This is a genomic window from Caballeronia sp. LZ024 (assembly GCF_031451455.1).
Taxonomy (GTDB): Bacteria; Pseudomonadota; Gammaproteobacteria; order Burkholderiales; family Burkholderiaceae; genus Caballeronia; species Caballeronia telluris.
This window is the reverse complement of record NZ_JARUXL010000003.1, coordinates 115,343-173,013: the sequence shown is the minus strand read 5'-3', so window position 1 is coordinate 173,013 and position 57,671 is coordinate 115,343. Positions and strand designations below refer to the sequence as shown.

Annotated in this window: 52 protein-coding genes and 1 riboswitch (1 of these 53 cut by a window edge); of the genes, 30 read left to right on the top strand and 22 right to left on the bottom strand. The window is 65.0% G+C overall.

The genetic code is table 11. The annotated features are described in order from the left end of the window. The 7 genes from QCE48_RS18685 to QCE48_RS18655 form a co-directional block, all read right to left on the bottom strand. Positions 1-1,034 carry the start of a putative bifunctional diguanylate cyclase/phosphodiesterase gene (locus QCE48_RS18685; protein WP_404982484.1) on the bottom strand. It extends 1,399 nt beyond the left edge of the window, so 1,034 of the gene's 2,433 nt are visible here — the first part of the coding sequence; it begins with the start codon at positions 1,032-1,034; its stop codon lies off the left edge, out of view. A gap of 145 nt (positions 1,035-1,179) precedes the next feature. Then, positions 1,180-2,274: an alcohol dehydrogenase catalytic domain-containing protein gene (locus QCE48_RS18680; protein ID WP_309784370.1), complete on the bottom strand. Its 1,095-nt coding sequence runs from the start codon at positions 2,272-2,274 to the stop codon at positions 1,180-1,182. Positions 2,275-2,329: 55 nt separating this feature from the next. Next, complete coding sequence (locus QCE48_RS18675) at positions 2,330-3,079, bottom strand: SDR family oxidoreductase (RefSeq protein WP_309784369.1); 750 nt, start codon at positions 3,077-3,079, stop codon at positions 2,330-2,332. Between the two features lie 6 nt (positions 3,080-3,085). Continuing rightward, entirely contained in the window at positions 3,086-4,066 is a 981-nt protein-coding gene (locus QCE48_RS18670; protein ID WP_309784368.1) for a sugar-binding transcriptional regulator, read from the bottom strand. A gap of 46 nt (positions 4,067-4,112) precedes the next feature. After that, positions 4,113-4,979: a carbohydrate ABC transporter permease gene (locus QCE48_RS18665; RefSeq protein ID WP_309785060.1), complete on the bottom strand. Its 867-nt coding sequence runs from the start codon at positions 4,977-4,979 to the stop codon at positions 4,113-4,115. Between the two features lie 11 nt (positions 4,980-4,990). Next, positions 4,991-5,932, bottom strand: a complete 942-nt coding sequence (locus QCE48_RS18660; protein WP_309784367.1) for a sugar ABC transporter permease — start codon at positions 5,930-5,932, stop codon at positions 4,991-4,993. A 41-nt stretch (positions 5,933-5,973) separates the two neighbouring features. Next, complete coding sequence (locus tag QCE48_RS18655) at positions 5,974-7,347, bottom strand: sugar ABC transporter substrate-binding protein (RefSeq protein ID WP_309784365.1); 1,374 nt, start codon at positions 7,345-7,347, stop codon at positions 5,974-5,976. A 273-nt stretch (positions 7,348-7,620) separates the two neighbouring features. Between QCE48_RS18655 and QCE48_RS18650 the strand changes: the two genes are divergently transcribed. Further along, positions 7,621-8,742: a sn-glycerol-3-phosphate ABC transporter ATP-binding protein UgpC gene (locus QCE48_RS18650; protein ID WP_309784364.1), complete on the top strand. Its 1,122-nt coding sequence runs from the start codon at positions 7,621-7,623 to the stop codon at positions 8,740-8,742. Here the strand turns inward: QCE48_RS18650 and QCE48_RS18645 are convergent, their stop codons facing one another. The 3 genes from QCE48_RS18645 to araD all read right to left on the bottom strand — a co-directional run bounded on the left by QCE48_RS18645 (position 8,743) and on the right by araD (position 12,420). Further along, positions 8,743-9,792, bottom strand: a complete 1,050-nt coding sequence (locus QCE48_RS18645; RefSeq protein WP_309784363.1) for a LacI family DNA-binding transcriptional regulator — start codon at positions 9,790-9,792, stop codon at positions 8,743-8,745. It abuts the gene before it with no gap. Between the two features lie 135 nt (positions 9,793-9,927). Beyond that, positions 9,928-10,656, bottom strand: coding sequence for a ribonuclease activity regulator RraA (locus tag QCE48_RS18640; RefSeq protein ID WP_309784362.1), 729 nt, complete (start codon positions 10,654-10,656; stop codon positions 9,928-9,930). A 21-nt stretch (positions 10,657-10,677) separates the two neighbouring features. Continuing rightward, on the bottom strand, positions 10,678-12,420 hold the full coding sequence (gene araD, locus QCE48_RS18635) for an L-arabinonate dehydratase (RefSeq protein ID WP_309784361.1): 1,743 nt from the start codon (positions 12,418-12,420) through the stop codon (positions 10,678-10,680). A 184-nt stretch (positions 12,421-12,604) separates the two neighbouring features. Here araD and QCE48_RS18630 point away from each other — a divergent pair, with 184 nt between their 5' ends. The 5 genes from QCE48_RS18630 (at position 12,605) to QCE48_RS18610 (ending at position 16,996) form a co-directional block, all read left to right on the top strand. Then, positions 12,605-12,919, top strand: coding sequence for an antibiotic biosynthesis monooxygenase (locus tag QCE48_RS18630; protein WP_309784360.1), 315 nt, complete (start codon positions 12,605-12,607; stop codon positions 12,917-12,919). A gap of 37 nt (positions 12,920-12,956) precedes the next feature. Then, the gene (locus QCE48_RS18625; protein WP_309784359.1) at positions 12,957-13,349 is read left to right on the top strand and encodes a DUF3574 domain-containing protein; all 393 of its coding nucleotides are present in this window, start codon (positions 12,957-12,959) and stop codon (positions 13,347-13,349) included. A 200-nt stretch (positions 13,350-13,549) separates the two neighbouring features. Further along, on the top strand, positions 13,550-14,497 hold the full coding sequence (locus QCE48_RS18620) for a DMT family transporter (RefSeq protein ID WP_309784358.1): 948 nt from the start codon (positions 13,550-13,552) through the stop codon (positions 14,495-14,497). A 123-nt stretch (positions 14,498-14,620) separates the two neighbouring features. Continuing rightward, a complete protein-coding gene (locus tag QCE48_RS18615) occupies positions 14,621-16,204 on the top strand; it encodes a Na+/H+ antiporter (RefSeq protein ID WP_309784357.1) in 1,584 nt (527 codons plus the stop codon). Positions 16,205-16,342: 138 nt separating this feature from the next. Next, positions 16,343-16,996, top strand: coding sequence for a glutathione S-transferase family protein (locus tag QCE48_RS18610; protein WP_309784356.1), 654 nt, complete (start codon positions 16,343-16,345; stop codon positions 16,994-16,996). Between the two features lie 25 nt (positions 16,997-17,021). On the opposite strand, the gene QCE48_RS18605 is transcribed toward QCE48_RS18610, so the two are convergent. From QCE48_RS18605 to QCE48_RS18595, 3 genes are all read right to left on the bottom strand, one after another. After that, positions 17,022-17,606: a glutathione binding-like protein gene (locus QCE48_RS18605; RefSeq protein ID WP_309784355.1), complete on the bottom strand. Its 585-nt coding sequence runs from the start codon at positions 17,604-17,606 to the stop codon at positions 17,022-17,024. Between the two features lie 93 nt (positions 17,607-17,699). Continuing rightward, positions 17,700-18,248, bottom strand: coding sequence for a cytochrome b/b6 domain-containing protein (locus QCE48_RS18600; RefSeq protein WP_309784354.1), 549 nt, complete (start codon positions 18,246-18,248; stop codon positions 17,700-17,702). Continuing rightward, positions 18,245-19,300 carry a catalase family peroxidase gene (locus QCE48_RS18595; RefSeq protein WP_404982623.1) on the bottom strand — a complete coding sequence of 352 codons (1,056 nt, stop codon included), beginning with the start codon at positions 19,298-19,300 and terminating at the stop codon, positions 18,245-18,247. Before QCE48_RS18595 ends, QCE48_RS18600 begins: the two co-directional genes overlap by 4 nt. A gap of 254 nt (positions 19,301-19,554) precedes the next feature. Between QCE48_RS18595 and QCE48_RS18590 the strand changes: the two genes are divergently transcribed. The 20 genes from QCE48_RS18590 to QCE48_RS18495 all read left to right on the top strand — a co-directional run bounded on the left by QCE48_RS18590 (position 19,555) and on the right by QCE48_RS18495 (position 42,062). Then, positions 19,555-19,875: a DUF4148 domain-containing protein gene (locus tag QCE48_RS18590; protein WP_309784351.1), complete on the top strand. Its 321-nt coding sequence runs from the start codon at positions 19,555-19,557 to the stop codon at positions 19,873-19,875. An 89-nt stretch (positions 19,876-19,964) separates the two neighbouring features. Continuing rightward, on the top strand, positions 19,965-20,273 hold the full coding sequence (locus tag QCE48_RS18585; protein ID WP_309784350.1) for a DUF4148 domain-containing protein: 309 nt from the start codon (positions 19,965-19,967) through the stop codon (positions 20,271-20,273). A gap of 73 nt (positions 20,274-20,346) precedes the next feature. Continuing rightward, positions 20,347-21,021, top strand: a complete 675-nt coding sequence (locus QCE48_RS18580; protein WP_309784349.1) for a hypothetical protein — start codon at positions 20,347-20,349, stop codon at positions 21,019-21,021. 26 nt (positions 21,022-21,047) lie between these two features. Then, a complete protein-coding gene (locus QCE48_RS18575; protein ID WP_309784347.1) occupies positions 21,048-21,566 on the top strand; it encodes an RNA polymerase sigma factor in 519 nt (172 codons plus the stop codon). Further along, complete coding sequence (locus QCE48_RS18570; protein ID WP_309784346.1) at positions 21,563-22,432, top strand: anti-sigma factor; 870 nt, start codon at positions 21,563-21,565, stop codon at positions 22,430-22,432. Before QCE48_RS18575 ends, QCE48_RS18570 begins: the two co-directional genes overlap by 4 nt. A gap of 170 nt (positions 22,433-22,602) precedes the next feature. Next, positions 22,603-22,746 carry a hypothetical protein gene (locus QCE48_RS18565; protein ID WP_309784345.1) on the top strand — a complete coding sequence of 48 codons (144 nt, stop codon included), beginning with the start codon at positions 22,603-22,605 and terminating at the stop codon, positions 22,744-22,746. A 41-nt stretch (positions 22,747-22,787) separates the two neighbouring features. After that, on the top strand, positions 22,788-22,979 hold the full coding sequence (locus QCE48_RS18560; RefSeq protein WP_309784344.1) for a hypothetical protein: 192 nt from the start codon (positions 22,788-22,790) through the stop codon (positions 22,977-22,979). Between the two features lie 238 nt (positions 22,980-23,217). After that, positions 23,218-23,334: riboswitch (guanidine-I (ykkC/yxkD leader) on the top strand. A 60-nt stretch (positions 23,335-23,394) separates the two neighbouring features. Continuing rightward, positions 23,395-24,468 carry a putative urea ABC transporter substrate-binding protein gene (locus QCE48_RS18555; protein WP_309784342.1) on the top strand — a complete coding sequence of 358 codons (1,074 nt, stop codon included), beginning with the start codon at positions 23,395-23,397 and terminating at the stop codon, positions 24,466-24,468. A 29-nt stretch (positions 24,469-24,497) separates the two neighbouring features. After that, on the top strand, positions 24,498-25,313 hold the full coding sequence (locus tag QCE48_RS18550) for an ABC transporter permease subunit (protein ID WP_309784341.1): 816 nt from the start codon (positions 24,498-24,500) through the stop codon (positions 25,311-25,313). Beyond that, the gene (locus tag QCE48_RS18545; protein ID WP_309784340.1) at positions 25,310-26,101 is read left to right on the top strand and encodes an ABC transporter ATP-binding protein; all 792 of its coding nucleotides are present in this window, start codon (positions 25,310-25,312) and stop codon (positions 26,099-26,101) included. Before QCE48_RS18550 ends, QCE48_RS18545 begins: the two co-directional genes overlap by 4 nt. Positions 26,102-26,115: 14 nt before the next feature. Next, positions 26,116-26,820: an urea amidolyase associated protein UAAP1 gene (locus QCE48_RS18540; RefSeq protein WP_309784339.1), complete on the top strand. Its 705-nt coding sequence runs from the start codon at positions 26,116-26,118 to the stop codon at positions 26,818-26,820. A 16-nt stretch (positions 26,821-26,836) separates the two neighbouring features. Continuing rightward, positions 26,837-27,478 carry an urea amidolyase associated protein UAAP2 gene (locus QCE48_RS18535; RefSeq protein WP_309784338.1) on the top strand — a complete coding sequence of 214 codons (642 nt, stop codon included), beginning with the start codon at positions 26,837-26,839 and terminating at the stop codon, positions 27,476-27,478. 170 nt (positions 27,479-27,648) lie between these two features. Beyond that, positions 27,649-31,245, top strand: a complete 3,597-nt coding sequence (uca, locus tag QCE48_RS18530) for an urea carboxylase (protein ID WP_309784337.1) — start codon at positions 27,649-27,651, stop codon at positions 31,243-31,245. A 13-nt stretch (positions 31,246-31,258) separates the two neighbouring features. Beyond that, complete coding sequence (atzF, locus tag QCE48_RS18525) at positions 31,259-33,076, top strand: allophanate hydrolase (protein ID WP_309784336.1); 1,818 nt, start codon at positions 31,259-31,261, stop codon at positions 33,074-33,076. Positions 33,077-33,280: 204 nt separating this feature from the next. Next, complete coding sequence (locus tag QCE48_RS18520; RefSeq protein ID WP_309784335.1) at positions 33,281-33,574, top strand: DUF4148 domain-containing protein; 294 nt, start codon at positions 33,281-33,283, stop codon at positions 33,572-33,574. Between the two features lie 374 nt (positions 33,575-33,948). Next, positions 33,949-37,134, top strand: coding sequence for an efflux RND transporter permease subunit (locus QCE48_RS18515; protein WP_309784334.1), 3,186 nt, complete (start codon positions 33,949-33,951; stop codon positions 37,132-37,134). Between the two features lie 24 nt (positions 37,135-37,158). After that, complete coding sequence (locus tag QCE48_RS18510) at positions 37,159-38,382, top strand: efflux RND transporter periplasmic adaptor subunit (RefSeq protein WP_309784333.1); 1,224 nt, start codon at positions 37,159-37,161, stop codon at positions 38,380-38,382. Further along, complete coding sequence (locus QCE48_RS18505) at positions 38,379-39,806, top strand: efflux transporter outer membrane subunit (protein ID WP_309784332.1); 1,428 nt, start codon at positions 38,379-38,381, stop codon at positions 39,804-39,806. Before QCE48_RS18510 ends, QCE48_RS18505 begins: the two co-directional genes overlap by 4 nt. Before the next feature lie 82 nt (positions 39,807-39,888). Further along, entirely contained in the window at positions 39,889-40,602 is a 714-nt protein-coding gene (locus QCE48_RS18500) for a heavy metal response regulator transcription factor (protein WP_116564153.1), read from the top strand. After that, positions 40,599-42,062: a heavy metal sensor histidine kinase gene (locus QCE48_RS18495; protein ID WP_309784331.1), complete on the top strand. Its 1,464-nt coding sequence runs from the start codon at positions 40,599-40,601 to the stop codon at positions 42,060-42,062. Before QCE48_RS18500 ends, QCE48_RS18495 begins: the two co-directional genes overlap by 4 nt. A 24-nt stretch (positions 42,063-42,086) precedes the next feature. On the opposite strand, the gene QCE48_RS18490 is transcribed toward QCE48_RS18495, so the two are convergent. The 9 genes from QCE48_RS18490 to QCE48_RS18450 form a co-directional block, all read right to left on the bottom strand. Next, entirely contained in the window at positions 42,087-42,608 is a 522-nt protein-coding gene (locus tag QCE48_RS18490) for a hypothetical protein (protein ID WP_309784330.1), read from the bottom strand. 139 nt (positions 42,609-42,747) lie between these two features. Then, on the bottom strand, positions 42,748-43,704 hold the full coding sequence (locus QCE48_RS18485; RefSeq protein WP_309784329.1) for a hypothetical protein: 957 nt from the start codon (positions 43,702-43,704) through the stop codon (positions 42,748-42,750). A gap of 167 nt (positions 43,705-43,871) precedes the next feature. Continuing rightward, positions 43,872-44,222, bottom strand: coding sequence for a hypothetical protein (locus QCE48_RS18480; protein ID WP_309784328.1), 351 nt, complete (start codon positions 44,220-44,222; stop codon positions 43,872-43,874). A gap of 112 nt (positions 44,223-44,334) precedes the next feature. Then, positions 44,335-44,682: a hypothetical protein gene (locus QCE48_RS18475; protein ID WP_309784327.1), complete on the bottom strand. Its 348-nt coding sequence runs from the start codon at positions 44,680-44,682 to the stop codon at positions 44,335-44,337. Positions 44,683-45,309: 627 nt separating this feature from the next. After that, complete coding sequence (locus tag QCE48_RS18470; protein WP_309785059.1) at positions 45,310-48,009, bottom strand: molybdopterin-dependent oxidoreductase; 2,700 nt, start codon at positions 48,007-48,009, stop codon at positions 45,310-45,312. A 67-nt stretch (positions 48,010-48,076) separates the two neighbouring features. Continuing rightward, entirely contained in the window at positions 48,077-49,357 is a 1,281-nt protein-coding gene (locus QCE48_RS18465; protein WP_309784326.1) for an FAD-dependent oxidoreductase, read from the bottom strand. Continuing rightward, on the bottom strand, positions 49,354-49,701 hold the full coding sequence (gene nirD / locus QCE48_RS18460) for a nitrite reductase small subunit NirD (protein WP_309784325.1): 348 nt from the start codon (positions 49,699-49,701) through the stop codon (positions 49,354-49,356). The genes QCE48_RS18465 and nirD overlap by 4 nt, the downstream gene beginning before the upstream one ends. 47 nt (positions 49,702-49,748) lie before the next feature. Beyond that, positions 49,749-52,289, bottom strand: coding sequence for a nitrite reductase large subunit NirB (nirB, locus tag QCE48_RS18455; RefSeq protein ID WP_309784324.1), 2,541 nt, complete (start codon positions 52,287-52,289; stop codon positions 49,749-49,751). 24 nt (positions 52,290-52,313) lie between these two features. Then, a complete protein-coding gene (locus QCE48_RS18450) occupies positions 52,314-53,642 on the bottom strand; it encodes an MFS transporter (protein ID WP_309784323.1) in 1,329 nt (442 codons plus the stop codon). Positions 53,643-54,325: 683 nt separating this feature from the next. On the opposite strand from QCE48_RS18450, the gene cobA reads away from it, so the two are divergent. The 4 genes from cobA (at position 54,326) to QCE48_RS18430 (ending at position 57,515) form a co-directional block, all read left to right on the top strand. Then, positions 54,326-55,108 (top strand): uroporphyrinogen-III C-methyltransferase, encoded by a 783-nt coding sequence (cobA, locus tag QCE48_RS18445; protein ID WP_309784322.1) that lies wholly within the window; start codon positions 54,326-54,328, stop codon positions 55,106-55,108. A 125-nt stretch (positions 55,109-55,233) separates the two neighbouring features. Continuing rightward, the gene (locus QCE48_RS18440) at positions 55,234-55,809 is read left to right on the top strand and encodes an ANTAR domain-containing protein (RefSeq protein WP_309784321.1); all 576 of its coding nucleotides are present in this window, start codon (positions 55,234-55,236) and stop codon (positions 55,807-55,809) included. 10 nt (positions 55,810-55,819) lie between these two features. Then, positions 55,820-56,956: a CmpA/NrtA family ABC transporter substrate-binding protein gene (locus QCE48_RS18435; RefSeq protein ID WP_309784320.1), complete on the top strand. Its 1,137-nt coding sequence runs from the start codon at positions 55,820-55,822 to the stop codon at positions 56,954-56,956. A gap of 73 nt (positions 56,957-57,029) precedes the next feature. Continuing rightward, entirely contained in the window at positions 57,030-57,515 is a 486-nt protein-coding gene (locus QCE48_RS18430; protein WP_309784319.1) for an adenosine-specific kinase, read from the top strand. Positions 57,516-57,671 lie beyond the last annotated feature (156 nt).

The following is a 57,671-nucleotide window of genomic DNA, read 5'->3' as shown; positions in this document are numbered from 1 at the left end:
ACGCAGCCGTCGGTGCGGCGGATGCGGTACTGGAAGCGGCCTTCGCTCGATTCCTCGACGACGCGGCGCATCTCCGCGAGCAGCGGCTCCACGTCTTCGGGCAGGACGAGATCGAGCCACGCGGACGGGCGTTGCATCAGCACGCTCGGCGCAATGCCGAACACCGCCTCGATGCCTGCGCTCACGTAGTGGAAGAACTGGAAATCGGCGCTGTACGAGTAGAACACGAGCCGCACATGCGCTTCCATCTCCGACATCAACTGGTCCTTGCGGCGCAGTTTCGCCAGCAATTCGTTCTGTTCGGAGACATCGGTCGACGCGCACAGCATCGCCGTCACCCGGCCGTCGTCGTCCGCGAGCGGGATCAGGCGCGAGTCCCACCACTTCGGGCGGCCGGTCGTGGTCGCGCATTGTCCGGTGAAGGACGTGCGCTCGCCCGCGAGCGCACCGGACCACGCGGCATCGGCGGCGGTGCGGTCCGCGCCGCTCCAGAAGCCGAGCCAGTCGGCGCCGGCGAGCTGATCCGGCGACGCGGCGTTCATGAGGTCCGCGCCGAATTCGGTGATGCGCAGCATGCGGCCGTCGGTGTCCAGCAGTTTCAGGCATTCGCGATTCGCGTCGAGCAGTCCGCCGCTCAGTGCGAGCGCGGCGCGGCGCTCGGCGTGGTCGGCGGCGAGCTTGCGATGCGCGACCGCGAAGGCGCCGGCTCCCGCGATGGCCGCGGCCACGGCGCGTGTCACAGCGAACGTTTCGAACGCGATGAGGCCGGTCAGGAACACGAGCGTCGCGGCGCCGAACGCCGCGCCGGCGACGATGGCGAACGACGCGAACGGTAACGCTCGGCGCCTTGCGTAGCGCGCGAGAAAAAACGACAGGAACAACTGATTGCGGGGCGACGCGCCATCCGCAGAAGAGGCGCTCCCGGCGCCCCGGTTCGTCCGACTGCTCAGGCGTGATCTGATCTTCACTCTCACGCACGTTCTCCAACAGGGTTTCACTGATGGCTTGGCGAAACCCGCACAAAGCCACGGCATGGAGGGGTTAACGTCCGTTGCCGAAAAAACCTGAATGGAGGGGACGGTGCAAGGGTCTGCGCTTAAAGGGACCGAATGCCCGGCGATGGGCATCCGGTTTGCATGCTTGCGCTCGCGAACCTTCCGACGAGCGGCGGACGCGTCCTCAACCGTGTCGGGGCTTGAGCAGAACCTTGATCGAATCGAGCGAATCGGCGACCTTGATCGCTTCGTCCCATTCTTCCAGCGTGAATCCGTGCGTCACGATTCCCTTCGACGTCACGAGCCCGCGTGCGAGCAGATCGATCGCGATCGGATAGCAGTAAGGCCCCAGATGCGCGCCGCGCACATCCAGTTCCTTGCGGTCGCCGATGATCGACCAGTCGACGGTCGCATCCGCGCCGAACACGGAAAACTCCACGAAGCGCCCGAGCTTCCTGATGAGATCGAGCCCTTGCGATACGCCCACCGGCACGCCCGTCGTTTCGATATACACGTCGCAGCCGTATTGATCGGTCAGCGACTTGACGATGGCGAGCGCGTCGTCGTTCTTCGGATTGATCGTGACGTCCGCGCCGTACTCGCGCGCGAGTGCGAGGCGCTCCTCAACGAGATCGATCACGACGAGCTTCTTCGGCGTCTTCAGATGCGCGACCTGCGTCATCATCAAGCCGAGCGGCCCCGCGCCCGCGATCACAACGACGTCGTCGAGCTGGATGTCGCCGCGATTGACCGTGTGGATCGCGCAGGCGAGCGGCTCGATGATCGCGGCGTCTTCGATGGAGATGCCGTCGGGAATCTTGTGGACGATCGCCGTCGGCGGAAAGCGCATGTATTCGGCCATGCCGCCATCGGCCACTTCGCGCTGAAAGCCGAAGATGTTATGCACCTCGCACATCCAGTAGCTGCCCGACTTGCAATAGCGGCACTTGCCGCAAGGCACGATCTGCTCGGCGATCACGCGCTCGCCGACGTTCACGCCGAAGTGCTCGGCCGCGCTCTCGCCGAGTTCCTCGACATAGCCGAAGAACTCGTGCCCCGGAATGACGGGCGCCTTCACCCACGGGTTCGGTCCGCCCCAGAACATCTTTGCGCCCGACCAGCACTTGCAGTCGCTGGCGCAAATGCCGCACGCGGCGATGCGGATCACGAGTTCATTGCGCCCGGGCCGCGGACGCTCGACGCGTTCGACGCGGTAGTCCTTCGGGGCACGGCAGACGATGGCCGTCATCTGCGTCGATGTGTCTTTCGTTGCGCTCATGGTGCTCTCGTTGTGGTGAGTGACGTGAGGTTCGTTGCTGCGTCCGTTCGTGCGTTCATCCTGCCTGGAAACCGCCGTCGACGGCGAGGCTCACGCCGTTGACCATGCTCGAATCGTCGCCGAGCAAATAGGCGATCGTGCGTGCCACTTCCAGCGGCTGCACGAAACGCCGCAATGGAACGCGCGCGAGCATCGGCCCGGACTTGGCGGGATCGCTCCACGCTTTCTCGGCCATCGGCGTCATCGTGACGACAGGGTTCACAGTGTTCACGCGAATGCCATGCGGCCCGAGTTCGACGGCCATCACACGCGTCATCGCGTCGAGGGCGCCCTTCGAAGCGCAGTACGCCGCGTGCAGCGGCAGACCGACCGTCGCCGAAAGACTCGACACGTTGACGATCGATCCCGCGACGCCGCGCTCGATCATGCTGCGCGCACACGCCTGCGCGACGATCATCGCGGCGCGCACGTTGACGGCCATCGTGATGTCAAAGGCATCGACGGACATGTCGACGAACGGCGCGAGTTCCGCGATGCCCGCGCAGTTCACGAGCAGATCGACCGGCTGCGCCAGCCGCGCCGCTTCACGTGCGGCGTTCGCATCGGCGAGATCGACGCTTCGCGTCTCGCAGCCGATCGCGTCCTTCAGTGCGGCGAGGTCCGACGCCGAGCGGCTCAGCGCGAACACACGCGCGCCGCGCTCGGCCATCAAAAGTGCGGTCGCATGACCGATGCCCTTGCCCGCGCCCGTCACGAGCACGGTCTTGCCGGCGAATTCCTGGTTCCTGTCGATGGTCGTCGTCATGGTGGTCTATGGTTCTTCGCACAGGCGGCGCGCGGTGTCCTCGTCGGTGACGAGCACCGACGGATAGCGTCCGCGCAACGCCGCGCGTGTCACATGAAACTTCTTCGCACCGCCGCTCACGAGCACGACACGCTTGATCTTGCGCAGGTCGTCGAGCGTGATCGCGATGGTGCGCCGGTTCAGCGGATGATCGATCAGTTCGCCATCGGCATCCATGAAGTGGCCGAGCAGATCGCCGACCGCACCCGCCTTTTGCAGCGCGCGCACCTGATCGGGCGTATCGATGCCGTAAGTCACAACGAGCGACTCAGTCAGGTCGCCGCAGGTCAGCAGCGCGAGATCGGCGCTGCGGGCAAGCTCGTAGGTTTCGCGCACGGTGTCTTCCTGCAGGATCATGTCGCGCGCCTTCTGGCTGCTGACGTAGATCGGCGCGGCAAAGATGAAGCCGTTCGCGCGGCAGATGTTCACGAAGTCGGAGACGATATCGAACGTGTTGATGCTCGGGCAATGCGCGAGGCCGCCCTGCAGCGACACCGCCGACACCAGCGGATAGTTGCGCTGCGGCATTGCGCTCAGTACCGCGCGAATCGTCCGTCCCCATCCAAGGCCGATGGTTTGCCCTGCAACTATCTGCTTCGAAAACCACGTGGCCGCGCCGATGCCGAGCGCCGCCATGTTCGCCTGCGGATTCGCGCCGCTCGGCACCACGACCGCGTCTTCGAGGCCGAAGCGCTTGACGATCGCCTCTTCGAGCGCAACGCACGGCGCGATGCGGCTGTTGATCGTGATCTGCACGAGACCCGAGTCCCGGCTTGCCGCAAGCAGGCGATTCACGCGCACGCGGTTGCTGCCGATGCGCTGCGCGATCTCCTGCTGCGTCAGGTTGCCGATGTAGTAATGCCACGCGACGCGCGCCTGCAATTCCCTCTCCGCGGCGCTCGATTCGTCGGTTTCGGCGATGACGACGGGCGGTGCTGTCTTGCTCATGTGTGTTGTGGTGTCGATGAAAAACCGCCGAGTCTAATGCAAGGTGCTACTTCACCGCGCCCATGGTCAGACCCTGCACGAGGCGCCCGGATACGGCCAGAGCGAACACCACCATCGGCAGCACGATCAGCGTGCCGGTTGCCATGATTTCGCCCCAGGGCAATTCGTAGCCGCTCATGTAGCTCGTGGCCGCCACCGGCGACGTGATCGCATCGGTGCGCGTGAGCACGAGCGCATACAGCAGGTCGTTCCAGGAAAAGATGAACGCGAAGATCGCGGACACGACGATGCCCGGCATCGCGAGCGGCAGATTGATGCGCCAGAACACGCGCCACGGCGATGCGCCGTCGAGCCGCGCGGCTTCGTCGAGTTCGACCGGGATGTTGCGGAACTGATCGGTGCAGATCCATACGACGATCGGCAGCGAGAACGTCAGGTAGAGCAGGATCAGCACGATATGCGTATCGACGAGATCGAGCTTCGTTGCGATCAGGAAGAACGGCACCGCCAGCACGACCGGACTCACCATGCGGTTGGAGATGAACCAGAACCACAGGTCTTCCTTGCCGCGAAACTCGTAGCGTGCGAGCGCATAGGCGGCGGGCGTGCCGAGCAGGATCGCGAGCACCGTCGTGCTGCTCGCGATGATGAGCGAATTCAGCAGGCTGCCGCCCACTTCGTGCGTGAAGAGCGCCGCCGAGTAATGCGAGAGCGTCGGCTTGAAGAGCCACACCGGGGGATACGCGAGCGCATCGGACTGGCTCTTCAGGCTCGTCGTGACCATCCAGTAGAACGGAAACACCGACGAGAGGAACACGACGAGGAGGCCCACGAAGTGCCATCCGGTCGTGCGGCGCCGCGCCGCGCGCGCCCGTTTCGCGCGCTTGCTCGCGCCGCCGTTCGAAGCGTTCATCGGTGCTGTACTCACGCGGCCTCCCGGTACACGAAGCGAATGTAAAGACGCGACAACACGATCGTCAGGATCAGCAGCAGCACCGCCTGCGCGGACGCCATGCCCTGATCGAAGAGACGGAAGCCGACGCGCTGGATATAGATGCTGATGAATTCGGTTGCGGTGCCGGGACCGCCACGCGTCATCGTGAAGACCGCGTCGAACATCTTGAGCATGTCGGCGGAACGCAGGATCAGGATCGCCGTGAGGCCCGGCAGCAGATACGGCCTTTGCAGATGCCAGAGAATCTTGCTCCACTTCGGCGTTTCGAGGCGCGCCGCCTCCTCCGCTTCCTTCGGCACCATCGCGAGGCCCGCGAGCATGATGAGCGCGCAAAACGGCGTCCATTGCCAGATGTCCATGATCATCACGGAGACGAAGGCGAGCGTCGGATCGGCGAGCCAGTCCTGCGGCGGTATGCCCAAAAAACCCGTCAGATAGTTCGCGACGCCGAACTGGCGATTGAAGATCAGCCGCCCGATCAGGCCGACCACGGCGTAAGTGGTCGCCATCGGAATCACGAGGCTCACGCGCGCCGCCGCGCGCATCCACGGCAGGGCCGTGCGATGCAGCATCAGCGCGGCGAAGAGCCCCAATGCGACTTCGATGGGCAGGGTGAGGCACAAGAAAAGCGCGGTGCGTCCGAGCGCGCCCCAGAAGGACGGATCGGTCAGCGTCGCCGCGTAGTTGTCCACGCCGACGAACGGCGTGCCCGAGGCGAGGTCCGCGAGCTTGTACTGATGAAACGAGTTGTAGAGCGCAAGCAAAAGCGGATAGATGCCGATCACGGCGAGCGCGAAAATCGCCGGGATCAGAAACCAGAAGGCGGGCGAACGCGGCAGTATCCCGAATCTCCGCGCACGGTGCCGTCTTGGCTTTGCCACCGTTACGGGCCGAGCAGTGCTGTTCGCCATCGAATCGCCTCCTGGTTGCATTGCTAACTATCCCCTGCGGCTTACTTCAGCAATGGCTTCTTGCCGTCGTAGTAGCCCGCTTTCTTGAGGATTTCCTCGGTCTTGGTGCCGATCGTCTGCGCGCCTTCCTTGACCGTCACCTGACCGAGCATCATCTTGCTGCCCCACTCGCCGATCACTTCCGACACCGCCGGCCATTCCGGGAAGCGCGGACGATAATCCGGCACACCGCCCTGCCACGATTCGACCATCGGCTTCACGAACGGATACTTGTCCTGCACCGCCTTGTCCTGATAGACCGCCGTGCGCGCGCTCACGCCGCCTGCTTCGAGATACGGCTTCGCCATTTCTTCGGACGTGATCCACTGGATGAAGAGCCACGACGCCGCCTGCTTCTTCGCATTCGACTTCGCGTTGACCGCGAGCGAGAAGCCGCCGAGCGCAGGCTTGAGGCCTGCCGATCCCTTCGGTTCCGTCGTGATCGCAAGACAGTCGCCGATCTTCGACTTGCTCGGATCGGTGAGCGTCGGATAGAACGCCGACCATTCGGTGATCATCGCGACCTGCCCTTGCGCGAGCGCGTTCACGGCTTCCGCGTGATCGAAGTCGACGATGCCAGGCGGCATGAACTTCATCAGCTTCTGCCGGTATTCGAGCCCCGCCTGCGATTGCGGCGACATCAGGTTCGACTTGAACTTCGCATCGAGCAGCGACCCGCCGTTCGGCCACAGCACGCGCATGAAGCTGTCAGCAGATTGCGTCTCGCCGCGCCGCGATTGCAGCGCGAACGCAAACTGGTTCTTGTCCGGCTTCGTGAGTTTGGGCGCATACGTGTTGAGCAGGTCGTCCCACGTCTTCGGCGGCTCGTTGAAGCCCGCGTCCTTCAGCATGCACTTGTTGTAGAACATCAGGCCCGAGTAGTTATCGAACGGCAGGCCGTAGGTGGTCTTGTCCCAGGTACCGAACGAATCGAGCAGGATCGGAAAGAAGCCTGGCAGATTGAGCTTCGGATCGGCGAGCTTTGGGTCGTCGGTGAACTTCTTGATCGGCACGAGCCACTTGTTGCTCGCGAATTCGCCGATCCACACCACGTCGACGAGCACGATGTCCTGATCGCCTCCGCCAACGAAGTTGAGCACTTCCTTCTCGCGCGTGTTTTCGTACGGGATCACTTCCCAGCGCACCTTGATCCCCGTTTCCTTCTCGAACTGCGGGATCAGCTTCTGCGCCGCCTTGTAGCCCGGCCGGTCGAGGAAGACGGCCTTGATGGTCGTGCCCGAATACGGCTCGGCCGCTTCCTTGAGCGTCCACGCATGGGCGTTCGATGCGGCGAGTAGCGATGCGGTCGCCGTCACGAACATCACGGCGGTGGCCTGTCTGATAAGGCCCAAGCGGGGCGTAAAGCGCTTCTTCATGCCTGTCTCCTTGATTATTCTTGAGCTGTGAATGCGTTCGCGCTGCGTCATTGCCGGTGCGGCTGCTCTGGGGGTTCGTCGTATCCTGCCTGCTCCGTTTCACTTGTAATTCCGGTTTTACAATTGTATATTTTGGCTCGAACACGTTGTCAAGAACAAAATCGCAAGGCATTCGATGCTGCGCTGCGGGAACCACCGTTCCCTTGCATGCGCCGCGCGACCGTCAACGGAGTCCGCGCGTGTCACACGCAGGACCCTTTGCAGGAGACATGCATGAGCGCAGTCCATTTGCAGCAAATCCGCAAGGCCTTTGCAGGCACCGAAGTGCTGAAGGATGTCGACATCGAAATCGTCGACCGGGAGTTCATGGTTTTCGTGGGACCGTCGGGCTGCGGGAAGTCCACGCTGCTGCGCACCATCGCCGGGCTGGAAGAATGCGATTCAGGGCAAATCCTGATAGGCGGCGAAGATGTCACGGACCTCGAACCATCGCAGCGCGGCGTCGCGATGGTGTTTCAGTCGTATGCGCTCTACCCGCATATGTCGGTGTACGAGAACATCGCATTCGGGCTGCGCATGCTCAAGCTGCCCGAAGCGCAGATCAAGCAGCGCGTCGAGCGGGCCGCGCAGATCCTGCAGATCGGGCAATTGCTCGAGCGCCGTCCGCGCGCGCTGTCGGGCGGCCAGCGGCAACGCGTGGCGATCGGCCGTTCGATCGTGCGCGAACCGAAAGTCTTTCTCTTCGACGAACCGTTGTCGAATCTCGATGCCGCGTTGCGCGTGCAGATGCGTCTCGAGCTCATCAAGCTGCACAAGCAGCTCAACGCCACGATGATCTATGTGACGCACGATCAGACCGAGGCCATGACGATGGCCGATCGCATCGTCGTGCTGAATCACGGCAAGGTCGAGCAAATCGGCTCGCCGCTCGAGTTGTATCGCACGCCGCGCAACCGTTTCGTCGCGGGCTTCATCGGCTCGCCGAAGATGAACTTCATCGACGTGCGCGTGCTGCGCACCGATGCCGCCGGCGTGACGATCGAGTTGCCGGGCGGTGCGCCGCTCACGCTGCCGTTCACGGGGCACGCGGTCGCGGCCGGCGAAATGCTCACGCTGGGCATTCGCCCCGAGCATTTCGTCGAGTCGGGCGGTGGCGACATCGACAGCGGTTTGACCGGCGAAGTGATGGTGATCGAGCATCTGGGCGGCGAGACGCTCCTGCATGTGCGCCTGCCGAACGAGTTGCTGATTCAGGTGAAGGGTTCGGGCGAATCGACCGCGGTGGATGGACAACGGCTCAATGCGGGCTTCAGCATCCGTCATGTGCACTTGTTCCGCGAAGACGGCAGCGCGCTCGAACGCATGCGTCCCGTGGCAGAGACGGCGACGGCGTGATCAGAGCGTCGCGCGTTCCACCAACTCGAAGTCCACGTCGATCATCGGCGTTCCGGGCGCGCCGCGGAGTCGTTCGATCAGGCAGCGCGCCGCCGTCGCCCCGATGCGTCTGCCGTCGACGCGCACGGTCGTGAGCGCGGGCGTCGTGTCCGCGGCGAACGCCAGGTCGCCGAAACCGCACACCGCGATGCGCCCGGGCACCGCAAGCCCCATCTTCCGCGCCTCCGAGACGACGCCCAGCGCGAGCAGATCCGAGCCGCAAAAGATGGCATCGACGTCGGCGCTTTGCGTGAGGATGCGCGGCAGGCTATCGCGGCCGAGCGCGACCGAACTCGGTGGCTGCACGAGCACTTCGGGCACGTCGTGGATGCCATGAACGGCGAGCGTTTCGATGAAGCCGCGCCGCCGCGCGAGCGCGCATTCGTCGTTGGCCGACACGAGCGCCGGGTGTCGCCTGCCCCGCGCGACGAAGCGCTCGGCCACCGCAGCGCCGACGCGTTCGTGCGAGAAGCCGACCAGCATGTCGATTGGCTGCCGGGTCATGTCCCACGTCTCGACGATCGGAATGTCTATCTTGCGGAGCCGTTCGCGCAGTGTGGCGGTGTGAGCGACGCCTGTCAGCAACACGCCTTCGGGGCGGCGGCTCAGTACGGCGTCGAGCAGTTCGTCCTCGTCCTGGTCGTTGTAACCCGAGAGGCCGAGCAGCACCTGATAGCCCGCGCGCGACATCGTATCGCTGAAGACCTGCACCGTTTCGGAGAAGAGCGAATGCGCGAGTGTCGGCACGATCGCCGCGATGAGGCGCGACTTCGCCGAAGACAAGCCGCCCGCCAGGCGATTCGGCACGTAGCCGAGGGCCTGCACGGCCTGCCGCACGCGCAGGAGCGTGTCGGGGGCGACGGTCTGCGGTGCGTTGAACACGCGCGACACTGTGATGGGCGAGACGCCCGCCGAGGCGGCGACATCGGTGATGCGAATGCCCTTCGGCGCGGCGCGTGAGCGCTTCGTGGAGGTTGCGATGATCGGCGAGGGCGGTTTGGGTGTAGGCATGGTCGCGCGGGGCGCTCGGGCTGGCGTCGTTGTCGTCGTTGGGGATCGGTCGGTGTGCTTGTGCTTCGATGGAACAAAAGCGCGGAAACCACAAAATCCGGCGCACCGACAAGCCCACACCAACACCATCGCAAATCAACCGCGCTTCCACTCGACAAACGCCGCAAGCGTGTCCTCATTTGGCGGATAGGTCCCGCGCAACACGGCCCCACCTTCGACCCGCTCGATGATGAAAGCCTCCATCAGCTCCTGCTCCGTAGCATCGCGAGCGACCTCCTCCGCGAGATGCCGAGGCACGATCACGACGCCATCCACATCCCCGACGACGATATCGCCCGGATACACCGCCACGCCGCCGCACGCGATCGGCACGTTCATATCGACCGCATGATGCTTCGCCAGATTGAGCGGCGCGCTCGCGCCCGCGCAAAAGAGCGGCAAGCCGATGTCCCCGATCGTGCCGCTGTCGCGCACGCATCCGTCCGACACCATGCCCGCGACGCCGCGCACCTTGAGACGCATCGTGAGGATCGAGCCCGTCGATGCCACCGAGCGGTCGCCGCGACAGTCCTGCACGAGCACGCTGCCGGCCGGCGCGCTTTCCACCGCCTTGCGCTGCGGATGATCGGGGTCCTGGAACACGCCGACATGATCGAGGTCCTCGCGCGCCGGGATATTGCGCAACGTGAACGCCGGACCGACGAGATTGGGTGCGCCCGCCGCGGGCTTCTTCAGCGGCGCCACGCCTTGCAGAAACACGTTGCGCAAGCCGCGCTTGAAGAGTTGCGTCGTGAGCGTCGCGGTGCTGACGTGGCGAAGCAGTTCGAGCGTGGCGTCGCTTACCGCGATATCGGTGGATGTCATGGCTTTCGTCCGTGGATGGGTTCAGTGGATCTCGGGTTCGTCGTTCGTCGGCGACACGGCGGCCGGCTCTTCAAGGAAATCGAAGTCGCAGCCCTTGTTCGCCTGCGTCACGTGAAGCTGATGCATGACGCCGAAGCCGCGCTCGAAGTGACGCTTCGGCGGCGTCCACGTCTCCTTGCGCGCGGCCAGCTCCTCCTCGCTCACATCGAGATGCAGGCGCCGCGCGTGGACGTCCAGCTCGATGATGTCGCCGTCCTTCACCAGCGCGAGCGGCCCGCCGACGAACGACTCGGGCGCGACGTGCAGCACGCACGCGCCGTAGCTCGTGCCGCTCATGCGCGCATCCGAGATGCGCACCATGTCGCGCACGCCCTCTTTCAGCAGCTTCTGCGGGATCGGCAACTGGCCCCACTCCGGCATGCCGGGCGCGCCGACCGGCCCCGCGTGCTGCAACACGATCACGGAATCGGCGGTGACGTCGAGCGCTTCATCGTCGATGCGCGCGGCCATGTCCGCGTAGTCCTTGAACACGATGGCCGGTCCGCGATGCGTGAGCAGATGCACTTCCATCGCGGCCGGCTTGATGACGGCGCCGTCGGGCGCGAGGTTGCCCGTCAGCACGGCAAGGCCGTCGCTCGGCACGAGCGGATTGCCGCGACGGCGGATCACGTCGTCGTTGAAGATTTCCGCGCCCGCGATACTCTCGCCGAGCGTCGCGCCGGCGACCGTCATCTGCGTGCCGTCGATCAGTTCGCCGAGTTCGGCGAGGAGCGCGCGCAAGCCGCCGGCGTAGAAGAAGTCCTCCATCAGATATTGCCCGGCCGGCCGGATGTTCGCGATGACGGGCGTGACGCGCGCGAGTTCATCGAAGCGCGCGGTCGTGAGCGCAACGCCCGCGCGCCGCGCGACCGCGACCATATGAACGATCGCGTTGGTCGAGCCCGACATCGCGAGCACGGTGGTGATCGCATTGTCGAACGATTTCGCAGTGAGGATGTCCGACGGCTTCACGTCGGTCCACACCATCTCGACGATGCGCTTGCCGGTCATCGAAGCGAACTGCGCATGACGCGAATCGGCGGCGGGGATCGACGAAAAGCCGGGCAGCGTGAGTCCCATCGCTTCGGCGGCGCTCGTCATCGTGGAGGCAGTGCCCATCGTCATGCAATGTCCCGGCGAGCGCGCGATGCCGCTCTCGACGCCCTTCCACTCGTCCTCCGTGATCTTGCCCGCGCGCAGTTCCGCCCAGTATTTCCAGGTGTCCGAGCCCGAACCGAGCGTGCGGCCGTTCCAGTCGCCGCGCAGCATCGGGCCGGCCGGCAGGAAGATCGCGGGCAGATTCATGCTGATCGCGCCCATCAGGAGGCCCGGCGTGGTCTTGTCGCAGCCGCCCATCAGCACGCAGCCGTCGAACGGATACGAGCGCAGCAGTTCCTCGGTTTCCATCGCGAGAAAGTTGCGATAGAGCATCGTGGTCGGTTTCTGAAACGGCTCGGCCAAGGTCATCACCGGCATCTCGACCGGGAAGCCGCCCGCCTGCCAGATACCGCGCTTCACTTCCTCGACCCGCTGTTTGAAGTGCGTGTGGCACGAGTTGATCTCGCTCCACGTGTTGATCACCGCGATCACCGGCTTGCCCATGTAATCGGACGCGTGGTAGCCCATCTGCGCCGTGCGCGAGCGATGCCCGAAGGAACGCAGGTCGTTCACGCCGTACCACCGGTAGCTGCGCAGTTCCTCGGGCGTTTTGCGTTGTGCTGTCACTTCCGTCTCCGGTTGGTAACGCTATCATTCGCGGCGGATGGTAGCGCTGTCATCGACAGGCGTCGCTCAGGGTTTATACGCAGGCTGCATTCCCGCGTCGCCGGTCGCGCGGCCGGTTTGCGCTTATCATCGGGATTCACGCCTGAGCAAAACGAACCTGCCTACATTCATACGGAGCCGCAGCATGTATATCGCCATGAATCGCTTCAAGGTCGCCCTCGGCTCGGAGGCGGCGTTCGAGGAACTCTGGACTTCGCGCGACACGCATCTGAAGGAAGTGCCGGGCTTCGTCGAGTTTCATCTGCTCAGGGGCCCGCAGCGTGACGATCACGTGCTCTATTCGAGCCATACGATCTGGGCGAATCACGCCGCGTTCGAAGGCTGGACGAAATCCGACGCCTTTCGCGCCGCGCATCGCAACGCGGGCAACGAGAGCCGCTCGCTCTATCTCGGCCATCCCGAGTTCGAAGGCTTCGAAGTGATCCAGACAGTGAAGTAGGCGGCCGTCCGCTGCGATGCAAGCTTTTTGCACGAGCGTGGCGGTCCTCGCATTCGGGTGCATCGCGGCCGGCTGCGCCGCGGTCCACGAGACGGGCTGCGCGCAGGGCGAGCAGCGCTCGGTCAGCGATATGCTGTACTTCGGCACGTCACGGGCGGCGGGCACGATCACGTCGGCGCAATGGTCCGGCTTCCTGCGCAGCGCGGTCACGCCGCGCTTTCCGGAGGGCCTCACCGCGTGGCCCGCGTCGGGCCAGTGGCGCACGGCCGGCGGCGCGGTCGTGCACGAAGCGTCTTTTGTCCTGATCCTCGTCCACCCCGACGATGACACGAGCGAAACCGCCGTGCGCGCGATCATCGGCGAATATAAATCGCGTTTCGACCAGGAAGCCGTGATGCGCGTGAAGAGCCACGCGTGTGTCTCCTTCTAGTCGGCACGCAGTCGGCGTCGATCGCAATATTTCTCACATACCCGTGAAAATCGCTCGCTTGGCGAGGCGAAGCCGCGCGCCTACGATGCAGGCATCGGTCGAAGCTCCCGGATCTTGTCGTTTCATTCCAGCGTGAACCTTTTCGCGCCGAGGCGGCTGTACGATGGCTTCGCAATCCGACTCCACGTGCAGGCATAAAAATGAATCCGCTCAACATCGCGCAGTTGCTCGTCCTCGCCGCCCTGTGGGGCGGGTCGTTTCTCTTCATCCGGGTCGGCGTGAACGACTTGGGCGTCGCGCCGCTGATGGCGCTGCGCGTCGGCATCGGCGCGCTCTTTCTGGTGATCATGCTCGCCTTGCGCGGCAAGGCGCCCGACGCGTGGCGCACGATCCGCTCGCGGGCGTGGCCGCTCTTCGTCGTCGGCTTTCTCAATTCGGCCGCGCCGTTCTGCCTCTTCGCGTATGCGGAACTGACGCTCTCCGCCGGCGTGACGTCGGTCATGAACGCGACGACACCGCTGTGGGGCGCAGTCGTCGCGTACCTGTGGCTGAAGGACCGCCTGAGCGGCCTGCGCATCGCGGGGCTCGTGATCGGCTTCGCGGGCGTGCTCGCGCTCGTGTGGGACCAGATCGCGACGCCGCACGGCGCGGGAAACGTAGCCGTCTCTCCCGCGACGACCGCCCTCGCCACGGCCGCCGCGCTCGGTGCGGCGCTCCTCTACGGCGTCGCCGCGAGCTACACGAAGAAGCACCTGATGGGCGTCGATTCGCTGACGGTCGCCGCCGGCACGATGCTCTGCGCGACGCTATTGCTCCTGCCCTTCGCGGTCTACTGGTGGCCGGCGGCGGCCGTGTCGGTTCGATCGTGGGGCGCGGTGGCCGCACTCGGCGTGGCGTGTACCGGCATCGCGTACATGCTGTTCTACCGGCTGATCGCGGTGGTCGGTCCGGCGCGGGCGATCACCGTCACCTTCGTGATTCCGATCTTCGGCATCCTCTGGGGCGCGATCTTCCTGTCCGAGCATGTTTCGGCGGGCATGATCCGGGCCTGCGCGATCATCCTCGTCGGCACCGCGCTCGCGACGGGCGTCGTCAAGCGCATTCCGCTCGTCGGCCCGCGACGCGCCTCCGCTTGCGCGAAGCAGTGACCGAAGAACCCTCGACGCGCGTTCGCCCGCGTCCGTAAAGACTCTCTCACCGCGCCACATGGAATTGTGGCGCGCGCCCGCCTTGGTGGATACTTCGCTTGTCCATTCACCAGGAGGCCACTCATGTCCGCCGTATCGGCATTCAAGCTCGTGCTGATTTCGCTCATCGCCATCATCGCGCTCGAACTGGTGGCGAAGCGCCTGCGGTTGCCGCCCGCCGCGGCTCTGCTCGTCGGCGGCGCGGCGATGGCGTTTGCGCCGGGCCTTCCGCCCGTCGATCTCGATCCCGACCTCGTGCTGATCCTCTTTCTCCCGCCGCTCCTGATGGACGGCGCGTACTTCTTCGTCTGGGCCGACTTCAAGCGGCATCTGTCCGGCATCCTGCTGCTCGCGATCGGCGCGGTCGCGTTCACGACGTTCGTCGTCGGCGTGGTCGTGCATCTGGTCGCGCCGGCGTTGCCGTGGGCCGCGTGCTTCGCGCTCGGCGCGGTGGTTTCGCCGCCCGACGCCGTCGCGGCGAAGGCGGTGCTCGAACGCGTCGCGCTGCCGCGCCGTCTGATGGTGCTGCTCGAAGGCGAAAGCCTCTTGAACGATGCCGCCGGCCTCGTGCTGTTCCGCTTCGCCGTCGCGGCGGCGCTGACCGGCGCGTTCAGCGCGCCGCACGCGCTCATGAGCTTCACGACGCTCGCGATCGGCGGCGTCGCGGTCGGGCTCGTGGTGGGCTTCGTGATCGTGCGGCTCTTGCGGCTGCTCGAAGACGACTACCTCGCGATCACGCTGTCCGTGATTTCGGCGTGGATCAGCTACATCGCCGGGGACATGCTGGAAGTGTCCGGCGTCATCGCCACGGTGACCACGGGCATGGTGCTGGGCTGGCACCAGCACGAAGTGTTCACCGCCGCCGTGCGCACGCGCGGCACCGCGTTCTGGCAAGTGGTCGTGTTCGTGCTGGAGGCCCTCGTCTTCGTGTTGATCGGCTTGTCGCTGCGCAGCGTCGTGATCCGGCTCGGCGGCGGCGGCAATGCCTTCGCGGTGCTGGCGCCCGCCGTGATCGCGGTGGTCGCGGCGGTCGTGCTGTCGCGCTTCGCGTGGGCCTTTTCCGCCGAAGCGATCAAGTCCGTGTTCCGCCGGCTGACAGGACGCAGGAACGCGTCGCCCGACTGGCGTTCCGCGACGATCGTCAGCTGGGCCGGCATGCGCGGCGTGGTGACGCTCGCGATCGCGCTGTCCCTGCCCGAAGCGATGCCCGGCCGCGATCTCATCCTCTTCTCCGCCTTCGTGGTGATCCTCGTCACCGTGCTGCTGCAGGGCACGACGATCGGTCCGCTGATCCGCTGGGTGAAGCCCCCCGAACTGAACGAGGCGTCGCACCACCTGACCGAAACGCAGGCGTGGGCGCGGCTCGAAGCGGCGCAGCTCGCGGCCATCCAGCCGCTCGTCCACGATGCCGACGGCAAGGTGATTCATCCGCGGCTTCTGGAGCAGTACACGTACCGCGCGAAACTGACGCAGCAGTACGAGCATGCGAGCGCATACCCGTCGAAGGAACGCAGCGCCCACTACGACGTGGTGCTCGCCGCGATCAAGGCGGGCCGCTATGAGTTGCTGTGCATGCATCGCGCCGGACTGATCCACGATGAAGTGCTCACCGCGCTCGAACGCGACCTCGACTTGCAGGAACTTGCGTCGCGGCACTCGCGGGAATAGGCGGCCTCGACCGGTCGCCGGCGACATTTGCAGTTTTTTCGCGCTGCCCTGTCGATTCCGGCGCGCCTCAAACGACGTGTGAGAGGCAGGCGCCGCGCATCGTCCGCGCCGGCCGGCCAATCCGACCAAGGAGCTTCCATGCAACTCTTCGCTCACCCCTTTTCGTCGTACTGCCAGAAGGTCCTCATCGCGCTCAGGGAAAACGACACGCCATTCGAGTATCGCTTGCTCTCGCCCGACGACGAACAGACCCGCGCCGAGCATGCCGCGCTGTGGCCGCTCAAGCGCTTTCCCGTCCTCGTCGACGCGGGGCGCACGGTGCTGGAGTCGAGCATCATCATCGAATATCTGGCGCTGAATCATCCCGGGCCGGTGCGCCTCCTTCCCGACGACCCGCGCGCCGCGCTCGACGTGCGCCTGATGGACCGGTTCTTCGACAACTACATCATGACGCCGATGCAGAAGATCGTGTTTGATGCCATGCGCGCGCCGGAGCAGCGCGACCAAGCGGGCGTCGACGACGCGCGCGCGATGCTCACTACGGCCTACCGCTGGCTAGACAACACGATGGAGGACCGCGAATGGGCGGCCGGCCGCGCGTTCAGCATGGCCGATTGCGCCGCTGCGCCGTCGCTCTTCTATGCGGACTGGACGCATCCGATACCGAGCGAGTTCGCGAACGTGCGCGCGTATCGCGAGCGCCTGCTCGCGCGGCCTTCGTTCGCGCGGGTGGTGGACGATGCGCGTCCGTATCGCGGATTCTTTCCGCTCGGCGCACCGGATCGCGACTGACCCGGCGCGCGAGCGGTTCGGCACGTCATTCGATTCCTTCGTGCTGCAACGCGAGCTTCACGGCCGGCCGCGCGCGCATGCGTTCGGAAAACGCCGCGAGGCGCTCCGGCACGTCGATGCCGACCTTGCCTGCCCAGAGCAGCATCGTGAAGAGATACGCATCGGCGACGCTCGCCTCGCTACCGAACAGGTAGTCGCCTTTCATCATCGATGCGATCAGGTTGAAGCGCTGCCCGATCTTCTCGCGCGCGGCGGCGGCTTCGGCATCGGATGATGGCTTGAATACGCGGCCGAACTGCTTGTGGATCTCGGTCGAGATGAACGCCAGCATTTCGAGCAGTTGCAGCGCGCCCGATTCCCCCGAAGGCGCGAGCGCGGGTTTTTTCTGCGCGACCCACGACAGGATGGCGATGTTCTCGGTCAGCACGCGGCCGTCGTCCATTTCGAGCGATGGCACGTAGCTCTTCGGGTTGATCTCGTCGAACTTCTGGCCCGTCTCCGTCAGTTTCGTCTTCAGGTCGACGCGCACGCGATCAAACGACATACCGGCTTCGTGCAGCGCGATGTGATCCGCGAGACTGCAGGCTCCGGGCGAATAGTAGAGTTTCATGGCGAGTGCCCTCCTTGCCGTCGAACGGCTGTGGTCGGTCAGATCGGGCAGCAATACGCGTGCCGACGACGCACGGCACCTGCTTTTCAAGCCCTAAGCGCCGTCACCTCCGCCGCCCGCCATGCTCGACAACACGCCATCGCGACGCACGAGCCCATGAAACAATGCCGCCGCCAGATGCATGAGGAAGGTCGCGAAGAGCAGCAGCGCGAGAACCGTGTGCGCGGAACGCAGAAACGCATAGGCACGCACGCTTTGCGGCAGGATCGGCGGCAAGTGCACCGAACCCGCAAGCTGCACCGGATATCCCGCCGCGGACAGCATCGCCCAGCCGACGAGCGGCATCGCGAACAGCAACGCATAGAACAGCCAGTGCGAAAGATGCGCGAGCCGTTGCTGCCAGTGGGGCATGTCGTCGGGAAGCGCGGGCGTGCCTTGCGTGATTCTCACGACGAGGCGCACGGCCACCAGCACGAGTATCGCGATGCCGAGCGGACGATGGATCGTGAGCAGCGTCTCGTGCCACCACGAGAGCGTCGACACCATGCCGATGCCGATGAACAGCATCGCGATCACGAGCGGCGCCATGAGCCAGTGCATCAAACGTGCGATGGGGCTAAAGCGGGTCGTAGCGGAAGTCATTCGTTACCTCGCGAGGCTGCGTGCGCCTCTTCGTGCGTGCGCCGGTTGAAGGAAACCGAATATGCCGAAGAACGCGCGGTCAGAAGCGGGTCGTCTGAGATCTTCAGGCCATCGGGAAGAACGGTCGGATCGAAGTTGATGTCGCGGCAGTCGCCATCGCTTTGCGCGCTCTCGCGTTCGACCACGAGCGTGCCGGCGTCGATGCGCTCGCGATCGGCCGGCCATGCGACGGTGGCGTCGTTCGTGACGTCGCCGGGTTGCGCCACGGTCACAAGGAGATGCCAGCGCAACGGTCCGTTCTGAAGACGGCCCTTCAATTCGTCGTCGAGGAAGTCGTGTTGGGCCGTCTGCTGCTTCTCGACCGGCAAGTAGTCGGACTCGGGTACGACGGACCAGCGAACATCGTGCGTTCCACCCGACGCATCGATCGCGCGGAACGCATCGATGCCGTAATACGCGGCGTTGGCAAAGCTCGTCGATGGCGCATGCGCCGCGACCCAGCGCCGGAACGGCTGCGTCTCCGGATGCGCGGCGAAGAACGCGGCGAGCTTCGCCGGATCGGGCTTGCCGGTCGCCGGATCGGGACGCGATGCGACGAGTTGCTCGTAGAAACTCTTCGCATTGTTCACGATGAACACCGGCGTGTTGTTCATCGCCGTGCGCCATTGTTCGCCATTCGCGGACCTGAATTGCAAGGCCATGCTTCGCACGGGCGCGCTTGCATCGGCGGCCGCCGGGTTCGTGCCGGGGATCGCGAAGCGTCCCGTCACCGGCGTGCGCACGCGGTCGAACACGTGCGCGCGGGAGATGCGCGACGCGTTGCCGTTGCCCTCGAAGTAGCCCGCGAAGCAGACGCCCTTCGCGTGATTGCGCCGATAGCCCGCATGGACACCGCCATTGGTTTCGAAGGTATCGATGACACGGGCGGACGTCAGGCGCTGCGGCGTGAGCGCGCCCGCGACATAGGCGAACGCGCCGCCCGTCGCGAGCACGACGACACCGATCGCCGCGAGCTTGGCGATCTCGCCACGATGTCGGACGGGATGACGCAGCACCTCCGCCAGGGAAAATGAACGCTGTCTCATGCCGCGGGTTCCTCGACAGCACTGCGGATTGCAATGAGCTTACTCAAGTCGAACTCCATCGATTGTTGGGGTATGCCAGCACGCGAACACGATCACAGCGCGCTTTATTCCGTTGCACCGAATATTTATTGCCGCGCGCTTTTTTATTGGCGATTCGGGAATAGAGCATAGACGGCGCGGGTTATCCCAGGTACCAACCCGTTAATTTCGAGGAGTCGAACATGAAGACCTTTGCTTGCCTTGCCTTGTCCGCCACGCTGCTGGTTTCGTCGGGGGCCTTTGCAGAAGGACTCAGCCGTGCCGAGGTCCGCGCGCAACTCGTCGCCGCCGAGCAGAGCGGCTCGCGGCTCGTCACCGATGCGTCGTATCCGGATGTCAGTCCCGTTTATCAAAACCGGGTCGCGCAACGCCCAAGCGGCAATGTCGATGCGGACGCCAATGCATACGGCGGCGCCATGACAGGCTCGGCATCGAGCGCCGCCCGTGCGACGGGCACGTGCGTCGGCCCGGTCAGCTTCTGCAACATCTACGCGGGCTCCTGAGTGCCGCGTCGGTCATCGAAATCGCGCGGCCCGGCCGAGTGCGTCCGGGCGCCGATTTGCCTTTTTTCTTTTTTATCGGGAGTCCCGTCATGAACAAGCTTCTCATCGCCACGCTGGCATGTGCTTCCATCCTCGTCACGCCTTCCGTGTTTGCACAATCGAATGCACCCGTCACCCGCGCACAGGTCAGGGCGGAACTCGCCCGGCTCGAAGCAGCCGGATATTCGCCCGGCGGAGAGGACGCTCATTATCCGGACCAACTGCAGGCCGCCGAAGCGCGCGTCGCGGCGGCAAACACGCCCAATAGCAGCGCGTATGGCGCGGCGGCACAAGGCAGCTTTGCATCGGGCGCACGCGATGCGCATGCGGACGCGCGCTCGCCCTATTCCGGCCAATAATTTTTTACCGTGTGGAATAAAGGGTGCGCATGCGCGGTTTGCACCTTATAGACCACCCTCTTCGCCAACGACCGTGGACGCGCCCATCGTGAATCCGCCTTGCCCCATGCAGTTGTCGGAAACCGACATGCAGGCATTCGCCGATGGCCTGCTCGCGCCCGAGCGCGCTGCCCGCGTGCATGCGTATCTGTCGCGGCGGCCCGACGAAGCGCGCCGGGTCGCGTTCTATGCGCGGCTCAACGCGCAAATGCAGTCGGTCTTTCGCGACGTCGGCGAAAGCGCGCCGCCATTGCGCACGACGCAGCGCTACCGCGTCCGGCTCGCGATGACCGTGCTTGCGTGCCTCGCGCTGATTGCAGCGGCGGTCTTCGTCACGGTGCGCGTGCCGGACGCCGCGCTCGAACGCGCCGCGATCGTCGCCCTCGCGCCCGCGCCCATGCATGCCGCGTCCGCGAATGCGCCCGATCTGTCGTCGGCGGGCTTTCGGGCGGTCGGCGTGCGCATGGTCATCGTCGGCGCTTTCGCCACCGCCGATGCCTACGTGTACCGCAACGCGCAGCAGGAACCGCTCGTTGTCGTCACCGCGCGCGGCGCGCCGGGCGCCTCCGCGCCGCCCTGGCGGGCGCGTAGAATCGGCGGCGCGCGACTGTTCGAATGGACCTCCGCCGAGGGTGTTCGCATGATCCTCGGCGGCAACGCGGGCACGCGCGGGCTGATGCGCGCGGCCGATCTCCTGACGAAGAACTGAACCCCGGTGTCGAACAAGGAAAGCAGATGAGTGTCCGAGACCAGCTGATGGATCACGTGCCGCGATTGCGACGCTATGCGCGCGCGCTGATCCGCAACCGCGATCTTGCCGACGATCTCGTGCAGGACACGCTCGAACGCGCGCTGCGTCACACGGACAAGTTCCAGTCCGGCACCGACCTGCGCGCCTGGCTCTTCACCATCATGCATAACGTGTTCGCGAATCAGGCGAGCCGCGCGGGCGCGCGGGCGGTGCACGTCTCCGTCGACGACGACACGTTGCCTGAAAGCCAATTCGCGGTCGCGGACACGCAGTCGCAGCCGCTCGAAGTGCGCGATCTCGACTATGCGTTGCAACGCTTGCCGGTCGAGCAGCGGCAGGTCGTGCTGCTCGTCGGGCTGGAAGAACTCAGCTATGCGGAAGTCGCGCTCGCGCTCGACATTCCGTTGGGCACGGTCATGTCGCGTCTTTCGCGCGGACGCGAACGGTTGCGCGCGCTGATGGCAGGCACGCAGACGGGCGCAAAACTGAAGGTGGTGCGATGAACGAACAACACGGACCGATCAGCGAAGAGGATATCCACGCCTACGTGGACGGCGCGCTCGCCGAGCATCGGCGTGCGGAAGTGGAACGCCTGCTCGAAACGGACGATGCGCTCGCGCGACGCGTCAGCGATTACTTCACGCTCGGCAACCTGCTGCACGAACGCTACGACCGCGTGCTGAGTGAGCCCGTGCCGCAGCGTCTCCTGCCGCGCGAACCTGCGGCGCCGGTTGCCGAAGTCGCTCGCAAGCGCTGGTTCGCCGCCGCGAACTGGCCGCAGTTCGCCGGACTCGCGGCGGCGCTCGTCGTCGGTATCGGGATCGGCGTGGGAGGAATGACGAGCCAGCCCGCGCGCGAGATGCTGATGTCGGCGACCGGCGATTCGCCTGCGCGGCGCGTAAGCGCAAGCAAGGAGGAATCGTTCGCGCGCCAGTCGGCGATCGCGTATGTCACCTATGCGCCGATGGTCACGCGTCCCGTCGAGGTCGGCGCGGATCAGGAGCAGGAACTCGTCAAGTGGCTGTCGAGCCGCCTCGGTACCGACGTGCACGCGCCGATCCTCACGCGCGTCGGCTTCAACCTGATGGGCGGGCGCCTTTTACCCGGCGAGGACGGCCCAGTCGCGCAGTTCATGTATCACGATGCCAACGGCGAGCGCATCACGCTCAACGTCTCGCATCGCAAGCCCAAGAGCGACGTCACCGCGTTCAAGCTCTATGAGGACGGCTCGGTCAAGGTGTTCTACTGGGTCGACGGCGACTTCGGCTACGCGGTCTCGGGCGCGATCGACCGCAAGGTGCTGCTCGACGTCTCGCATGACGTCTACGAGCAGTTGACCGAGAACGGCAGCAGACGGAGCACGGACTGAGCGTTCGTCTCCGGCCTCCCTCGTTTTGTCGGCCGTCTGCAAGGATGATGTGAATTGTCATATCCGCCTCGTAGCGGTCAACGTGACGATGGCAGGCCCGTTACTCCACTGACTCGCGATCATGCCGCACCTTCGGCGCGGCAGAGGCGAGCACTCACTGGAGCAACATCATGATCAAGACGAAAGCCCTGCTGTCCGCATGCCTGATGGCCGCACTGACGATTGCCACGCTCACGCCCGGCCTCGCCCAGGCAGGCCAGCATAAGGAGTGTCACTGGAAGCACATGCATCACGTCTGCCACAAGGCGCACTGAACCAGCCAACCGGTCAGCTTTTAAAGGACGAGGAAAGGACAATGGGAATTCTGGACGAAGTGGGCAAGATTGCCGGAGCCGTGGCCGCCGTCGAGGCAGCGGAGAAACTCGATCCCAATGCGTCGCTGCTGACGAAGGGTATCGCGGCGATCGCGGGCTTCGAGGGCGCGGGCGCGCTCGAATCGGTCGCGCACGATCAACAGGAAGCAAAAGACGCAAGCAATCAGGTCTGACCGACGGTCGTCGTCGGACTGTACGGCGCTTAAGCCGTCACGACGACGACCCTAAAGCGCTCGCGCCTGCACCGCATTCGTGCGCGATTGCGCGGCGCCCGGAACAATGCGCCTCATCGGCGTGCATGGCGAACGCCTGGTCGACGCAACTACAAGGCGTTAGCGCGATGGCACGCTTATCGCTATAGAAAGCCCTGCACGGAGCCGGCGCATCATCCGGTTTAGCAAGGACAATCTGCAAATGGACGACTAGGGTTCCGGTCCGCGGGCAACACGCCCAACGATGCTGGTCCGAGAGTTGTCGACCTCAAAGGCACTGCGCGAGGTTACACGGCGGGATAAAAGCCCGGGAGAGAACGCGATCGAGAGTCGCGCCGCTCCTGCCGCCGATAACCGCCCCTTCGAGGTCAACCTCATGCGCAAGCTATCCCGTCTCCTTGGCATCGCCGCCCTCTCCCTCGCCGCGTTTGCGTCCTCCTCTTCGTCGTTCGCTGCGGGCCGCCAGGACTTCAAGGTCTGCTGGACCATCTATGCGGGCTGGATGCCGTGGGGCGAAGCGAAGACCCAGGGCATCGTCAGCAAGTGGGCGAAGAAGTACGGCATCAACGTGGATGTCGTGCAGCTCAACGACTACATCGAATCGATCAACCAGTACACGGCCGGCAAGTTCGACGGCTGCGCCATGACCAACATGGACGCGCTGACGATCCCGGCGGCGGGCGGCGTCGATACGACCGCGCTCATCGTGAGCGATTACTCGAACGGCAACGACGGCGTTCTCGTCAAGGGCAAAGGCAAGAAGGTCGCCGACCTCAACGGCCAGCAGATCAACCTCGTGCAGTTCTCCGTGTCGCATTACCTGCTCGCCCGCGCGCTCGAATCCGCCGGCATGAGCGAGCGCGATTTGAAAGTCGTCAATACGTCCGATGCCGACATCTCCGCAGCCTTCGCCACGCCGGCGGTCAAGCAGGCCGTCACCTGGAACCCGATGCTCGCCGATCTAAAGGCTAGGCCGAACGTCACCGAAGTCTTCGATTCGAGCAAGATCCCCGGCGAAATCATGGACATGATGGTCGTCAATACGAAGACGCTGCAGGAGAACCCCGCGCTCGGCAAGGCATTGACGGGCGCCTGGTTCGAGATGATGACGCTGATGCACGCGACGAGCGCCGACAGCAACGCTGCAATGGACGCGATGGCAAAGGCATCGGGCACCGATCTCGCGGGCTTCAAGGGCCAGCTTTCCACCACCGCGCTCTTCTACACGCCGAAGGCCGCGCTCGACTTCGCGACGAGTGCCGACCTGCCGCGCACGATGACGCGCGTCGCCAAGTTCTCCTTCGATCACGGTCTGCTCGGGCAAGGCGCGCCGAGTGCGGACGCGATCGGGATGGCGTTCGACAACGGCGTCGTGGTCGGCAGCAAGAGCAACGTCAAGCTGCGCTTCGATCCGACCTACGTGCGTCTGGCCGCCGAAGGCAAGCTCTGAAGTCCACGAGACCAGAAGGAGGCCGCGCGATGCGACTCATCAACCGACACCCGAGCAGAAGCGGCGCGATGATGCTGCTTCTGATGCCGTTCATCGTGCTGCTGGCGGTGTACTTCACCAGTTCGTCGCTGCGTCTGAAAGAAAATCCTGACGACAAGGTGCTGCCCAGCGCCACGCAAATGAGCGACGCGATCCATCAGTTCGCATTCACCGAAGACAAGCGCACGGGTCAATATCTGCTGTGGGCCGACACGGCGGCGAGCCTCAAACGCCTTGGCATCGGGCTCGTAGTGAGCGCGACGATCGCGCTTGTCGCGGGCATCGTGACGGGCAGCATCCCGCTCGTCACCGCGACGCTCTCGCCGTTCATCACCGTGATCTCGATGATCCCGCCGCTCGCGGTGCTGCCGATTCTCTTCATCGTGTTCGGTCTCGACGAACTGTCGAAGGTCGTGCTGATCGTGATCGGCATCACGCCGATGATGATCCGCGATCTCCAGCAGCGCGCCCGCGAGATTCCTAACGAGCTGTGGGTCAAGGCGCAAACACTCGGTGCAACAAGCTGGACGCTGATGCTGCGCGTGATCGTGCCGCAGTTGATGCCGCGTCTGCTCGTCGCCTTGCGGCTTGCGCTGTGCTCGGCGTGGCTCTTCCTGATCGCGGCCGAAGCGATCGCATCGGTCGACGGTCTCGGCTATCGCATCTTCCTCGTGCGCCGCTATCTCGCGATGGACGTCATCCTGCCTTACGTCGCTTGGATCACGCTGCTCGCCTGGCTCATCGACGAAAGCCTGCGCCGCATCACGCTGTGGGCCTTTCCGTGGTACGGCGGAGGCGCGCGATGATCGAAGTCCGCAATGTGTGGAAGGAATACGGCGATCAGGTCGTGCTCGAACGGCTGAACCTGAAGATCGGCGAAGGCGAATTCTGTTCGATGGTCGGCGCTTCGGGTTGCGGCAAGTCCACGTTTTTGCGCTTGCTGCTCGGTCAGGAACGCGCAACGCGCGGCGACATCCTCCTCGACGGCGAACCGCTGCCAGGCGAGCCGGATGCGCATCGCGGCGTGGTATTCCAGCGTTACTCGGTGTTCGAGCATTTGAGCGTCGTGCGCAACGTCATGCTCGGCCTCGAACTGCGGCAGTCGAAGTTCATGGGCCGGCTCTTCGGCGCGGCCCGGCGTACTGCACAGGACGAAGCGGTCGAGATGCTGGAGCGCGTGGGCCTCGCGGCCGCGCTCGACAAGTATCCGCATCAGCTTTCGGGCGGCATGCAGCAACGCCTCGCGATCGCCCAGGCGCTGATGATGAAGCCGCGCATCCTGCTGCTCGACGAGCCGTTCGGCGCACTCGACCCGGGCATTCGTCGCGACATGCACGAACTGCTCCTTAAGCTCTGGCGCGAATCGGGCCTGACGATCTTCATGGTCACGCACGATCTGAAGGAAGGCTTCACGCTCGGCAGCCGCGTCCTCGTGTTCGACAAGGTGCGTGTCGATCCTCAGGCGCCGGGCGCCTATGGCGCGCGCATCACCTACAACATTCCGCTCGATCACAGCCGCGATGCGGCTTCGTCGATCCACGTCGCGCGTGCCGCCATCGAAGGCGCCGCGCGCGCCGAAGCGCTACCCGCTTAAAGGACATCACGGAGATGGAATTGCTATTCGAAGAAACCGTTCCCGGCGGCGGACACACGTCGCTCGTCGTCAAGCGCGGACAGTCCCTGCGTATCACCGACCTGCGCGGGGGCACGAACGTCAGCGTCATGATGTTCAACGCTGCCGAGAAGAGCGAGCGCCTGAACCTGCCGGACACGCTCAAATGCCAACACACCGCGAAGCTGACCGCCGGCCACTGCCTCTACTCCGACATGGGCCGCGTGCTCGCCGCCATCGTCGCGGACACGTGCGGCTGGCACGACAGTATCGGCGGCGTATCGAACGCGGACGAAGTACGCGAGAAGTTCGGCGCGGGCCGCTATCAGGAACTGCGCAACGCGTTCTATCGCAACGGCACAGACAACCTGCTAGTCGAGATGGGGAAGTGGAACCTCGGTCTCTCCGATCTGCTGATGACGCTGAATCTCTTCAGCCGCGTCGACGTGAACGAGCAAGGCGCGCTCAGCTTCGTGAGCGGCAACTCGAAAGTGGACGACTACGTCGAACTCTACGCGCCGATGAACACGCTCGTCGTGCTTACCGCGATCCAGCATCCCCTCGATCCGAACCCGGCTTATTCACCGCAGCCCGTCAAGCTCACGCTCGCGATGGCCGACCGCGAAGTCGCTGAAGTCTGCCGCACGTCCTGCGAGGAAAACGTGCGTGGGTTCATCAATACCGATCGCTTCTATCTTTGAGCGGAGACCGACATCCATGACGACCTACCTCACTGCCAGCGACCGGAAAGCCGACGATGCAATCCACCGCGAAACGCTTGCCGCAGGCGAACCGTGGATCAGGGAACTCAAGGCGGGACAGACGCTGCGCATTCGCGACATCGAAGGCAATCAGGCCGTCGATACGCTTTTCTTCAGCCTCGACGATCCGCGCGAACGTTTCGATCCGCAACGCACGCTGCGTCGCCAGCAAAGCCTGTATCTGACGACCGGCACCGTGCTGTATTCGAATCTCGGCAATCCGATGCTGACCATCGTCGCCGATACCTGCGGGCGTCACGACACGCTAGGCGGCGCATGCGCGCAGGAAAGCAATACCGTTCGCTACGCAACCGAAAAGCGCTACATGCATAGCTGCCGCGATAACTTCCTGCGTGCGTGCGCACACGACGGACGCCTCTCCAAGCGCGACCTGAGTCCTAACGTCAACTTCTTCATGAACGTCCCGGTGACCGCCGAAGGCGGCCTGACCTTCGAAGACGGCATCTCGGCGCCCGGCAAATACGTGGAGTTGCGCGCGGAAATGGATGTGATCGTGCTGATCTCGAACTGCCCCCAGTTGAACAACCCCTGCAACGCGTATAACCCGACGCCTGCCGAGTTGCTGATATGGGACTGACACGCCTGCGCGCGTGGCTTTACCTGGTGCTGCTCGTGCGAGCGGGTCGCCTCGTCACCTACGCGCGCGACGACCTGAAAGCGAAGCACTAGAGACTTCTGCCGGGGACGACCCCGGCAAGCATCTTTTCACGTGGCGGGACGGCCCGCCCACGCATCCAGCCTCCTCTCATGTTCGAGAAAGTCCTGATTGCCAATCGCGGCGCAATTGCGTGCCGCATCCTCCGCACCCTGCGCGCGCTCGACGTTCAAGGGGTCGCCGTCTATAGCGAAGCCGATCTCGCGAGCCGTCATGTCAGCGAGGCGTCCGTCGCACACTCGCTCGGCGAAGGGGCGGCGTCTGCAACCTATCTCGACGTCGCGAAGATTCTCGATATCGCGCGTCGCGAGAACGTGCAGGCGATCCATCCCGGTTACGGCTTTCTCTCGGAAAACGCGGAATTCGGCGAGGCATGCGAAGCCGCGGGCATCGCCTTCATCGGACCGACGCCCGCGCAGTTGCGCGTCTTCGGTCTTAAGCACACCGCGCGCGCCATCGCGGCGGAACAAGGCGTGCCGATGCTCGAAGGCACGGGCCTGCTCGATGATGTCGATGGCGCGCTCGCAGCAGCGGCACGGATCGGCTATCCCTTGATGCTCAAGAGCACGGCGGGCGGCGGTGGAATCGGCATGCGCGTGTGCTGGAACGCGGACGAACTCGCTGCACAGTTCGACGTGGTGAAGCGGCTCGGTCAGAACAACTTCAGCGATGCGGGCGTGTTCATCGAGAAGTACATCGAACGCGCGCGCCATCTCGAAGTGCAGGTCTTCGGCGACGGCCTCGGCAACGCGCTCGCGCTCGGCGTGCGCGACTGTTCGGTGCAGCGGCGCAACCAGAAAGTGCTCGAAGAAACGCCCGCGCCTTCGCTGCCCGAAGGCATGACCGATGCACTCTGCGAAGCGGCGCTGCGGCTGGCGAAAGCGGTGAATTACCGTTCGGCGGGCACGGTCGAATTCGTGTACGACAGCAGCGCCGGGCAATTTCATTTCCTCGAAGTGAACACGCGGCTTCAGGTCGAGCATGGCGTCACCGAGCAGGTGTGGGGCGTCGATCTGGTGCGCTGGATGATCGAACTCGCGGCCTGCACGCTCGCGCCGCTCGAAGAACTCCGCGCATCGCTCAAGCCGTGTGGTCACGCGATCCAGGCCCGCCTCTATGCCGAAGACCCCGGCCGCGATTTCAAGCCGAGTCCCGGGCTCTTGACCGAGGTCATGTTCCCGCGAGCCGATGGACAGGCGCTTCGCATCGACACGTGGATCGAAGCCGGATGCGAAGTGCCGCCCTATTTCGACCCGATGCTCGCGAAGCTGATCGCCTATTCGCCGACGCGCGACGAAGCACGTCAGGCGCTCGTCGATGCACTGAACGCGACGCGCATCTACGGCGTCGAAACCAACCGCGAGTACTTGCGCCAGATCATCGACGACACGCCGTTCGCCTCGGGCGAACCGTGGACGCGCTGTCTCGAAGCGCTGCGCTACCGTGCGAACACGGTGGAGATCGTAAGCGGCGGCACGCAGACAACCGTGCAGGATCATCCGGGCCGGCTCGGCTACTGGGCGGTCGGCATTCCGCCGTCGGGTCCGATGGACGACCGCGCGCTGCGCCTCGGCAACCGGCTGCTCGCCAACCCCGACGACGGGTCCGCACTCGAAATCACGATGACCGGCCCGACGCTGCGCTTTAACGCGGATGCGGTCATCGCGATCACGGGTGCGGCGCTGAACGTGACGATCGACGGCGTTGACCAGCCGATGAACACCACGCTATTCGTCGCGGCAGGTTCGACGCTCGCGCTCGGCACGATTCGCGGCGCGGGCGCGCGTGCGTACCTTTGCGTGCGCGGCGGTTTCGACGTCGCGCTGTATCTGGGGAGCCGCAGCACATTCACGCTCGGCCAGTTCGGCGGGCACGGCGGACGCGCATTGCGCGCGGGCGACGTGTTGCATCTGCATCCGCTCGAAGACCGAAGCCATGGCGAGCGCCTTCCGTTCGCGCCCGCACTCGACCCGGTGCGCACGCTTCGTGTGATCTACGGGCCGCATGGTGCGCCGGAATACTTCAGCGCGCGCTACATCGACCAGTTTCTCGATACCGAATGGGAAATCCACTTCAATTCGAGCCGCACCGGTGTGCGCCTGATCGGTCCGAAGCCCGAATGGACGCGCGAAGACGGCGGCGAAGCGGGCCTGCATCCGTCGAACATCCACGACAATCCGTATGCGGTCGGCGCGATCGATTTCACCGGCGATATGCCGGTGATTCTCGGTCCTGATGGCCCGAGCCTCGGCGGCTTCGTGTGCCCGGTGACCATCATCGACGCGGACCTCTGGCAAATCGGGCAGTTGAAGGCCGGCGACAAAGTGCGCTTCGTTCCGGTCCCGCTCGATGAAGCACGCGCGGCGGCCGCTGCGCGTATCGTCGAACTGGATACGCTCGCGGCGCAGCCCGCGCCGACACACACCGCAGGTCCGCTCGTCTCACCGATCGTGCTCGACGTCGGCGCGAATCACGACCGGCTCGTCGCGCGCGTATCGGGCGATACGCATCTGCTGCTCGAACTCGGGCCCGCCGAATTGGATCTCGTGCTGCGCTTTCGCGGCCATGCGCTGATGCAGTCGCTCGAAGCGCTCGCACTGCCCGGCGTGATCGACGTGACGCCCGGCATCCGTTCGCTGCAGATCCATTACCAGCCCGAACGAATGCCGCTCGCGCAACTGCTCGATACCGTCGGCCAAGCGTGGCAGCGCGTGCTGCTGCAAAAGGACTTGCGCGCGCCTTCGCGGATCGTACATCTGCCGCTTTCGTGGGACGATCCGGCCTGCCGCCTCGCCATCGACAAGTACATGACCACCGTGCGCCCCGATGCGCCGTGGTGCCCGAGCAACCTGGAGTTCATCCGCCGCATTAACGACCTCTACTCGATCGACGATGTGAAGCGCATCGTCTTCGATGCCAGCTATCTCGTGATGGGCCTCGGCGACGTCTATCTCGGCGCGCCTGTCGCCACGCCGCTCGATCCGCGCCATCGGCTCGTGACGACGAAGTACAACCCGGCACGCACGTGGACGGCGGAGAACTCGGTCGGCATCGGCGGCGCGTATCTCTGCGTGTATGGCATGGAAGGCCCCGGCGGCTATCAGTTCGTCGGGCGCACGCTGCAGATGTGGAACCGCTATCGCGCGTCCGCCGACTTCGCGGGCCGCCCGTATCTCCTGCGCTTCTTCGACCAGATACGCTTTTACGAAGTGAAGGCCGATGAACTGCTGCGCATCCGCGAGGACTTTCCGCTCGGACGCTATCCGCTCAGGATCGAGGAGACAGAGCTGTCTCTCTCCGACTACGAAGCCTTTCTCGAACGCGAAGCGCCCGGCATCGACGCATTCCGCGCGCGCCAGCGAGCCGCGTTTCAGGCGGAACGCGAGCGCTGGCGCGAGGCCGGACAGGCACAGGACAGCTTCGAGCCGCAGGTCGCCGTGGACACGGAAACCGTCGCGCTCGAAGACGGCCAGACCGCCGTCGAGAGCGAGATCGCGGGTAATCTCTGGCAGGTGCGCGTGAAGTCCGGCGAACGGGTCGCGGCGGGCGATCTGCTGTTCGTCATCGAATCGATGAAGATGGAGATCTCCGTTTGCGCGCCGTGCGCGGGCATCGTCAGCGATATTCACGTGATACCCGGAACGCCCGTGAAAGCGGGACAACGCGTTGCCGTCATCGACAGCCTCTAAGGAAAACCGACCCATGCCCTCGTTCGATCTGCGTCTCTCCACGCTGCGCGCCGCGTACCGCGCGAAGCACACGACGCCCGCGAAGCTCATCGGCGAATTGCGCGCGAAGGCTGCGGCGCTCAACTCCGAATTCAATCTCTTCATCCATCTGCTGAGCGAAGCCGAACTCGCACCGTATCTCGCCGCACTTGAAGGGCAAGACGTCGATACGCTGCCGCTCTACGGCATTCCCTTCGCGATCAAGGACAACATCGATCTCGCCGGCATCCCGACGACGGCCGCATGCCCCGCGTTCGCCTATATGCCATCCGAATCGGCGACGCTCGTCGCGCAGCTGATCGCGCTCGGCGCCGTGCCCATCGGCAAGACGAACCTCGATCAGTTCGCGACGGGGCTCAACGGCACGCGCTCGCCCTACGGCAAGTGCAAGAACAGCGTGCATCCGGATTACCCGTCGGGCGGATCGAGCGCGGGCTCGGCGCTCGCGGTCGCGCTGGGCGTCGCGAGCTTCGCGCTCGGCACTGATACCGCCGGTTCGGGCCGCGTGCCCGCGGCACTGAACAACCTCGTCGGCCTGAAAGGGACGAAGGGCCTGCTCTCGACGGCCGGCGTCGTGCCCGCTTGCCGCACGCTGGATTGCGTCACCTACTTCACCGCCACCGCGCGGGAAGCGAGCGAATTGCTCGCGCTGACCGCGAAGGAAGACCCGCGTGACGCCTATAGCCGCGCCAACCCGCAGTTCAACGACGCGACCGCGTTCGGTGCGCTGCCGCCGTTTCGCTTCGGCGTGCCCGCGTCGCCGGAGTTCGCGGGTTGTGCGGAGAGTCCTGCGCTGTTCGCGCAAGCGCGTGCGGCGCTCGTGGCTGCGGGCGGGACCGCCGTCGAAATCGACTTTGCGCCCTTCGTCGAGGCGGCGAAACTGCTCTACGAAGGACCGTGGGTGGCGGAGCGCTACAGCGTGGCGGGCGAACTGATGGAGACGCAGCCCGAGGCCGTTCTGCCCGTGATCCGCGATGTGCTCGCGAAGGCGCCGGGCACGACGGCCGTCGACGCATTCCGCGCGCAGTATCGGCTGCAGGCGCTCAAGAAGACCTGCGATGCCGTGCTCGACGATCTCGACTTCGTGCTGACGCCGAGCTATCCGCGTCCGGTCACGCTGGCCGAACTCGAACGCGATCCTATCGGCCCGAATTCACTGCTCGGCTACTACACCAACTTCATGAACCTGCTCGACTACGCGGCCGTCGCGGCACCCACCGCCTTCATGAAGAGTGGATTGCCTTGGGGCATCACCGTGTTCGGACGCGCATTCACCGACCAGTATTTGCTGAGCGTCGCCGATACTTTGCAGCGGTCGTTCGGCTTGCCGCTCGTCGGCGGTGCCGCGCCCGACTTCGCTCCTGCGACGAAGCCGGCGCGCAACGACCGCGTGCGGATCGTCGTGTGCGGCGCGCATCTCGACGGCCTGCCGCTCAACGGCCAGTTGCGGGCGCGCGGCGCGCGCCTCGTCGAAGCGACCACCAGTGCGCCACATTATCGTCTGCATGCGCTCGCGGCGAATGGAGGCGAAACGCGCCGTCCGGGCATGGAGCGTGTCGCGCGAGAAGGCGCTGCAATTGAAGTCGAAGTGTGGGAATTGCCGAGCGCCGAACTCGGCTCCTTCCTCGCGGGCATCCCTGCGCCGCTCGCGCTCGGCAAGGTCGAACTCGCCGACGGCAGTTGGGAAACGGGCTTCGTCTGCGAAGGATACGGACTCGATGGCGCCATCGACATCACGCGCTTTAACGGCTGGCGTGCGTGGCTTGCCGCCGCAAAGGCGAGCGCAAGCTGACGCGCAAGCGGGCGTCACCTTACGTGAACCCATCGCGCCGATCGAATCGTAGGCGGCGCGTTTTCTTTCGTCTCACTTAAGTGACCGCTGCGCCATCTCGACGCCAGCATCTCGTCACGACATGCGCCATACACTTGGGCCTCGTGGTCGTTCGCGTCCATCCATCGCGCAACGCGCACGTCTTTTCATCCCGAGGAGTCCATCATGAAGACATTGATCCGCGTCGCAGCCGTTGTTCTGGCCGTTTCGCCGTTAGTCACGTATGCCCAGTCGGAGCAGCCCCTGACGCGCGCGCAGGTCCGCGCAGAACTCGTGCAACTGGAAAAGGCCGGCTACGATCCCGCGTTGAGGGACCCGTACTATCCGAACAACCTCCAGGCCGCCGAAGCCAAAGTGCAGGCAGGCGACATGAACGCCAAGCCCGGCATGACGAGCTACGGCCCTTCGGTGGAAGGCACCTCGGGTTCGGGTACGGCGACGCCCACCAACTCGCAGTAAGCGTCTTTTTTCCCTTCGACGCATGAGTAGCGCACGCTTCGAGCCGATGCACGATCCCGGACAGTCACGACCGGACCCTTGCGCGCTTGAAGATTAACGGGCGCTGCTCACTGCATCGACGTTCGCATGAACGTCGCGACGCGCGCCTAGCCGCTGCCGTTATCGCCGTCTGACCGTTCTGCCATTTTCGCGTCATGTCGGCGTTGGCACCGGCCTTCTAACATAGAGGCTGGTTCGCGCAAGACCCGATCGGGCGCGTCTCTCTAACGATCGCGCGCCATGCGCCGGCCGTCCCCGTCTATCACCGTCCGGCAGGGCGCCTTTGCGCGCCTAGCCGTCGATCCCTTCTTGCCGGATGGCTCGAGCACGCATCAATGTGGATAGTCAACGTTGCGCTGAAGCGGCCCTACACGTTCATCGTGATGGCTATCATGATCCTGCTGGCGACGCCCTTCGTCTTGCTGACGACGCCGGTCGACGTGCTTCCGGACATCGACATTCCCGTGGTCAGCATCATCTGGAACTACACGGGGCTTTCGGCGGAGGACATGGCGAACCGCATCACGTCGGTGAACGAGCGCAGCCTCACGACGACCGTCAACGACATCGAGCACATCGAGTCGCAGTCGCTGCCCGGCATCGCGATCATCAAGCTGTTCCTGCAACCGACCGCGAACATCCAGACCGCCATCGCGCAGACGGTAGCCGTCGAACAGGCGCAGCTTCGGCAGATGCCGCCGGGCGCGACGCCGCCGCTCGTCATCAGTTATTCGGCGTCGAGCATTCCGGTGATCCAGCTCGGGCTGTCGAGCCCGAAGCTCTCCGAGCAGGACCTCAACGACACGGCGCTCAACTTCCTGCGCCCGCAGCTCGTCACGATTCCGGGCGCGGCCGTGCCTTATCCTTATGGCGGTAAGACGCGCCTCATCTCGGTCGATCTGGATACGCGCGCGCTGCTCGCCAAGGGCCTCACGCCCTCCGACGTGGTGAGCGCGGTGAACGCGCAGAACCTGATCCTGCCGACCGGCACGGCGAAGATCGGCCCGAAGGAATACACGATCAACATGAACGGTTCGCCCGCGACCGTCGCTGGCCTGAACGACATTCCGGTGCGCACGCTCAACGGCGCGACGACCTATCTGCGCGAGGTCGCCCACGTGCGCGACGGCTTCTCGCCGCAGACCAACATCGTCCGGCAGAACGGCCAGCGCGGCGTGCTGATCTCGATCCTGAAGAACGGCAGCGCATCGACGCTATCGATTGTCAACACGCTGCATGACCTGTTGCCCGGCGCACGCGCGGCCTTGCCGCCCGACCTTTCGATCACCGCGCTCTTCGACCAGTCCGTGTTCGTCAAGGCCGCCGTGCAGGGCGTGGTGCGCGAAGCGCTGATTGCCGCCGCCCTCACGGCCGCGATGATCCTGCTCTTTCTCGGCAACTGGCGCAGCACCTGCATCATCGCGATCTCCATTCCGCTTTCCATTCTTTCCTCGCTGCTCGCGCTGCATGCGCTCGGGCAGACCATCAACATCATGACGCTCGGCGGCCTCGCGCTCGCGGTCGGCATTCTCGTGGACGACGCGACGGTGACCATCGAGAACATCGAGCGGCACTTGCATCTCGGCACCGATCTTCACGAAGCGATTCTCGAAGGCGCGGGCGAGATCGCGGTGCCGGCGCTCGTCTCGACGCTTTGCATCTGCATCGTCTTCGTGCCGATGTTCTTCTTGACGGGCGTCGCGAAGTTCCTGTTCGTGCCGCTCGCGGAAGCCGTGGTGTTCGCGATGCTCGCCTCTTACGTGCTCTCGCGCACGCTTGTGCCCACGCTCGCGATGCTGCTGATGGGCCACGCGCACAAGCCGAAGGCGAACGCCCGACCCGGCCTCTTCACGCGCCTGTACAAGCGTTTCGATCGCGGCTTCGAGCGCATGCGCGGTGCGTACATCGTCATTCTGAGCAGCCTGCTCGTGCGTCGCCGCGTCTTCGCGAGTCTCTTTCTCGGCTTCTGCGTGCTCTCGGCGGGGCTTGTCTTCCTGCTTGGCGAAGACTTCTTCCCGAGCGTCGATGCAGGCGACATCCGCATGCACCTGCGCGCGCCGACCGGCACACGCATCGAGGAAACCGCGCGTCTCGCCGACGAAGTGGAAAAGGTCGTGCGCCAGATCGTTCCGCCGACCCAACTCTCGACGATCCTCGACAACCTCGGTCTGCCCTATAGCGGCATCAATCTGTCGTACAGCAACGCGGGCACGATCGGCACGCTCGACGGCGAGATACAGGTGGCGCTGACTCCGGATCACGAGCCGACCGAAAGCTACATCGACAAGCTGCGCGAAGTGCTGCCGCAACGCTTTCCGGGCGTGGACTTCTTCTTCCAGCCTGCCGACATCGTCACGCAGATTCTGAACTTCGGCCTGCCCGCGGCCGTCGACGTGCAGATCTCCGGCGCCAACCAGCAAGCGAACTTTCAGGTGGCGAGCAAGCTGATGAAGCAAGTGCGCATGATCCCCGGCACCGTCGATACACATATCCAGCAAAAGCTCGACGAGCCTGCCATCAATCTGCAAATGGACCGCACGCGTCTTCAGCAGCTCAACCTGAGCGCGAGCAACGTCGCGCAGAACGTGCTCATCTCGCTCTCCGGCAGCTCGCAAACCTCGCCCGGCTTCTGGTTCAACAGCAGGAACGGCGTCGAATACAACCTCGCGGTGCAGACGCCGCAGTATCAGGTGTCGTCGATCGACGAACTGCTGCGCACGCCGGTCTCCGCCAGCGTCAACGGTCCCACGCAACTGCTCGGCAACCTCGTGCGCCTCAGTCCGCAGAACCAGTTCGCGGTAGTCACGCACTACAACATCAAGCCCGTGATCGATCTGTTCGTGAGCGTCGAAGGGCGCGATCTCGGCAGCGTGGCGCGGCAGGTCGACCGTCTCGTCGACGACGCGCGCCGTGCGCTGCCGCGCGGCAGCCAGATCGTCGTGCGCGGACAGGTGCAGACGATGCGCAGTTCCTTTTTCGGGCTCGGGATCGGAGTGGCGATGGCGATCGTGCTCGTCTATCTGTTGATCGTCGTGAACTTCCAGTCGTGGATCGATCCGCTCATCATCGTGAGCGCATTGCCCGCCGCGCTCGCCGGGATCATCTGGATGCTCTTCCTCACCGGCACGCATCTCTCGGTGCCCGCGCTGACGGGCGCGATCATGACGATGGGTGTTGCGACCGCCAACAGCATCCTGATGGTCGCGTTCGCGCGTCAGCGGCTGACCGCCGGCGCGCCGCCGCTCACTGCCGCGCTCGAAGCCGGCGCGAGCCGCATCCGGCCCGTGCTGATGACCGCGTTCGCGATGATCATCGGCATGATCCCGATGGCGCTCGGTCCCGGCGAAGGCGCGGAACAGAACGCGCCGCTTGGCCGCGCCGTGATCGGCGGGCTGCTCTTCGCCACGGTTTCCACTTTGTTCTTCGTGCCTGTGATCTTCGCGAGCATCCATAGCCGGCTTGCGCGCCGTGAAGCGGCCCACCATGCCGACGATGCCGATGCACACAAGAATCAGGCATGAAACGCCACCCTGCGACGGACTGACATGACCGAAAAAACCCATGCTTCGCTTGCGATTCCCGCGCGCGACCCCGATGAAGGCCATGCGCTGCCGCCTCGCAACGTCGAGTGGCGGCGCGCGAAAATCGCGCTTCTGATCGTGCTCGCGCTGCTCGCGCTCGGCGCAGTGCGCACGGTCGTCGTGGACATGATGCATAGCCGCTCGGTTGCCGCGACGACGCAGCAGAATGCGAAGCAGTTCGTCAACGTGGTGACGCCAACGCAAACCGACAACGGCGGCGAAACGCTCTTGCCCGGCACGCTGCGCGGCTTTGTCGAGTCGCCGATCTATGCGCGCGCGACAGGCTATCTGCTGCACTGGTATGTCGATATCGGTGCGCGCGTGAAGCAGGGACAACTGCTCGCGGACCTCGATACGCCCGAGATCGATCAGGAACTCGCGCAGGCCGTCGCGCAACGTGACCAGACGAGTTCGAGCCTCGGCCTCGCGAAGAGCTCGCTTGAACGCTGGCAGCAGTTGCGCCAGCGCGACGCCGTCTCGCAGCAGGAACTCGACGAACGCCAGAGCACGTTCAACCAGGACGTCGCCAATCTCGCGGCAGCCGATGCAAACGTGCGGCGTCTGCGTCAGCTGGAATCGTTCAAGCGGATCGTCGCTCCCTTCGCGGGCGTGGTGACGCAGCGCAACGTCGATGTCGGCGATCTGATCGATGCGGGCAGCGGCGCGAGCCGCGCGCTCTTCGCGCTGGCGCAGTCGGACCCGCTGCGCGTCTATGTTCAGCTTCCGCAAGCGTATGCGCAGAACGTGAGCGTGGGCCAGCAGGTCGTCGTGACGCAGGCGGAATTGCCGGGCCAGCCATTTCACGGCACGCTCACCCACATCTCGGGCGCAATCGACGTGCCGACGCGTTCGCTGCAGGTCGAAGTCACCTTGCCCAATCCCGATGGCCGCCTGCGTCCCGGCGCTTACGTTCAGGTCGCGTTGCCGGCGGCCGTCCACGCGCGGCTGCTCGTGCCCGGCAACGCGCTCCTGTTTCGCGCGGAAGGCCCGCGACTTGCGATCGTCGATGCGAACGGCGAGGTGCATCTGCGCAAGATCGACATTGCGCAGGACCTCGGGCAGTCGCTTGAAATCGAGAGCGGCATCGAGCCGACCGACAAGGTCATCGTCAACCCGAGCGATTCGATCGCGGATGGCGATCACGTGCTGATCGCGTCGCCCCGGCAGAAAGGCGAGAAGGCATCATGAAGCGCACCTGTGCGGCGCTCGGCGCGCTGCTGCTTTCGGCTTGCACGCTCGGCCCCGACTACAAGGCGCCGCAGGCCGACGCCCCGCCGGCCTGGAAGACCGATTCATACTGGCGACTCGCCGAACCATCGCATGCGCCGCTCGCGCCCGACTGGTGGCTCGCGTTCGACGATCCGCAACTCGCCGGGCTGGAAACGCAGGCGCTCGCGCAGAACCAGACGCTCGTCGCTGCGAGCGCCCACTACGCGCAAGCGAGAGCCACGCTCGCGAACACGGCCGCACAGCGTCTTCCGGAGATCGATCTGTCGGCGCAGGCTTCGCGCGCGCGCATTTCCCGCAACCGGCCGGTCAACAACTACGCCTTGCCAAACAGCTCGACCGTGCAGAACGATCTGCGCTTAAGCCCGACCATCGACTACGACACCGACCTGTTCGGCCGCATCCGGCGTCAGGTGGAAGGCGCGGCGGCCTCGGCGCAACAGTCCGCCGACGATCTCGCGAACGCACGCCTCGTGCTGACCACCGATCTCGCGACCGACTACTTTTCGATGCGCGAACTCGATGCGGAAATCGACGTGCTCGACCGCTCGGTCGTGTTGCAGCAGAAGGCGCTCGACTATGTGAAGGCGCAGCATGATCTCGGCGCGGTGTCGGGGCTCGACGTCTTGCAGCAGCAGTCGCTCCTCGATACGACGCGCGTTCAGGCGCGCCTGCTGCACACGCAGCGCGCACAGTTCGAGCATGCGATCGCGGCGCTCGTCGGCGTGCCCGCGCCGCAGTTCGCGATCGCGCCGAAAGTCGTCGCGAGCGAGGCGCCGGCCATTCCGCTCGGCTTGCCGAGCGATGTGCTGCAACGCCGTCCCGACATCGCGTCCGCCGAACGTACGATGGCGGCTGCGAATGCGCAGATCGGCGTCGCCAAGGCCGCGTTCTTCCCGAGCCTCACGCTCAACGGCAACATCGGCTGGGAAAGCACGCAGTTCGCGAACCTGCTCTCCGCGCCGAGCCTCTTGTGGACGCTTGGCACAATGGCAAGCCAGGTGATCTTCGACGGCGGACGGCGCGCAGCAAACGTCGATTTCGCCAACGAAGGCTACAAGGCCGCCGAGGCGAATTATCGTCAGACGGTCCTCACTGCCTTTGAACAGGTGCAGGACGGCATCGTCGGACTGTCGGTGCTCGATAGTGCCGCGAAGGAGTCGCAGGCAGCCGTCAGCGATGCGCAGCGGCTGTTGTCGCTCGCGAACGATCGCTATTCCGGCGGCCTCGTCGCGTTTCTCGATGTGATCACCGCGCAGCAGTCGCTGCTCACGAGCGAGCGGCAGGACGTCCAGATTCGCGGCCAGCAGATGACGCTATCGGTTTCGCTCGTCAAAGCGCTGGGCGGCGGATGGCAGACGTCGAGCGAGGAGGCATCGCGATGAAAGCAGGCAAGCATGCGCGCCTTAAGGCTCGTATAGTAGTCGTCGATACAACGCAGATGCGCACGCACACAAAGAGGCCGGCATGAAAGTCCTGATCGTGGAAGACGAACACAAGGTGGTGGACTACCTGCGCTCGGGCCTGACCGAGCAAGGCTGGGTCGTCGATATCGCGCTCGACGGCGAGGAAGGCACGCATCTCGCCACCGAATACGATTACGACGTGATCGTGCTCGATGTCATGCTGCCCAAGCGCGACGGCTTCGCCGTGCTCAAAGCGCTGCGCACGCAGAAATCGACGCCCGTCATCATGCTGACCGCGCGCGACCACATCAACGACCGCGTGCGCGGACTGCGCGAAGGCGCCGACGACTATCTCACGAAGCCCTTCTCCTTTCTCGAACTGGTCGAGCGCCTGCACGCGCTCGCGCGACGCACGCGCGCGCAGGAATCCACGCTCATTTCCGTCGGCGACCTGTACGTGGACCTGATCGGCCGCCGCGCGACCCGCGACGGCGTCAGGCTCGATCTCACCGCGAAGGAATTCCAGTTGCTCTCGGTGCTCGCGCGCCGTCACGGAGACATCCTCTCGAAGACGGCGATCACCGAACTCGTCTGGGAAGTCGACTTCGAGAGCCATACGAATGTCGTGGAAACCGCGATCAAGCGGTTGCGCGCGAAACTCGACGGCCCGTTCCGCACGAAGCTGCTGCATACCGTGCGCGGCATGGGCTATGTGCTGGAAGTGCGCGAGGTACGCGAAATGCGCGAAGCGCGCGAGGACCCGAGGCCATCATGAAACGCTCGATCTCCCGGCGCCTTGCCGCGATGTTCGCGGTCGTGGCGCTGTTCGTGTTCACGCTGGTCGGCACCGGCCTCTTTCTCGTGTTGCGTTCGCAACTGGAGAATCATCTGCGCGAATCGCTCGACACGCGCGCCGAGATCGCACGCCTGATCGTGCTGCATGCGTCGACGCCCGAGAAGTGGAAGATGGCAAAGGAAAAACTCGCCGACATCACGCCGCGCGACAGCTCCACGCTCTTCGCCGCATCGAGCCAGGACTCGCGCTTCACCTACGGCACGCCGCTCACGGGCAGCATCCGCAAGCAGATTCCGGGCGGCTACGTGCGGCTTCGTCCGAACGGGCGCGCCTATGACATGCTCACCACCGCAGTGACGATACCCGCCAATGGCGAGCGGCCGCCGTTGCAACTTCAGGTCGCCATCGACTGCTCGCCGAACGTGCGCACGATGCGCGTATTCGGCTTCGCGCTCGCGGCGCTGACCGCGCTCGGCACCGTCACCGTGCTGCTGCTCAGTTACTCCGTCGCGAAGATCGGGCTCGCGCCGCTTACGCGGCTCACGAAAGACGCATCGAACGTGCGACCCAACAACCGCTCGCAGCGCCTGAACGCACGCTCGCTACCCTACGAACTGGAAGACCTCGCGAAGTCGTTCAATGGCGCGCTCGAACGACTCGACAGCGCCTACGCGCGGCTCGAATCGTTCAACGCGGACGTCGCGCACGAATTGCGCACGCCGGTCACGATCCTCATCGGGCAAACCGAAGTTGCCTTGACGCGCGACCGCTCCATCGCCGAATTGCGTCACACGCTGCAATCGAATCTGGAAGAGTTCGAGCGCGTGCGCGCCATCATCAACGACATGCTGTTCCTCGCGCGCGCGGATCAGGGCGAGCGAGCCACGGGACTCGTCGAGGTATCGCTTGCCGCAGAGGTCACGCGCACGCTCGAATTCCTCGAGATTCCGCTAGAAGAAGCACAGGTGCGCGCCGCGTTAAAGGGCGATGCGCGCGCGTTGATCAATACGTCGTTGTTCGGGAGAGCCCTCAGCAACCTCGTCATGAACGCCATCCAGTATTGCGCACCGGGCGCGACCATTTCGGTTTCGATCGCGCGCGAACCCGGACGCATCAGCATCGCCGTCGCTAATCCGGGCGAACCGATCGAGCCTTCGATGCTCGATCACCTCTTCGACCGCTTCTATCGCGCGGAGAGTTCGCGGACCAACAGCCGCGAGAATCATGGGCTGGGTCTCGCGATCGTGAAGGCCGTCGCGGAGATGCATCGCGGCACGGTGTCCGCCACGAGCGCGCACGGCATCAACACGTTCGCATTCTCGGTGGCGCGCTTCGGCGCCGAAGAGCGGCCCCCGGGACCGTCGCCCGCATCGCCCTCGCAAGCGGCTTCGACGAACGCAAGCGCGGGTGCTGGCATGCGCCAGCGTTCGGTCGGATGAGTCGCTTGCGCGATCCTCGATGACTCATTCGCAAAGGTATTCGTCGGAGGCGTTCTTCGCCGATGCGTCCTTGAACTGGCTGTACTGGCGATAGGTCTTTCCGTTGACTGTGACGCTATGGACCGATTGCGTTTGTGCCGCGTCCTTGCGATGCGCATCGACGTTCGCGTTCCACGCTGAGATGTTCGTCACGGCATTGCCCTGCGCCGCGTGATAGCCCCACTTCGACGTGAGCGTGTTCATGTCGATCTGGCGCGGCGTCCATCCGACGATGGCCGGTCCGTTCACGACCGGCGACAACTCGACCGCGACGATCTGCGTGCCACGGCGCGCAACGAGCAGGCACTTGCCGCCCTCGGCGGTTCGCAATGGAACGGCGCCGCTGAACGACAGCAGCGTGAGCGGCGGCGCGTTGGGCATCGGCTGCGCGCCGGCCGGATTCGCCGCCCACGTCGCCGACGTGACCGCGCCCGTGGATACGGTCTGCGCGCTCACACTTGCCGCTGCGAGCGTCGAAAGCAGCATGAGCATCGGACGACTCTTCATACGGTGCCTCGAATGGAAAACAAGGGTTGGCTTTTCCGGTCCATCAACAACGGCCAACCCTAAATGGGAGAAGGCGCCACCCGCTATCCTTTCTCCCCGGCGCAAGTTGCCATTGCACCTTTGATTGCACATCGGCGTATTACTTGACAAGCGACACTTCAATCTTGTTGCTGTCGATCGGCATGGCCTTCTTCGCGTCAGGCGCGGCCTGCGTCTTCATCGACACCGCCGGTTCGTTGGCAGCCGTCATCGGCAGGCCGAGGCGCGCGCGGATCAGCGGATCGCGATACTTCTCGTCGTCTGAAAGCACCGCGCCTACGCCCGACTTCGCGAGCGGCACGGTCGTGCCCGGACACAGATGGCCTGTCGCTTCCACGGCGCGGCGGTTCGCATCGCTTTGGCACAGGAGCGCGAGAGCCACGTCGGTGAGACCCATCGCGCGGAATTCACGCGCATCGAGGCGTCGCACGCAGGCCTGATCGACCATCGTCGTGCCGCCGGTCGCACCGAAACCCGTCACGGAGATGCCGAAACTCGCCGATCCCATGCAGGTGTCCGAGAGCGTCGTCGTGAGCGACGGCGCGGCGATCGCCGGCGTCGTGCGCACCGAGTACGAACTCTGGTTGTAGTCGACGGTGGCGCGCGTGTCATACGGGCTCGATCCGGGCGTCGTCGCGGCCTTGCTCGTGGCGTCGGTGCTGCCCGTCGTGCCTGCGGTACTCGTCGTGCCCGAGCCGTTCACGCCCGTCGTCGCGGCGACGTTCGACGTGCTGCTGGTCGTGCTGTTGGATGCGGTGAGCGAAGGCATGGTGAGCGAGATGTTCACGTTCGATGTGCCGCCAGTCGCGCTCGATCGGCCGCCCGATGCGTTGGCGCTGCCGATGCCGCCGATCGACGACGAGTTGGAATTGGTGGTGGCCGAGGACGTCGCGGACGTCCCGATGTTGTTCAGGCTCGATCCCCCGCCTTGCCCGACGCCGACCGACGACGAGCCTGAGGTGGAGCCCGATGTCGAATTGGCGGTCGTGTCTGCATGCGCGACATGGCCGACGCAAAACAGAACAGCGCATGCGATATGCAATGTGGTCTTGTTCATTGTAGTTCTCCGGAAAGAAAGGGGAACGTCACGCTCGTGCGATCCCTCGATACGGCTTGGAATTGTTATGGTTCTGCGTGCATGTTCAGCGGCGAGGCGCAGCGGCGGCCGTTGCATCGGCGCGCCGTCTGCCGCCTCGTTCCGGCAGCGCAGCGAAGCTGCGCGCTTTAGCGCCAGCCGCGTCCGAGCGAGCTCCAGGCGTTGGCTGCAGCGTCCGCACCCGATCCGCCCGTCGCCGACGACGTGCCGTGACCGAAGCCGCCTGCGTTCGACGTGTTGATGTGGCTCGTCGTGGCGTTGGTGCCGTTGCCGGTCACGCCAAAACCGTTGCCCGATACGGCTTGCGCGTTCGCGTTCGACATGCCGTAGTCGGTTGCGGTGAACGAACCGAAGCCCCTCACGGCCGCCGAGGTCTCGCCACCCGACGAGGACGTCGAAGTCGAATGCGTGGTCGTGCCGGCGAAGGCCGCGACCGAGAAGAGCGAGAACAATGCAGCAGCGATCATCGTGCGTTTCATGATTTGCATTCCTTATTAGACTAAAAGTTGTCTGTCTCTTATTGACTTACATCCCAACCGACTTCATCGTTCCGACCGGCTCATGACACGATCGACCAATCTGCCTCGCGGCTTAGCGCCAGCCGCCGCCCAGCTTGCTCCACGCATTTGCCGCGGCGTCGGCGCCCGAGGTGCCGCCCGCCTTCGCGCCGCCGAAGCCTACGCCGCCCGCCGACGTCGTGTTGATGTGGCCGGTCGTGGCATTGGTCGTGTTGCCCGTGTTCAGGTAGCCCGAACCAGCGGTTGCCGTGGCGTGACCGTTGGCGGCGCCTGCGTCGGTCGCGCTGAAGTGACCGAAGCCGACCACGCCGGCAGCGGTCGAGCCGCCCGACGTCGAGCTGGAGCTGGAGTTGGTGCCCGTTGCAAACGCAGCGACGGAGGCGAGGGAGAGAACGGATGCGACGATCAGATTGCGTTTCATGGTGTGTCTCCTTGGTTTGATGGCGCACGGTTATCCAGCTACATCGACGCCGATATGTAGCAGGTACAGCGGAATGCGTTGGACCACGTCGGGGCGTGCGGGCGCCATCGACCGAACTCATTAGTTATCTTTAACGATGCTCGGGGCGACCTATCACGGCCGATAAACGTGCTGCGCGTCAGCGACGCGCGGATGCTATGTGGGGGTCTGGAAAGTTGGCGCAAGCAGCGAGGCGAAACCCTGCATCGACGATCGATGCGCTGCGCGCGTGCATGGCGGCGAGGCCTGCGGTGCGCTTACTGTTCTGTGTGTTCTTCATCACTATCCCCGTAGCATCTGGTGCCGATGCTTTCAAGTAGGTTCGCTGTTTTCGCGTTGTTCCTACGTTTTGGGTGACTGTACGGAAGACGGCCCGTGTGATGCGTTAGGCATCCAACACTAATCCTCACATCTGATTTCTGAGCGTAAGGATGCGTTCGGGAACGCTCATTCGTGGTGCACGAAGAGGCCGGGAGCCGCTGAAAACAAGGGTTTCGCTGATGCGGCGTGGTTGTGCGACCGCTTTTCGCGGTGGAGAAACGGGAATCGCCCGGCGCGTTCGTCCGGGCGACGGCAAGGAATATCGAATCAGACCGTGCTCAGGCGCGCCATTTCCGTTTCGACGATCAGCTTCTTCAACTCCGGCACACATGATCCGCAATTGCCGCCAGCCTTGAGACACGATGTGACCTCGGCTGCGGTCTTGAGTCCTTTCTCGCGAATCGCGGTGCAGATCGTGTTGCGCCCGACGCCGAAGCACGAGCACACCGTCGGTCCGGTATCGACGCCCTTGCCGATGGGCTGTCCGAGCAGCAAGCCGATCCGGTCCTCGTCGTCGAGCTTCTCTTTTGCAAAGAGTCCCGACAGCCACGCGCGTGCCGGCAGCTCCGGTCGATCGGAGAGAAACACACAGCCTTCGATTCGATCGTTCACCACATGCACCGCGCGATACACGCCCGCGGAACGATCCTCATATTCGAGCCAGTCGGCCTGAGGATCGTCGACGCGAAGCGCGGCGCGTGCCCATTCGCGATGAGCGTCGCTGCCTTCGAAATGGCTTCGTCCCGCGATCTCATGGCGCACGAACTGCGTGCCCTGAATGCGCGTCCAGTAAGCGACGTCATCGAGGAGCGGGGCCGTGCGGCTCAACGCGAAGCCGTGCCACGACACATGAAACTTTTCCACCGCAACGGGCGTGTGCTTGAACTCCGGCTCGCCCGACACCGGATCCACAGCAGGGTTCACGACGGCCCCGATGCGCGCGTCCGACGCAATCTGGTCGTTCCAGTGGATCGGCACGAACACGCTGCCGCGCGACATGCCGCCGCCGTGCTGCACGCGCGCCACCATCGAACCCCAGCGGCTCGATACGCGCGCGAGTTCGCCTTCGCGCACGCCGCATAGAAGCGCGTCCTGCGGATGCATGTCGATGAACGGCTCGCCGATGTGGCCCGCGAGTTTCGCCGACTTGCCGGTGCGTGTCATTGTGTGCCACTGGTCGCGCACGCGGCCCGTGTTGAGCACGAGCGGATAGTCGTCGTCGACAGCGTTGGCCGGGGCACGCGGCGGCGTCGCGATGAAGCGTGCGCGGCCGTCCGCATAACGATAGCGCTTGTCTTCGAAGAGACGCGGCGTGCCTGCGTCGCCGTGCGTGGACACCGGCCACTGAATCGGCGAGAGCGCGTCGTAGCGTTCACGGTCCATGCCCGTCAGTCCACCCAGGTTGAACGCACGCGGCAGTCCTTCGTCGTCGTTGCGATGCGCGCTGAGTCGCGCGTGTTCGTCGAAGATCTCGTGCACGCTGTCGAAATCGAAGCCCGCGTGACCCATACGGCGCGCGACATCGCAGATGATTCGCCAGTCCGCGCGCGCCTCGCCGGGCGCCGGCAGAAACGCGCGCTGGCGCGAGATGCGGCGCTCCGAGTTCGTGACCGTGCCGTCCTTCTCGCCCCAGCCGAGCGCGGGCAGCAGCACGTGCGCGAACGCGTTGGTATCGGTGTCCTCGATGATGTCGGAACTCACCACGAGTTCGCACTTCGCGAGCGCCCGCTTCGCCTGCTCGCCGTCCGGCAGGCTCACCACCGGGTTCGTCCCCATGATCCAGACGGCCTTGACGCGGCCCGCTTCCATCGCGTTGAACAGATCGACCGCCTTGAGCCCGGGACGCTCGGCGATGGCCGGTGAATCCCAGAACGTCTGCACGAGTTCGCGATGCGCGGCCTGATCGAGGTCCAGATGCGCGGCGAGCATGTTCGCGAGGCCGCCCACTTCACGGCCGCCCATCGCGTTGGGTTGTCCGGTGAACGAAAACGGCCCCATGCCCGGCTTGCCGATACGTCCCGTCACCAGATGGCAGTTGATGATGCTGTTGACCTTGTCGGTGCCCGCCGTCGATTGATTCACGCCCTGCGAATACACCGTCACCACGCGTTCGGTGCGTGCGAACAGGCGATAGAACGCCAGCAGATCGTGTGCGTCGACCTTGCAGGCCTTCGCGGTCTGGGCGGGGTCGAAACCGTCGGTCGCCGCGAGCGCCGCGTCGAAGCCGGACGTGTGCGCATCGACGAAGGCCGCGTCGGTGGTGTCGTGCTCCGAGAGGAACGCGAGAAGGCCGTTGAAGAGATCGACGTCGGTGCCCGCTTTCAACGGCAGATGCAGGTCCGCCATTTCGCAGGTCGCGGTATAACGCGGATCGATCACGACGATCTTCATCTCCGGCCGCTTCTCCTTCATCTTCACCACGCGCTGAAAGAGGATCGGATGGCACCACGCCGTATTCGAGCCCACCAGCACGACGAGGTCCGCGAGTTCGAGGTCGTCGTAGTTGACCGGCACGATATCTTCGCCGAACGCGCGCTTGTGCCCCGCCACCGACGACGACATGCAAAGCCGCGAGTTCGTATCGATGTTCGCGCTGCCGATGTAACCCTTCATCAGCTTGTTCGCGACGTAGTAGTCCTCGGTCAGCAACTGGCCCGACACGTAGAGCGCGACCGCATCGGGGCCATGCTGTTCGATGATCCGCTTGAACGTGTTGGCGACCGTGCCGAGCGCGTCGTCCCACGACGTGGCATGCAATGCGCCGTCACGCGCATCGCGCAGCTTGGGCGCGAGGAGTCGCCCTTCGAGCCCCACGGTTTCGCCGAGCGCCGAGCCCTTCACGCACAGCCGCCCGAAGTTGGACGGATGCGCTTCGTCTCCCGCGATGTCGGGCTGACCCTCTTCGCGCGGGGTCGCGCGCACGCCGCAGCCGACGCCGCAGTAGGGGCACGTGGTGTTCACACTCACACTCGCGTTCGCGCTAGCGGGAGCCGATGCGATGGGGATGACAGGAAAGCTCACGGTGTATTCCGGTTCAGGCGGGCTGGGCCTCGCAAAGCGTCTTGCCGAACAGCAACTGGCTGCGCAGCTTGGAAATGTCGGTGCAGTTCTGGATCAGGTCGAAGTACCAACCGCCGTCCTTCACGTCGCCGTAAAGAACAGCGCCGATCACGCGGCTGTTTTCGAGCACGAGACGCTTGTAGATGCCGCTTCGCGGATCGCGCAGCACGAGGTCCTCGGTGCCCGCGCCGCCGATGAATTCGCCGGCCGAATAGAGATCGACGCCCGTCACCTTGAGCTTGGTCGCGGTCGCGCGCTGCACATAGCGGCGATGGCCCGCGCCGGCGAGATGCGCGCCCGCGACGCGTGCCTGATCCCAGATCGGCGCGACGAGACCGAAGGTCGCCGAGCGATGCTGCACGCATTCGCCCACCGCATAGACGCGCGGATCGTAGGTCTGCAGCGTGTCGTCGACGACGATCGCGCGCTCGCAATGCAGGCCCGAGGCCTTGGCAAGCGCGACGTTGGGCCTGACGCCCGCCGTCATCACGACGAGGTCGGCGGCAATCTCGCGGCCATCGGCGAAGCGCACGGCCCGCACGCGATCCGGGCCGACGATTTCCGTCGTGTTCGCCGCGAGTTCGAAGCGCATGCCCTTCGCTTCGAGCGTGCGTTGCAGGAGCGTCGCTGCGCTTCTGTCGAGTTGCCGGTCCATCAGCGCATCGGAGACGTGCACCACTGTCACCGACATGCCCTGCCGCTGCAAACCGTTCGCCGCTTCGAGCCCGAGCAACCCGCCGCCGATGATCACCGCGTTGCGATGGTCGCGCGCGGCGGCGAGCATCGTCTCGACGTCCTGGATGTCGCGAAATGCAATCACGCCCGGCAGCTCGTGTCCCGGCACGGGAATGATGAACGGCTTCGAACCGGTTGCGATCAGCAGGCGGTCGTAGTGCGCCTCGACGCCCTTCTCCGAGCGCACGGTGCGCCGCGCGCGGTCGATCCCGACGACGGGGTCGCCCGCATGCAGTTCGATGCCGTTCTCTGCGTACCAGTCGCGCGTGTTGAGAATGATGTCGTCGACACGCTTTTCTCCCGCGAGCACGGGCGAGAGCAGGATGCGGTTGTAGTTGCCGTAGGGCTCGGCGCCGAACACGGTGATGTCGTAGAGATCCGGCGCGAGCTTGAGCAGCTCTTCGACGGTGCGCATGCCCGCCATGCCATTGCCGATCACGACGAGCCGCAGACGCCGCGGCGCCGTGCTGCCCGCGCTCGACCCTGAACTGGCGATCGCCGCTGCGTGCTCGATCTTCATGCCGCGACCCACACCTTGCCGCCGGAAACGCGCGTCGGGTACGCCGCGACCGAATGCTCGGGCGCTTCGAGGCACTCGCCGGTGCGCAGGTCGAAGTGCTGCTTGTAGATCGGCGAGGCGACGACGATGCGCTCGCCCAGGCTGCCGATCAGACCGCGCGAAAGCACCGCGGCTTTCGAGTTCGGATCGAAGTTGTCGATGGCGTAGATCGCGGGTTCTTTGCTTGCCACGTGGAAGACGGCGATCTGCGCGCCGTTGACTAGCGCGCAGACGCCCGTGTCCGGGACGATGTCCGACAGGTCGCAGACCGGGGTCCAGGTTTGGTCGAGGCGTTCGGCGTTCATGATCGGAGTTTCCTTTTCAATGTCTCTTTGATGAAAGCGCGTCTGCGTCAAACCGTCTCGACGGCGACGACGGGCACGGGAAACATCTTCGTCTTTTCCTCGATCGTGGCGGGCCGGATCTGCCCGCGCTCCTCGACGAACGTCACGTTGGCATCGCCCAGATCGCTATTGACGAAGTGACGGAACCGCTTGCGCGTCTCGGGATCGGTCACGGCCTTCTTCCACTCGCATTCATACGTGTCGATCACGTGCGCCATCTCGGCTTCGAGGTCTGCGCCCAGCCCGAGCTTGTCGTTCACGACCACGTCGATCAGATAATCGAGCCCGCCTTCGAGGTTATCGCGCCACACGCTCGTGCGTTGCAGCCGGTCCGCCGTGCGCACGTAGAACATCAGGAAGCGGTCGATGTAGCGAATCAGCGTCGCGTGATCGAGGTCCGACGCAAGCAATTCGGCGTGCCGCGGCTTCATGCCGCCATTGCCGCACACGTAGAGATTCCAGCCCTTCTCCGTCGCGATGATGCCGACGTCCTTGCCCTGCGCCTCGGCGCACTCGCGCGTGCAGCCCGACACGCCGAACTTGATCTTGTGCGGTGCGCGCAAACCCTTGTAGCGGTTCTCGACTTCCACCGCGAGACCGACCGAATCGCCGACGCCATAGCGGCACCACGTCGATCCGACACACGACTTCACCGTGCGCAGCGCCTTGCCATATGCGTGCCCCGACTCGAAGCCTGCCGCGATGAGTTCTTCCCAGATGAAGGGCAACTGCTCGACGCGCGCGCCGAACAGGTCGACGCGCTGGCCGCCCGTGATCTTCGTATAGAGACCATACTTCTTCGCCACTTGTCCGACCGCGATCAGTCCTTCGGGCGTCACTTCGCCGCCCGGCATGCGCGGCACGACCGAGTAAGTGCCGTCGCGCTGAATGTTGGCGAGGTAGTAGTCGTTCGAATCCTGCAGGCTCGCGTGCTCCTTCTTCAGCACGAACTCGTTCCAGCACGAAGCGAGGATGTTCGCGACCGCCGGCTTGCAGATGTCGCAGCCATGACCGCGGCCATGCTTCGCCAGCAGTTCGCCGAAGGACTTCACGCCCTCGACGCGCACAATGTGATACAGCTCCTGGCGCGAATACGGAAAGTGCTCGCAGACGTGATTGTTCACGCTCATGCCCTGCTTTTTCATCTCGGCTTTCATCACCTGTGTGACGAGCGGCACGCAGCCGCCGCACGACGACCCCGCCTTGCAGGCCGTCTTCAACGCGCCGATGCTCGTTGCCCCCGCGCACACCGCCTCGCAAATCTGCGCCTTCGTCACGTTGTTGCACGAGCAGATTTGCGCGGCCGCGGGCAGCGCCTCGACGCCCAGCGCGGGCTTCGCCTTGCCATCCGATTGCGGGAGGATCAGGAACTCGGGCGCCTCCGGCAGTTCGATGCGGTTCAGCATCATCTGCAGGAGCGTGCCATATTCGGTCGCGTCGCCGACCATCACGCCGCCAAGCAGGAACTTGCCGCAATCGGAGACGACGAGCTTCTTGTACACCTGCTTGCGCTCGTCGTGATACTGATACGAACGGCTGCCCGGCGTCTTGCCGTGCGCATCGCCGATGCTCGCCACGTCGACGCCCATCAGCTTCAGCTTCGTGCTCATGTCCGCGCCGCCGAACTCCGCCGCATCGCCGAGCAGATGCTTCGCGGCGACGCGCGCCATGTCGTACCCCGGCGCGACGAGGCCGAACACCATGCCGTTCCACAGCGCGCATTCGCCGATCGCGTAGATGTGCTCGGCGCTCGTGCGGCATGCATCGTCGATCACGATGCCGCCGCGCGGACCCACTTCCAGTTGCGCCGCACGCGCGATTTCGTCGCGCGGACGAATGCCCGCCGAGAACACGATCATGTCCGTGTCGAGATGCGTGCCGTCGGCGAACTGCATGCGATTGCGGCCCGTTTCGCCGTCGACGATCTCCTTCGTGTTGCGCTCGGTATGAACCGTCACACCCAGTTCTTCGATCTTCTTCCTGAGCGCGCGCCCGCCGCCTTCGTCGACCTGCACCGCCATCAGGCGCGGCGCGAATTCGACGACATGCGTTTCAAGCCCCATGTCGCGCAGCGCCTTCGCGCATTCGAGACCGAGCAAACCACCGCCGATCACCGTGCCCGTCTTCGAGCGCGCACCGCATTCGCGCATCGCTTCGAGATCCTCGATGGTGCGATAGACGAAGCAGTCTGCGCGATCGCGGCCCGCGAGCGGCGGCACGAACGGATACGAGCCGGTCGCGATCACGAGCTTGTCGTAGGCGAGCGTCTCGCCGGTCGAGACCGTGACGGTTCGCGCCGCGCGATCGATCGAGGAAGCTTTCGCGTTCAACCGCAGCACGAAGTTCTCGCGCTCGAAGAAGCCCGGCGCGACGAGCGAGAGGTCTTCGGCGGTCTTGCCCGCGAAGAATTCGGAGAGGTGCACGCGATCGTAGGCCGGACGTGGCTCTTCGCAGAGCACCGTGATGTCGAGACCTTCGACGGGCGATTCCGCGAGGCATTCGAGGAACTTGTGGCCCACCATTCCGTGGCCGATGACGATGATTTTCATGACAGGAATCCTTGGATGGGCGGGTTAGTTCGCGATGCCGTTGTTGACCGACAGCGCATGCTCGCGCAGCGCTGCTTCGCGTGCCTTGTGCTCGGGGCTGAAGCGCACGGCCAGCGCGCAGATCGCCGAGACAGCGACGAGCATGCCGAGCATCGAAAGCGTCTGTTGCACGTTGCCGACGCCCTTCATCAGGAAGCCCGCCGCCACCGCGCCGACGTTGCCGCCCGCGCCGATCACGCCCGCCACGCCGCCGAGCGCTTTACGGTCGATGAACGGCACGAGCGCGTAGGTCGCGCCGCACGCCATGTGCGTGAAGAGGCCGAAGACCAGCATCGCGACGACGGCGAGCGCCACGTTGCCCGCATGCGCGAACCAGAAGAGGCCGATGCCTTCGCCGGCGATCAAGACGAAGAGGAGCGTCGAGCGCACGTCGAGGCCGCGCTTCGTGGCGAACTTGTCGGAGAGCCAGCCGCCGAGCGCGCGGGCAAAGAGCGCGAGCAGGCCGAAGCTGCCGGCCGCCAAGCCGGCGGAGGCGAGCGAAAGCTGGAAGTGATCGACGTAATAAACCGCCGCGATGTTGTGGATAAACACTTCGACGCCAAAGCAGGCCGCATAGGTCACGAACAGCATCCACACGCGATAGTTGGCGCATGCCGCGCGAAAGCTCGCCCAGCCGCCTTTCTTGCCGCCGTCGATGGCGATGCCGCGCGCGCGCAGGTCCGCGAAATTGCCTTGCGGGCAGTCCTGCGTATAGCGCCAGTAGAAGAAAGCCATGATCGGCATCGCGATGCCCGGCACGACGAGCGCCACGCGCCACGCCGAGTGTTCGCCCGCACCGATCGCGATCGCGGCCGCCACCAGCATCGGCACGAGCGCCTGCGCCGCGCCCGCACCCGCGTTGCCCCAGCCGGCGGTCGTCGCGTTCGCGGTGCCGACGACGTTCGGCGCGAACATCACCGACGTGTGGTACTGCGTGATGACGAAGCTCGCGCCGATCGCGCCGATCGCGAGCCGGCACCAGAGGAAGCTCTCGTAGCCGGTCGCGATGGCCGCGCCCAGCACCGGAACCGCGCCCGCCAGCAGCAGACCCGCATAGACCTTGCGCGGACCGAAGCGATCGCACATCGGACCGACGATCAGGCGCACGAGAATCGTCACGGCGACGGCGGCGATGTTGATGTTCGCGACTTGGTCGACGGAGAGGCCGAACTCGCGCTTGATGAGCGGCATCAGCGGCGCGCATGCGAACCACGCGAAGAAGCACACGAAGAACGCCATCCACGTGAGGTGGAAGGCGCGCATCGGCGCGGTGCGTAGACTGAACAGATCGATTCGGGTTGCCTTGTTTGCCATTTTCTTTCCAGAAAAAGAAAAGACGTCCCGCGAAGCAGGCAGATGACCTGTTCGGGGGACGTCATTGTCCAAAAGCTCGTAGGTGTGGGGTCGCGTGTATCGCGTGATGCAGCGGATCGCCGTTGACCCGATGGCGAGACATAAGGCAAGGCCTATGCCATCGAGCCCGAATCCCTGTGTTCATGCGGGTTTGCGGGAAATCAGCGGCGGCGCGCAGCGCTCATGGCGGATTCATCGTGATGCGCGCCGGCACATGCGTGGTGCGACGCAGCACTGTAGCCGTGCGAAGCGCGCACGCGGCGAACGCTGCGTGCAACGCTTACGCCCACGCAATCCATTCCCGCGATTGATGCGTGCCGCTCAGATCGTGTGCAGCACGAAGGCACGCCGCACAGGCGCAGTGCAACGGCACAGCAAACGCCGTTCAACAGGGCTTTGTCCGCCAAGGCTTTCGACGGCATCGACGCGACTGGCCTGCTTATTGCATCGTGCTGATCGCTCACGGCAACGGCGCTGGCGAGCACGAATTCAAGGTCTTCTTTCAGTGCGCGGCGCGGAAAGGCGGACGACAAGCAGCAGATTCAGGACAACGGCGTCCCCTCGTGCAAAACACGGGCGGACGCCGTTTCGTTTTCAGGCAGGCCATCGCAGCCACGCAAGGCGAAACAGGAAAGGACATCACCATGACGACGACTCTCACCACCGGCAAGGTCACGCTTCTGAGCGCGGGTCCGGGCGACCTCGATCTCCTGACGATCAAGGCCGCGAAAGCGCTCGCCGCAGCGGATGTCGTCCTTCTCGACGATCTCGCCAATCCGGAGATCGTGTCGCTCGCGCCGCGTGCGCGCGTGATTCGCGTCGGCAAGCGCGGCGGTTGCCGGTCCACGCCGCAGGCATTCATCCAGCGCCTGATGACGCGTTATGCATCGAAGGGACTGCACGTCGTGCGCGTGAAGGGCGGCGACGCGCTGCTCTTCGGACGCGCTGGCGAGGAACTCGCGGCGCTCAAGCGCGCGAACATCCCGTTCGACATCGTCAACGGCATCTCGTCCGGGTTCGCGGCGGCCGCGAGCCTCGGCATCTCGCTCACGCACCGCGAGCATTGCCAGGGCGTGACCTTCATCACCGCGCACATGCAGGACCACGGCGAACCGGACTGGGCGACGCTCGCCGCCACCGGCACGACGCTCGCCATCTACATGGGCATGAGCCGCATCGAGAACCTCTGCGCGAAACTCATGGCGGCGCTGCCTGCCGGGACGCCCGCGGCCGTCGTGCAATGGGCGGGCGGCGCAAACGAGCGCCGCCTCGTCACGACGCTCGGACGCCTTGCCGCAGAAGCGCAGGCGGCGAAGCTCGACAGCCCGGCGGTGATTCTCGTCGGCGATGCGATTGGCGAAGCCGAAGCGTTCGACGCCATCGCGCCGCGCTACGATTCTCGCGACAGCCTCGCGCACGCGGCCTGACGCGGACCGCCGTCACGCCCGAACTCGCGCGACACCGCGCCCCGATATACTTGAACCAGAAGCGTGCGCCCGAGCGAGGCACGCCGCCCGCACCGTCCCCGAATGAATCGTCCCTGCGTCTGACCATGTTGCGCGTCCTCCTCGTCACCGACACGGACAAACCGATCGGCGATCTGCGCCAGGCGCTCGCACGCCTCGGCTACGAGATGCTGCCCGAGGCTGCGACGCCCGCCGCGCTGCCGAGGGTCGTCGAGCGCGAACGGCCGGATGTCGTGATCATCGACACCGAGTCGCCTTCGCGCGACACGCTCGAACAGCTCGCGGTGATGAACAAGGCCGCGCCGCGCCCCGTGCTGATGTTCAGCAGCGACGCCGACCAGCAGTTCATCCGCGCGGCGGTCGGCGCGGGCGTGACGGCGTATCTCGTCGAAGGGCTCGCGGCCGAGCGGCTCGCGCCGATCCTCGAAGTGGCGCTCGCGCGCTTCGCGCACGAGGAGCAGTTGCGCCAGCGGCTTCAGAAGGTGGAAAGCGAACTCGCCGATCGCAAGATCATCGACCGCGCGAAGCGTCTCCTGATGGAACGCCGCCAGATGACCGAGCAAGAGGCTTACGCCGCGTTGCGCAAGCGGGCGATGGATCACGGGATGAAGGTCGCGGAAGTGGCGCGCCAGCTCGTGTCGATGGCCGATCTACTGGGATGACCCGCACGCCATGAATACCTCGACTCCCTTCGGCGCACTTGAGAAAACCCATGTCCGGCTCGGCTTCGTCGCGCTGTCGGACGCCGCGCCGCTCGCCGCCGCGCGCCTCTTCGACCTCGGCCGCAAGTACGGCCTCACGCTCGAACTCGTCCGCCAGCCGTCGTGGGCCGCCGTGCGCGACACGCTGCTGTCGGGCGAAATCGACGCCGCGCATGCGCTCTACGGTCTCGTGTACGGCGTGCAGCTCGGCATCGGCGGACCGCAGGCCGACATGGCCGTGCTGATGGTGCTCAACCGCAACGGCGGCGCGATCACGCTCTCGAACGCGCTCGCCGACGCTTACCGCGAGACCGGCAACGTGAAGGACGCGTTTGCGTCGCTCGGCAGGAAGCCCGTGCTCGCGCAGACGTTCCCGACCGGCACCCATGCGATGTGGCTCTACTACTGGCTCGCGGCGAACGGCGTGCATCCGTTGCGCAACATCGAAAGCGTCGTGATCCCGCCGCCGCGCATGGGCGATGCGCTCGCCGAAGGTCAGCTCGACGGTTTCTGCTGCGGCGAGCCGTGGCACGCGCTCGCGGAGACGCGCGGCGTCGGCAGGACGGTCGCGCTCACGAGCGGCATCTGGCCGGATCACCCGGAGAAGGCGCTCGCGAGCCGGCGCGATTTCGTCGCGCTGTATCCGAACACGTCGCGCGCGCTCGTCGCGACGCTGCTCGAAGCGTGCCGCTGGGTCGACAGCGCGGAGCATCGCTCGGAGATCGCGGCGCAGCTGGCCGCGCCCGATCTCGTGAACGTGCCGCGCGAGGTGATCGAGCCGCGTTTGAGCGGCGCCTACGATCCGGCGCGCTTTCCGAAGGCGCTCGCCGTCAGCTTCTTCGATGGCGGCGCGGTGAACTATCCGCGTGCGTCGGACGGATTGTGGTTCGTGACGCAATATCGTCGCTGGGGGATGCTCGACGGTGCCGTCACCGACGGCGACGCCGCTCTCGCCCACGCGATCAGCCAGACCGAGCTGTATCGCGAGGCGGCTTTGCTCACCGGCGTGCCGCTGCCGGACGAACGGCGCGCGGCCGTTTTGTGCGATGGCCGCGCGTGGGATGGCGACGCGAGCGTCTATCTCGATGGATTCGACATGCGTCGTTGATTGCGATCGGGTTGCGGTGTAAAAGCATCTCAGAAGAACCCGACCTCGAATCGCCCGCCAAGCGGAGGAACGCATGGAACTTCTCACCGTCGACATCGACAAGCCCGAAGACCTCAACTTCATTCTCGGGCAATCGCATTTCATCAAGACCGTGGAGGACCTGCACGAAGCGCTCGTCGGCGCGGTGCCGGGCATCCGCTTCGGGCTCGCGTTCTGCGAGGCGTCGGGCAAGCGGCTCGTGCGCTCGTCGGGAACGGACGCCGCCGCGCAGCAACTCGCCGAGAAGAACGCGATGTCGATCGGCGCCGGTCACAGCTTCATCATCGTGCTGTGCGACAACTTCTTCCCCGTCAACGTGCTCAACGCCGTGAAGGCGGTCCCGGAGGTGTGCCGCATCTTCTGCGCGACCGCGAATCCGACGCAGGTGCTCGTCGCGCAGACGGAGCAGGGGCGCGGGATCGTGGGCGTCGTCGACGGATTCGCGCCGCTCGGCGTCGAAGGCGCCGAGGATGTCCAGTGGCGGCACGATCTGCTGCGCAAGATCGGCTACAAGGCATGACACGGAAGGCGAACGCGCGTCGGTCAGAAGCATCTTGACTTGATCCCCATATTGGCGAGAATGTGGGCCCCGGTCCGGCCGGGCGCCCCGGCACGCGTTTTTGGCGTCCGGTCACGAAATAAACGCGGATGCTGTATAACCGGCAGGAGCGTTCGC

Bases quoted from the DNA above. Each gene is read 5' to 3' on its own strand.
- QCE48_RS18680 (WP_309784370.1), bottom strand. From the start codon at position 2,274: ATGAGCGCAACGAAAGACACATCGACGCAGATGACGGCCATCGTCTGC.
- QCE48_RS18675 (WP_309784369.1), bottom strand. From the start codon at position 3,079: ATGACGACGACCATCGACAGGAACCAGGAATTCGCCGGCAAGACCGTG.
- QCE48_RS18670 (WP_309784368.1), bottom strand. From the start codon at position 4,066: ATGAGCAAGACAGCACCGCCCGTCGTCATCGCCGAAACCGACGAATCG.
- QCE48_RS18665 (WP_309785060.1), bottom strand. From the start codon at position 4,979: ATGAACGCTTCGAACGGCGGCGCGAGCAAGCGCGCGAAACGGGCGCGC.
- QCE48_RS18660 (WP_309784367.1), bottom strand. From the start codon at position 5,932: ATGGCGAACAGCACTGCTCGGCCCGTAACGGTGGCAAAGCCAAGACGG.
- QCE48_RS18655 (WP_309784365.1), bottom strand. From the start codon at position 7,347: ATGAAGAAGCGCTTTACGCCCCGCTTGGGCCTTATCAGACAGGCCACC.
- QCE48_RS18650 (WP_309784364.1), top strand. From the start codon at position 7,621: ATGAGCGCAGTCCATTTGCAGCAAATCCGCAAGGCCTTTGCAGGCACC.
- QCE48_RS18645 (WP_309784363.1), bottom strand. From the start codon at position 9,792: ATGCCTACACCCAAACCGCCCTCGCCGATCATCGCAACCTCCACGAAG.
- QCE48_RS18640 (WP_309784362.1), bottom strand. From the start codon at position 10,656: ATGACATCCACCGATATCGCGGTAAGCGACGCCACGCTCGAACTGCTT.
- QCE48_RS18630 (WP_309784360.1), top strand. From the start codon at position 12,605: ATGTATATCGCCATGAATCGCTTCAAGGTCGCCCTCGGCTCGGAGGCG.
- QCE48_RS18620 (WP_309784358.1), top strand. From the start codon at position 13,550: ATGAATCCGCTCAACATCGCGCAGTTGCTCGTCCTCGCCGCCCTGTGG.
- QCE48_RS18615 (WP_309784357.1), top strand. From the start codon at position 14,621: ATGTCCGCCGTATCGGCATTCAAGCTCGTGCTGATTTCGCTCATCGCC.
- QCE48_RS18610 (WP_309784356.1), top strand. From the start codon at position 16,343: ATGCAACTCTTCGCTCACCCCTTTTCGTCGTACTGCCAGAAGGTCCTC.
- QCE48_RS18605 (WP_309784355.1), bottom strand. From the start codon at position 17,606: ATGAAACTCTACTATTCGCCCGGAGCCTGCAGTCTCGCGGATCACATC.
- QCE48_RS18600 (WP_309784354.1), bottom strand. From the start codon at position 18,248: ATGACTTCCGCTACGACCCGCTTTAGCCCCATCGCACGTTTGATGCAC.
- QCE48_RS18590 (WP_309784351.1), top strand. From the start codon at position 19,555: ATGAAGACCTTTGCTTGCCTTGCCTTGTCCGCCACGCTGCTGGTTTCG.
- QCE48_RS18585 (WP_309784350.1), top strand. From the start codon at position 19,965: ATGAACAAGCTTCTCATCGCCACGCTGGCATGTGCTTCCATCCTCGTC.
- QCE48_RS18575 (WP_309784347.1), top strand. From the start codon at position 21,048: ATGAGTGTCCGAGACCAGCTGATGGATCACGTGCCGCGATTGCGACGC.
- QCE48_RS18570 (WP_309784346.1), top strand. From the start codon at position 21,563: ATGAACGAACAACACGGACCGATCAGCGAAGAGGATATCCACGCCTAC.
- QCE48_RS18565 (WP_309784345.1), top strand. From the start codon at position 22,603: ATGATCAAGACGAAAGCCCTGCTGTCCGCATGCCTGATGGCCGCACTG.
- QCE48_RS18560 (WP_309784344.1), top strand. From the start codon at position 22,788: ATGGGAATTCTGGACGAAGTGGGCAAGATTGCCGGAGCCGTGGCCGCC.
- QCE48_RS18555 (WP_309784342.1), top strand. From the start codon at position 23,395: ATGCGCAAGCTATCCCGTCTCCTTGGCATCGCCGCCCTCTCCCTCGCC.
- QCE48_RS18550 (WP_309784341.1), top strand. From the start codon at position 24,498: ATGCGACTCATCAACCGACACCCGAGCAGAAGCGGCGCGATGATGCTG.
- QCE48_RS18545 (WP_309784340.1), top strand. From the start codon at position 25,310: ATGATCGAAGTCCGCAATGTGTGGAAGGAATACGGCGATCAGGTCGTG.
- QCE48_RS18540 (WP_309784339.1), top strand. From the start codon at position 26,116: ATGGAATTGCTATTCGAAGAAACCGTTCCCGGCGGCGGACACACGTCG.
- QCE48_RS18535 (WP_309784338.1), top strand. From the start codon at position 26,837: ATGACGACCTACCTCACTGCCAGCGACCGGAAAGCCGACGATGCAATC.
- uca (WP_309784337.1), top strand. From the start codon at position 27,649: ATGTTCGAGAAAGTCCTGATTGCCAATCGCGGCGCAATTGCGTGCCGC.
- atzF (WP_309784336.1), top strand. From the start codon at position 31,259: ATGCCCTCGTTCGATCTGCGTCTCTCCACGCTGCGCGCCGCGTACCGC.
- QCE48_RS18520 (WP_309784335.1), top strand. From the start codon at position 33,281: ATGAAGACATTGATCCGCGTCGCAGCCGTTGTTCTGGCCGTTTCGCCG.
- QCE48_RS18515 (WP_309784334.1), top strand. From the start codon at position 33,949: ATGTGGATAGTCAACGTTGCGCTGAAGCGGCCCTACACGTTCATCGTG.
- QCE48_RS18510 (WP_309784333.1), top strand. From the start codon at position 37,159: ATGACCGAAAAAACCCATGCTTCGCTTGCGATTCCCGCGCGCGACCCC.
- QCE48_RS18505 (WP_309784332.1), top strand. From the start codon at position 38,379: ATGAAGCGCACCTGTGCGGCGCTCGGCGCGCTGCTGCTTTCGGCTTGC.
- QCE48_RS18500 (WP_116564153.1), top strand. From the start codon at position 39,889: ATGAAAGTCCTGATCGTGGAAGACGAACACAAGGTGGTGGACTACCTG.
- QCE48_RS18495 (WP_309784331.1), top strand. From the start codon at position 40,599: ATGAAACGCTCGATCTCCCGGCGCCTTGCCGCGATGTTCGCGGTCGTG.
- QCE48_RS18490 (WP_309784330.1), bottom strand. From the start codon at position 42,608: ATGAAGAGTCGTCCGATGCTCATGCTGCTTTCGACGCTCGCAGCGGCA.
- QCE48_RS18485 (WP_309784329.1), bottom strand. From the start codon at position 43,704: ATGAACAAGACCACATTGCATATCGCATGCGCTGTTCTGTTTTGCGTC.
- QCE48_RS18480 (WP_309784328.1), bottom strand. From the start codon at position 44,222: ATGAAACGCACGATGATCGCTGCTGCATTGTTCTCGCTCTTCTCGGTC.
- QCE48_RS18475 (WP_309784327.1), bottom strand. From the start codon at position 44,682: ATGAAACGCAATCTGATCGTCGCATCCGTTCTCTCCCTCGCCTCCGTC.
- QCE48_RS18465 (WP_309784326.1), bottom strand. From the start codon at position 49,357: ATGAAGATCGAGCACGCAGCGGCGATCGCCAGTTCAGGGTCGAGCGCG.
- nirD (WP_309784325.1), bottom strand. From the start codon at position 49,701: ATGAACGCCGAACGCCTCGACCAAACCTGGACCCCGGTCTGCGACCTG.
- nirB (WP_309784324.1), bottom strand. From the start codon at position 52,289: ATGAAAATCATCGTCATCGGCCACGGAATGGTGGGCCACAAGTTCCTC.
- QCE48_RS18450 (WP_309784323.1), bottom strand. From the start codon at position 53,642: ATGGCAAACAAGGCAACCCGAATCGATCTGTTCAGTCTACGCACCGCG.
- cobA (WP_309784322.1), top strand. From the start codon at position 54,326: ATGACGACGACTCTCACCACCGGCAAGGTCACGCTTCTGAGCGCGGGT.
- QCE48_RS18440 (WP_309784321.1), top strand. From the start codon at position 55,234: ATGTTGCGCGTCCTCCTCGTCACCGACACGGACAAACCGATCGGCGAT.
- QCE48_RS18435 (WP_309784320.1), top strand. From the start codon at position 55,820: ATGAATACCTCGACTCCCTTCGGCGCACTTGAGAAAACCCATGTCCGG.
- QCE48_RS18430 (WP_309784319.1), top strand. From the start codon at position 57,030: ATGGAACTTCTCACCGTCGACATCGACAAGCCCGAAGACCTCAACTTC.